General features: G+C 62.6%; 49 protein-coding genes, 1 pseudogene and 1 CRISPR repeat array (2 of these 51 running past the window's edge). Of the genes and pseudogenes, 17 read left to right on the top strand and 33 right to left on the bottom strand.

Features of this window, described 5'->3' with window-relative positions:
- Positions 1–874, top strand: partial view of a D-alanyl-D-alanine carboxypeptidase family protein gene (locus HF027_RS09675; protein ID WP_342448736.1) — the 3' portion only. Its footprint begins 125 nt before the window's first position; only the last 874 of its 999 coding nucleotides appear in the window; its start codon lies off the left edge, out of view; the stop codon is at positions 872–874.
- 142 nt (positions 875–1,016) lie between these two features.
- Here HF027_RS09675 and HF027_RS09670 read toward each other — a convergent pair whose 3' ends face one another.
- The 11 genes and pseudogenes from HF027_RS09670 to HF027_RS09625 form a co-directional block, all read right to left on the bottom strand.
- Entirely contained in the window at positions 1,017–1,322 is a 306-nt protein-coding gene (locus HF027_RS09670; RefSeq protein WP_168015159.1) for a hypothetical protein, read from the bottom strand.
- Between the two features lie 184 nt (positions 1,323–1,506).
- Positions 1,507–2,706 (bottom strand): ATP-binding protein, encoded by a 1,200-nt coding sequence (locus HF027_RS09665; RefSeq protein WP_342448735.1) that lies wholly within the window; start codon positions 2,704–2,706, stop codon positions 1,507–1,509.
- Complete coding sequence (locus HF027_RS15805; protein WP_342448734.1) at positions 2,703–2,948, bottom strand: hypothetical protein; 246 nt, start codon at positions 2,946–2,948, stop codon at positions 2,703–2,705. The genes HF027_RS09665 and HF027_RS15805 overlap by 4 nt, the downstream gene beginning before the upstream one ends.
- Positions 2,945–3,498 (bottom strand): annotated as a pseudogene (locus tag HF027_RS09660) (response regulator transcription factor). Before HF027_RS09660 ends, HF027_RS15805 begins: the two are co-directional and overlap by 4 nt.
- The gene (locus HF027_RS09655; protein WP_209316432.1) at positions 3,437–4,309 is read right to left on the bottom strand and encodes a hypothetical protein; all 873 of its coding nucleotides are present in this window, start codon (positions 4,307–4,309) and stop codon (positions 3,437–3,439) included. The pseudogene HF027_RS09660 and the gene HF027_RS09655 overlap by 62 nt, the downstream one beginning before the upstream one ends.
- A gap of 7 nt (positions 4,310–4,316) precedes the next feature.
- The gene (locus HF027_RS09650) at positions 4,317–5,168 is read right to left on the bottom strand and encodes an SDR family oxidoreductase (RefSeq protein ID WP_245184637.1); all 852 of its coding nucleotides are present in this window, start codon (positions 5,166–5,168) and stop codon (positions 4,317–4,319) included.
- A complete protein-coding gene (locus HF027_RS09645; protein WP_168015157.1) occupies positions 5,155–5,847 on the bottom strand; it encodes an iron-containing redox enzyme family protein in 693 nt (230 codons plus the stop codon). Before HF027_RS09645 ends, HF027_RS09650 begins: the two co-directional genes overlap by 14 nt.
- Positions 5,847–6,968, bottom strand: a complete 1,122-nt coding sequence (locus HF027_RS09640; protein ID WP_168015155.1) for an AMP-binding protein — start codon at positions 6,966–6,968, stop codon at positions 5,847–5,849. Before HF027_RS09640 ends, HF027_RS09645 begins: the two co-directional genes overlap by 1 nt.
- Complete coding sequence (locus HF027_RS09635) at positions 6,958–7,674, bottom strand: thermostable hemolysin (RefSeq protein WP_168015153.1); 717 nt, start codon at positions 7,672–7,674, stop codon at positions 6,958–6,960. Before HF027_RS09635 ends, HF027_RS09640 begins: the two co-directional genes overlap by 11 nt.
- Before the next feature lie 275 nt (positions 7,675–7,949).
- Positions 7,950–8,588, bottom strand: coding sequence for a peroxiredoxin (locus HF027_RS09630; protein WP_168015151.1), 639 nt, complete (start codon positions 8,586–8,588; stop codon positions 7,950–7,952).
- A gap of 155 nt (positions 8,589–8,743) precedes the next feature.
- Positions 8,744–9,265, bottom strand: coding sequence for a C40 family peptidase (locus HF027_RS09625; protein WP_168015149.1), 522 nt, complete (start codon positions 9,263–9,265; stop codon positions 8,744–8,746).
- 206 nt (positions 9,266–9,471) lie between these two features.
- Between HF027_RS09625 and gloA the strand changes: the two genes are divergently transcribed.
- Positions 9,472–10,005: a lactoylglutathione lyase gene (gene gloA, locus HF027_RS09620; RefSeq protein ID WP_168015147.1), complete on the top strand. Its 534-nt coding sequence runs from the start codon at positions 9,472–9,474 to the stop codon at positions 10,003–10,005.
- A 136-nt stretch (positions 10,006–10,141) separates the two neighbouring features.
- Here the strand turns inward: gloA and HF027_RS09615 are convergent, their stop codons facing one another.
- The 8 genes from HF027_RS09615 to HF027_RS09580 all read right to left on the bottom strand — a co-directional run bounded on the left by HF027_RS09615 (position 10,142) and on the right by HF027_RS09580 (position 18,416).
- Positions 10,142–10,489, bottom strand: a complete 348-nt coding sequence (locus HF027_RS09615; protein WP_168015145.1) for a DUF6482 family protein — start codon at positions 10,487–10,489, stop codon at positions 10,142–10,144.
- 176 nt (positions 10,490–10,665) lie between these two features.
- Positions 10,666–12,003, bottom strand: coding sequence for a lipocalin-like domain-containing protein (locus tag HF027_RS09610; RefSeq protein WP_168015143.1), 1,338 nt, complete (start codon positions 12,001–12,003; stop codon positions 10,666–10,668).
- A complete protein-coding gene (locus tag HF027_RS09605) occupies positions 12,000–14,597 on the bottom strand; it encodes an FtsX-like permease family protein (protein ID WP_245184635.1) in 2,598 nt (865 codons plus the stop codon). Before HF027_RS09605 ends, HF027_RS09610 begins: the two co-directional genes overlap by 4 nt.
- On the bottom strand, positions 14,597–15,301 hold the full coding sequence (locus tag HF027_RS09600) for an ABC transporter ATP-binding protein (RefSeq protein ID WP_168015141.1): 705 nt from the start codon (positions 15,299–15,301) through the stop codon (positions 14,597–14,599). Before HF027_RS09600 ends, HF027_RS09605 begins: the two co-directional genes overlap by 1 nt.
- Positions 15,302–15,396: 95 nt before the next feature.
- Positions 15,397–16,581, bottom strand: coding sequence for a metal ABC transporter solute-binding protein, Zn/Mn family (locus HF027_RS09595; RefSeq protein WP_168015139.1), 1,185 nt, complete (start codon positions 16,579–16,581; stop codon positions 15,397–15,399).
- Positions 16,582–16,658: 77 nt separating this feature from the next.
- Entirely contained in the window at positions 16,659–17,549 is an 891-nt protein-coding gene (locus HF027_RS09590) for a metal ABC transporter permease (protein WP_168015137.1), read from the bottom strand.
- Positions 17,530–18,270 (bottom strand): metal ABC transporter ATP-binding protein, encoded by a 741-nt coding sequence (locus tag HF027_RS09585; protein WP_168015114.1) that lies wholly within the window; start codon positions 18,268–18,270, stop codon positions 17,530–17,532. Before HF027_RS09585 ends, HF027_RS09590 begins: the two co-directional genes overlap by 20 nt.
- Positions 18,270–18,416 carry a hypothetical protein gene (locus HF027_RS09580; RefSeq protein ID WP_168015112.1) on the bottom strand — a complete coding sequence of 49 codons (147 nt, stop codon included), beginning with the start codon at positions 18,414–18,416 and terminating at the stop codon, positions 18,270–18,272. Before HF027_RS09580 ends, HF027_RS09585 begins: the two co-directional genes overlap by 1 nt.
- 171 nt (positions 18,417–18,587) lie before the next feature.
- On the opposite strand from HF027_RS09580, the gene cas1f reads away from it, so the two are divergent.
- The 7 genes from cas1f (at position 18,588) to HF027_RS09545 (ending at position 33,095) form a co-directional block, all read left to right on the top strand.
- Entirely contained in the window at positions 18,588–19,568 is a 981-nt protein-coding gene (gene cas1f / locus HF027_RS09575; RefSeq protein WP_168015110.1) for a type I-F CRISPR-associated endonuclease Cas1f, read from the top strand.
- Entirely contained in the window at positions 19,565–22,966 is a 3,402-nt protein-coding gene (gene cas3f, locus HF027_RS09570) for a type I-F CRISPR-associated helicase Cas3f (protein ID WP_168015108.1), read from the top strand. Before cas1f ends, cas3f begins: the two co-directional genes overlap by 4 nt.
- A 501-nt stretch (positions 22,967–23,467) precedes the next feature.
- Positions 23,468–24,823: a type I-F CRISPR-associated protein Csy1 gene (csy1, locus tag HF027_RS09565; protein ID WP_168015106.1), complete on the top strand. Its 1,356-nt coding sequence runs from the start codon at positions 23,468–23,470 to the stop codon at positions 24,821–24,823.
- On the top strand, positions 24,820–25,806 hold the full coding sequence (csy2, locus tag HF027_RS09560) for a type I-F CRISPR-associated protein Csy2 (RefSeq protein ID WP_168015104.1): 987 nt from the start codon (positions 24,820–24,822) through the stop codon (positions 25,804–25,806). Before csy1 ends, csy2 begins: the two co-directional genes overlap by 4 nt.
- Before the next feature lie 23 nt (positions 25,807–25,829).
- The gene (csy3, locus tag HF027_RS09555) at positions 25,830–26,867 is read left to right on the top strand and encodes a type I-F CRISPR-associated protein Csy3 (RefSeq protein ID WP_168015102.1); all 1,038 of its coding nucleotides are present in this window, start codon (positions 25,830–25,832) and stop codon (positions 26,865–26,867) included.
- 3 nt (positions 26,868–26,870) lie between these two features.
- Complete coding sequence (gene cas6f / locus HF027_RS09550; protein WP_168015100.1) at positions 26,871–27,440, top strand: type I-F CRISPR-associated endoribonuclease Cas6/Csy4; 570 nt, start codon at positions 26,871–26,873, stop codon at positions 27,438–27,440.
- Between the two features lie 129 nt (positions 27,441–27,569).
- Positions 27,570–32,338: a CRISPR direct-repeat array (repeat unit 28 nt; unit sequence GTTCGCTGCCGCCCAGGCAGCTCAGAAA).
- A gap of 175 nt (positions 32,339–32,513) precedes the next feature.
- A complete protein-coding gene (locus HF027_RS09545) occupies positions 32,514–33,095 on the top strand; it encodes a DUF4202 domain-containing protein (RefSeq protein ID WP_168015098.1) in 582 nt (193 codons plus the stop codon).
- A gap of 91 nt (positions 33,096–33,186) precedes the next feature.
- Here HF027_RS09545 and HF027_RS09540 read toward each other — a convergent pair whose 3' ends face one another.
- A complete protein-coding gene (locus HF027_RS09540; protein ID WP_168015096.1) occupies positions 33,187–34,110 on the bottom strand; it encodes a glycerophosphodiester phosphodiesterase in 924 nt (307 codons plus the stop codon).
- 180 nt (positions 34,111–34,290) lie between these two features.
- Between HF027_RS09540 and HF027_RS09535 the strand changes: the two genes are divergently transcribed.
- Positions 34,291–34,545, top strand: coding sequence for a hypothetical protein (locus HF027_RS09535; RefSeq protein WP_168015094.1), 255 nt, complete (start codon positions 34,291–34,293; stop codon positions 34,543–34,545).
- Here HF027_RS09535 and HF027_RS09530 read toward each other — a convergent pair whose 3' ends face one another.
- The 4 genes from HF027_RS09530 to HF027_RS09515 form a co-directional block, all read right to left on the bottom strand.
- Positions 34,546–35,292 carry a dienelactone hydrolase family protein gene (locus tag HF027_RS09530; RefSeq protein ID WP_168015092.1) on the bottom strand — a complete coding sequence of 249 codons (747 nt, stop codon included), beginning with the start codon at positions 35,290–35,292 and terminating at the stop codon, positions 34,546–34,548.
- Between the two features lie 147 nt (positions 35,293–35,439).
- Positions 35,440–35,766, bottom strand: coding sequence for a hypothetical protein (locus tag HF027_RS09525; RefSeq protein WP_168015090.1), 327 nt, complete (start codon positions 35,764–35,766; stop codon positions 35,440–35,442).
- Between the two features lie 185 nt (positions 35,767–35,951).
- Positions 35,952–37,781: a translational GTPase TypA gene (gene typA, locus HF027_RS09520; protein WP_168015088.1), complete on the bottom strand. Its 1,830-nt coding sequence runs from the start codon at positions 37,779–37,781 to the stop codon at positions 35,952–35,954.
- Between the two features lie 317 nt (positions 37,782–38,098).
- Positions 38,099–38,638: a hypothetical protein gene (locus HF027_RS09515; protein WP_168015086.1), complete on the bottom strand. Its 540-nt coding sequence runs from the start codon at positions 38,636–38,638 to the stop codon at positions 38,099–38,101.
- A 636-nt stretch (positions 38,639–39,274) separates the two neighbouring features.
- Between HF027_RS09515 and glnA the strand changes: the two genes are divergently transcribed.
- From glnA to HF027_RS09490, 5 genes are all read left to right on the top strand, one after another.
- On the top strand, positions 39,275–40,681 hold the full coding sequence (gene glnA / locus HF027_RS09510) for a glutamate--ammonia ligase (RefSeq protein ID WP_168015084.1): 1,407 nt from the start codon (positions 39,275–39,277) through the stop codon (positions 40,679–40,681).
- 178 nt (positions 40,682–40,859) lie between these two features.
- A complete protein-coding gene (locus HF027_RS09505; protein WP_245184633.1) occupies positions 40,860–41,498 on the top strand; it encodes a DUF4124 domain-containing protein in 639 nt (212 codons plus the stop codon).
- A gap of 161 nt (positions 41,499–41,659) precedes the next feature.
- Entirely contained in the window at positions 41,660–42,724 is a 1,065-nt protein-coding gene (gene glnL / locus HF027_RS09500; protein ID WP_168015082.1) for a nitrogen regulation protein NR(II), read from the top strand.
- A 70-nt stretch (positions 42,725–42,794) separates the two neighbouring features.
- Positions 42,795–44,204, top strand: a complete 1,410-nt coding sequence (glnG, locus tag HF027_RS09495; protein WP_168015080.1) for a nitrogen regulation protein NR(I) — start codon at positions 42,795–42,797, stop codon at positions 44,202–44,204.
- Positions 44,205–44,381: 177 nt separating this feature from the next.
- Positions 44,382–45,719, top strand: coding sequence for a deoxyguanosinetriphosphate triphosphohydrolase (locus HF027_RS09490; protein ID WP_168015078.1), 1,338 nt, complete (start codon positions 44,382–44,384; stop codon positions 45,717–45,719).
- Positions 45,720–45,749: 30 nt separating this feature from the next.
- On the opposite strand, the gene HF027_RS09485 is transcribed toward HF027_RS09490, so the two are convergent.
- On the bottom strand, positions 45,750–46,568 hold the full coding sequence (locus HF027_RS09485) for an ATP-grasp domain-containing protein (RefSeq protein WP_168015076.1): 819 nt from the start codon (positions 46,566–46,568) through the stop codon (positions 45,750–45,752).
- 164 nt (positions 46,569–46,732) lie between these two features.
- Between HF027_RS09485 and HF027_RS09480 the strand changes: the two genes are divergently transcribed.
- On the top strand, positions 46,733–47,599 hold the full coding sequence (locus HF027_RS09480; protein WP_245184631.1) for a ribonuclease T2 family protein: 867 nt from the start codon (positions 46,733–46,735) through the stop codon (positions 47,597–47,599).
- Between the two features lie 73 nt (positions 47,600–47,672).
- Here the strand turns inward: HF027_RS09480 and HF027_RS09475 are convergent, their stop codons facing one another.
- From HF027_RS09475 to HF027_RS09455, 5 genes are all read right to left on the bottom strand, one after another.
- Positions 47,673–48,083, bottom strand: coding sequence for a hypothetical protein (locus tag HF027_RS09475; RefSeq protein ID WP_168015074.1), 411 nt, complete (start codon positions 48,081–48,083; stop codon positions 47,673–47,675).
- A complete protein-coding gene (pgaC, locus tag HF027_RS09470) occupies positions 48,073–49,329 on the bottom strand; it encodes a poly-beta-1,6-N-acetyl-D-glucosamine synthase (RefSeq protein ID WP_168015072.1) in 1,257 nt (418 codons plus the stop codon). The genes HF027_RS09475 and pgaC overlap by 11 nt, the downstream gene beginning before the upstream one ends.
- Positions 49,326–51,299: a poly-beta-1,6-N-acetyl-D-glucosamine N-deacetylase PgaB gene (pgaB, locus tag HF027_RS09465; RefSeq protein ID WP_168015070.1), complete on the bottom strand. Its 1,974-nt coding sequence runs from the start codon at positions 51,297–51,299 to the stop codon at positions 49,326–49,328. Before pgaB ends, pgaC begins: the two co-directional genes overlap by 4 nt.
- Positions 51,296–53,719: a poly-beta-1,6 N-acetyl-D-glucosamine export porin PgaA gene (gene pgaA / locus HF027_RS09460; RefSeq protein ID WP_168015068.1), complete on the bottom strand. Its 2,424-nt coding sequence runs from the start codon at positions 53,717–53,719 to the stop codon at positions 51,296–51,298. Before pgaA ends, pgaB begins: the two co-directional genes overlap by 4 nt.
- Before the next feature lie 374 nt (positions 53,720–54,093).
- Positions 54,094–55,005, bottom strand: a complete 912-nt coding sequence (locus tag HF027_RS09455; protein ID WP_168015066.1) for a nuclease-related domain-containing protein — start codon at positions 55,003–55,005, stop codon at positions 54,094–54,096.
- Positions 55,006–55,140: 135 nt separating this feature from the next.
- Here HF027_RS09455 and HF027_RS09450 point away from each other — a divergent pair, with 135 nt between their 5' ends.
- Positions 55,141–56,013, top strand: a complete 873-nt coding sequence (locus HF027_RS09450; RefSeq protein ID WP_168015064.1) for an NAD-dependent protein deacetylase — start codon at positions 55,141–55,143, stop codon at positions 56,011–56,013.
- Between the two features lie 18 nt (positions 56,014–56,031).
- Here HF027_RS09450 and HF027_RS09445 read toward each other — a convergent pair whose 3' ends face one another.
- The 3 genes from HF027_RS09445 to HF027_RS09435 all read right to left on the bottom strand — a co-directional run.
- Entirely contained in the window at positions 56,032–56,406 is a 375-nt protein-coding gene (locus tag HF027_RS09445) for a translation initiation factor Sui1 (protein WP_168015062.1), read from the bottom strand.
- Positions 56,407–56,577: 171 nt separating this feature from the next.
- Entirely contained in the window at positions 56,578–57,255 is a 678-nt protein-coding gene (locus HF027_RS09440) for an HAD family hydrolase (protein ID WP_168015061.1), read from the bottom strand.
- Between the two features lie 367 nt (positions 57,256–57,622).
- Positions 57,623–57,671, bottom strand: the 3' portion of a protein-coding gene (locus HF027_RS09435) for an HAD-IA family hydrolase (protein ID WP_168015059.1). 620 nt of this gene lie beyond the right edge of the window; only the last 49 of its 669 coding nucleotides appear in the window; the start codon falls outside the window, past its right edge; it ends in the stop codon at positions 57,623–57,625.

Here is a 57,671-nt window from a genome sequence, read left to right as displayed (position 1 = left end):
GCTGACCAAGATGATGACGCTCTACCTGCTGTTCGAAGCGATCGAACAGGGGCGCCTGGATATGAACGATGCCCTGCCGGTATCCACGCATGCGGCCTCGATGCCGGCATCGAAGCTTTGGCTGCGTGCCGGTGACACCATTCAGGTGAGGGATGTCATTCCTTCGCTGGTGGTGCGTTCGGCCAATGATGTGGCCGTGGTGGTAGCGGAAGCGCTTGGGGGGAGTGAGGCCCTCTTTGCCCAGCTGATGACGGCAAAGGCACGCGAAATGGGCATGCGCTCGACGCAATTCCGCAATGCGTCCGGGCTTCCCGATGCTTACCAGGTCACCACCGCCCGTGACATGGGAACCCTGGCCGTTGCGCTGATGCGCGATTTCCCGGAGTACTACAGCGAATTCTCGCGCACCGAGTTCGTCTTCCGCGGCGAACGCCACCGTGGCCACAACCGGTTGCTGAGCAGCTACCCCGGGGCAGACGGTCTCAAGACCGGCTTTATCCGCGCGTCTGGCTTTAACGTTGCCACCTCCGCCGTGCGCGACGGCCAGCGTCTCATTGCCGTGGTGATGGGCGGTTTCACCTCTCGCTCGCGTGATGTCCACATGGCCGACCTGCTGGATCGCGGCTTCGCCCGCATTGGCTTGCAGGAACGTGCCGATTGGCTGGCAGATACCGACATTTCGGGCGCCATTGCCTCGCTGCCACCGCTTGGCGTTGATCCGCTCCGTGCCGATACGCCGGCTTTGATGGCCTCGGTGGATGCCGAGCCGAACCTCCGCCTGACCTCCAATACGCGGGATCCGATTCGCTCCATCATGGAGCGTAACGCTCAGGGCGATGGTGGCACCTGGGCGTTGAGGGTCTCCGACCGGTAACGGGTGTCGAGTGTATACAGTGCCTGATTGTTTAAGGGCACCATCTAAAAACCCCGCTGTGTCTCAACACGGCGGGGTTTTTGGTTGCCTGCTGGTTGTGACCGTTCAGGTCGTCTGATCGATGGTGGGAGAAGTCTAGGGGTTAGGCCAGCAGTGATAGCACCATCAGGGTGCCAAGGCTTGCGAGCGTCAGCTGAAGTAGCTCTTCGGCGAAGATCGGGCAGAAGGGGCAGAGAGGCCCCCTGTGGCGGACCTCACGACAGATCATCGCGGCGCCGACTCCCAGCAGGGCGATCAGCGAGGGGTCGAAGGCGACCACGCCTTGATAGGGCACGGCGATCAGCAAGACCAGGCAAGCCAGTCCCAGTCCGATGGGGGTGGGCAAGGAGAGATCGAGGTGGTGTGCGAGTGGCCAGCGACTGTTGTTGGAAATAGCATGCGTGGACATAAGGCACCCTTACGGTGGTGGTGATCGATGAAAAGGTCTGGAACCCTGACAGAGTCTCAGACTAAAGCGACGATCTTAAGACAACCTTATGTTAACGAAGCGCCTTACCGTAGTTAGGTACGTAGTTAGGTACGTAGTTAGGTACGTAGTTAGGTACGTAGTTAGGTACGTTGTTGGGACATAGCTAGATCGCTTGCTGTGCCAGGGTGATCTTCACTCTCAGCCCACCACCTGGCGCATCTTCCAGGGTCATCTCACCGCCGTGGCGTTGTACCAGACGGTCGACGATGGAAAGCCCCAGCCCCGCGCCTGCACTGGGACCGGTACGGTGGAAGCGTTCGATCACTCGACGACGTTCGCCAGCCGGAACGCCGGGCCCCTGGTCGTCGACAAGCAGAGTGAAAGACGGCGATGCAGTGGTGATGCCTGTGCCATGACCTGAGGGCGGGGCTTTCTGCCTATCGTCACATAGCGTCACCCGAACGCAGGTGCCCGCCGGGGCATGCTGGAGGGCATTGCCGACCAGATTCTGGATCAGGGTATCGACGCAGCCGGGCTCGGTCACGAGCTGCCAGTCGAGCGTTTCGTCGGCATCTAATTGCAGCTCGATGCCCGCTTCACCGGCCAGCGGCGATACCTTGGCCAGCGCCTCGCGGGTCTCGCTGAGCAGGTCGACTTGCTGGCGCGGATGGTCGGCATCCTGGTCAGGGTCGATACGCGCCAGGATCAAGAGTTGCGAGACCAGCCGGGTCGCCCGTTCGACCCCGGCCTGCAGCCGATCCAGTGACTCCCGGCGGTCGTCGGGCTGCGTGCTGTCGCGGGCGTTCTGGGCATGCAGGCCGAGGACCGCCAGGGGGGGCCGTAGCTCATGAGCGGCATCGGCGATAAAGCGCTTCTCGCGGGTACGCAGGCTGCGAATCTGATCGAGTAGCCGGTTTAGCGCGCCGACGATGGTGTCCAGTTCACGGGGCAAGGGCGCCAGCATCAAGGGTTGCAGGTTGTGCGGGTCGCGCTCCCGGATCTGCTGCGCCATGCGCGACAGTGGCTTGAGTCCCCAGCCGATGGCCCACCATAGCAGCAGGGTCAGCACCGGTAGGCCGATGAGATCGGGAATCAGCGTGCGCAGGGCAATCAGCGTGACCAGTTCGCCGCGGACATCCTCCCGTTCTGCAACGACCACCCTCAGCCCCGGAGACGAGGAGTCGTCGGGGGCAGTGAGGGCAAAGGTCCGCCACTCGAAGTCACCGAACTTGGCGCTTTCATAGCCGTCGCGGCTGACCTTCAGCGGCGTTTGCGGTGCGCGTGCCGAGCGCAGCAACAGCCGGTCATGCTGCCAGACCTGGAACACCAGCTTGCTCTCGTAGCGATGCCCGGCGACGCTCATGTCGGCGTTGTCGGCCCGTGCCAGGGCGTGATCCAGGCTCGAGAGCAGGCCGGCTCGCTGCTCCTTTGCCAGGGGGCCTGCATCAGGCCTTGGATCAGCCGCGCATTCTGCGCCAGGCGGGCATCGAACAGTTCTTCGACCTCGTGGGTGGCATCTCGATAGCTGGTCGTTCCGATCACCAGCATGCTGGCGGCGAATACCAGCAGCACCAGGCTGAGAGTCCGGCGGCGGATCGAGGTCATGAGGCGTTGTCACCAGTGCGCTCGCCTGGCTTGTCGAGCACGTAGCCGATGCCGCGTACGGTGCGAATCACCCCCGGGAACAGTTTGCGGCGCAGGTGGTGTACATGGACCTCGATGGCATTGCTCTCCACGTCCTCGTCCCAGCCATAGACCAGGCTGGCCAGGGTGTCGCGGGTAAAGACGCGACCCGGATGACTCAGAAACTCATGCAGTAGCGTGAACTCGCGGCGGGAGAGGCTGACCGGTTCGCCGTGGTAGCTGACCTGGTGTTCGGCGGCATCCAGGCGGATGCCGTTAAGCTCTAGCGCGCGGTCAGGACGAGCACCGGGACCGGATTGTCGCGTCCGCGCAACTGCTTGAGCAGGCTCATGCCGTCGAGTTTGGGCAGACCCAGATCGAGAATCACCACATCGAAGGGTTCACCGTCGTTGAGAGTATCCAGGGCTGAGCGGCCATCGCCCAGCACATCGACAGTATAGTGTTCGGATTTAAGCGCCAGGCGAATGCCCGATGCCAGGCTGGGGTCGTCCTCGACCAGCAGTACTCGCATGCCTGCTCCCTGTAGATTTCATGAATGGTGCGGTGGCCTTCACCGGTCGCCAGCGACAGACGCGACCCCACCTATCCAGGGCCCCGCGTCTGCTGCCATCTTCTCGCTGTGACCAGTCTATGGCAGCTGGTCGAGCAATGCCTGTATCTCCTCGCGACGTCCACGGTCGGCGAGCTCGCGGCCGGGGCGCGTCGAGTGCCTGATGAAGCACCTGACGGGCCTCGTCATCACGGCCCTGCTGATGCAGATAATCGCCCCAGAAATACAGGCTATCGATGCCGTCCGGGTTGAACTTCTGCTCCTGGCGGAGGTGCCACTCGGCCTTGTCATCGTCGCCGAAGGCCAGCGGCCAGCCCGGCACCTGGTAATACAGCGCACCAAGACTGGTATAGGCCGAGCCCTTGAGGGCCGCTGGGTCCAGGTCGATGGCGGTTTCCAGGTCGTCGCGGGCGGCCTTGACCAGCGACAGGGCACCGAGCCCGCCCTTGGCACCGGCCTCGGTGGAGCGCACGATGCCGGCCCAGATATGCAGCTCGGCGGCCTCGGGGTGGCGGGCGAGGTAACCCTCGGCGTCTTGTTCCAGCGCTTCAAGCGCCTTGGCCTGGGCGTCGTCTGGCAATTGGTAGTGGATCTCGGCCCAGCGCTTCTGGAGATAGTGCACGGCTTCCTCGACGTCTGGCGTCATGGCCAAGGCGGGGAGGCTACCCAGTATCAGCACAGCGGCCAATAAGGCCTGGGCGATGGTCGGGCGGCGTTTATGTCGGCGATGGGAGATCGACAATTGTGCGGGGGCGTTGGTGGTGCTCATCATGGGGTCCTCATGACTTGCCGACGAAGCGGCGAATGATCGGCAGCTGGCGGTGCAGGGCGCGATCGACTACGCGCGGCAGGATGGCGTTGAGTCGCACGAAGAGGCCTTCAAGCCAGCCTATTTGCGTCTCTTCGCGTTGTCCTTCGATGGCGGATCGCACGGCGCGAGCCACTCGCTCCGGGGAGTCCATGGCGGTGCCCAGGGCCTTATTCATGGCTTCCGTCTCGGCGCTGTTCATGGTGGTGCGGGTCGCGCGCGGAGCGACATACAGCACCCGCACCCGGGTATCAGCGAGTTCACGGCGTAGCGCCTGGGAAAAACCGCGCATCGCGAATTTGGTCGCACAGTAGGTGGCCTGTGAGGGATAGCCGATGGCGCCAAAGGTCGAGCCGACATTGACCAGTTGCCCTTGGCGGGCCGCCATCAACTGCGGCAGCAGCATGTGAGTGAGCTGCAGTGTGGCGGTCAGGTTGACGTTGATCAGCGCGGCGATGCTGTCGTCGGCCTCATGTTCGAACAGGCCGACATGATTGATGCCGGCGGCGTTGATCAAGACGTTGCAGTCGGCACGCCGCGCCGCGTCGACCAGACGCGCGCGGGCGTCGGCGTCGGTCAGATCGGCGACTTCCACACTGATGTGCCCGGGGCTCTCGGCCGCCAGCGCCGCCAGGGTCTCACTATTGCGTCCGCTGGCAAGCACCCGGGCGCCGGTAGCCGCCAGCTCCTTGACCAGGGCACGGCCGATGCCACCGCTGGCGCCGGTCACCAGAATACGCTGGGCGGGCCAGCCGCCCTCGAGGGTCGGCTTCTTGAACCAGGGCATAGGCAAGGGCTTGGACAAGCGCTTAGGCCAGCGCATCGGCGAGCTCCCGGTTGATATCGCCACCGCTGCAGGCGGCCTCGATACCACGGAACATGGCGCCATAAAGACGGTAGACCATGGCGGCGGTGTCGATTACCTCTGCCAGGTCATCTTCTTCGAGGCGCTCGATCAGCGACTCGAAGAAGGTCATGTGGCCGATATCCAGGCTGCCGTGCGAGAGCAGATAGCGAAAGGCCTCCTTGGGCAGGCCGAGGTTCTGCTGGAGCGCCTCGGCGGCCTGGGTGGCAAGCGCCGTACTGGTGCCCTCGAGCACCAGCACCATGCCGAAGAAGCCGACCGGATTGGCGTGGCTGATTACATCGCGCACATGACCGACCATCAGCCGGGTGGCCGGTGCCGGGGTGGCCGCTACCACGGCCTCGGGGTCGCCGCCTGCAGCGCGGATGTCATCGAGGATCCACTGTTCGTGGCCGTGCTCCTCGTCGATGTACTCGACCAGCGCCTCGCGCAGCCAGCCCTTGTCGGCGGGCAGGCGTGCCCCGCAGGCCATCATCAAGGGCACCGTGAAGCGCACATGATGATAGGCCTGGCCGAGGAAGGTCAGGTATTCCGCATGGCTGACCTTGCCGTGCTGGGCACGCTGTAAAAACGGGATCGCCAGCATGGCGTCACGTTCGGTTTGGGTCTCGGCGAGCAGGTGTTGGTAGGCGCTCATTAAGCAGCTCCTGTTGAAGAGGTGGAAAAAGCAGGAGACGTGGGTGTCACCTGGGCGGTCAGCCAGTCGTGATAGATATTGAGCAAGGTCGCACGGCGCAGCCGGCCATTGGCGGTGAGCTGATCATTGGCCGGAGTGAAGGGCGTCGCGCGCCGCCAGGCGTGGACCCGTGCATAGTCAGGCAGCCGGGTATTGGCCGCGCTGATGGCCGCCGTCAGCGTGTCATCGTCGGCCAGAGGGTCCCTTGGCACGATCAGCGCACGGTTGTGATCCAGCGCCTCACCGTGCACCAGTGCCTGTGCGATCATGGGTTGCAGGGTGAGCTCGGCTTCTACCCACTGAGGGTCGACGTTGCGGCCGTAGGCGGTGATGAAGATCTCGCGGCGGCGACCATCGAGATGCAGGTGATCGCCCTCGAAACGACCCAGATCGCCGCTTGAGTGCCAGGCACCGATCGGGGGCTCGCCCAGATAGCCGAGCATGGTGGCGCCCTTGATCTCGACCTCGCCGCTGTCGGACAGACGCACCGTCGCGTGCGGTAGTGGGCGGCCGACGCCGTGAGCCGCTTCACCGGGTCGGTTCAGGCTCACCACCGAGGCACATTCAGAGAGCCCGTAACCTTCAAAGACCGGCCAGCCGGCTTGCTCGGCATGGGTGAGTAGCGCCGGGGCCAGGCGGGTGGCACCCAGCCACAGCGGCACATAGAGCCCGCCGATGTTCTCGAGCAGGGTGGAAAGCGACAGCAAGGCCAGGTGATGACGGATGCCGAGGGGCGCGACGAGCGTGGCTGCTTCATCGGCATCACCTAGCCAGCTATCCAGCCCGGCGCTTGCCACCAGGTGCTTTCGCTGAGTCGATGAGAAGAAGCCCGGTACCGGTACCGCGACGCGCTCATCACTGAGCAGGGCGAGGTCCCACAGCGCCCAGTCGAGGCCGTTATCCAGGGCGAGACCGATACGCTGGGCCCCGAGCGCCGCCAGCCGCTCACGGCGGCGTCTCACCTCGGGGAGCAGCTCGCCGTAGCTCAACTGTGCCTGCCCATCGTCCAGGGCAACCCGGTCGGGGAAGGCACGGGCATGCCCTGCCAGGGCTTCGAGGAAGCGGCGACGCTCAGCGGACATGGATACTCTCCCGCTGGCGGGTCGGCAACAGGCCCTGTGCCTCGAGGTTGGCATAGGCAAGCGCCAGCGAACCGCCCATCACCCAGGGCGCCAGGTCATAGTAGCGGCCCCAGGCCTCGCGACTTTGTGCCGACAGACGCGCTGGGTCGGCAAGCGCCAGGGGGCTGGCCGACAGGCCCAGGCGACGAAAGCCGTTGCGCACCGCCGGTGTGGCGGTGAACACCAGCCAGGTGTAGCCCTCGTGGTAAAGCTGTTCGATGAGATGCAGCATCAGGGCGCGCTGCAGCCCAGGGCGGCGGCAGGCCAGGTTGCCGATTTCGACGATGCTCTCGCGCGCCACGGGCTGACCGAAAGACGTCGTCAGCGCCGATTCGATGGACGCATCGAGATAGGTTTCGAGAAACAGGGGAGCCCTATCGGCGCATTGAACGCCGACGGATGCCTGGGGAAGCTCTTCCTGCCAGAGCCCCAGCAGGCGGGTCAGAAAGTGGCTGACCTGGGCGCCGTGGTCGCAGGCGAAACGCTCGCGGACCAGGGTCTCCAGTGCCGACTGCTGATGCCGATTCTCGGCAATATGCCAGACAAGCGGCGCCGCTGCCTCGAGGCCGGCGGCATCAAGTGGCCGCTCGACCGCGATCAGGCGGGGGAGCGGGCTTTGTCGTGCTGCCCCGAACGGGGGGCCGGGCAGGGCGTCGAAATAGGGCATCAGGGTCGCCTCCATGAGCTTCCCTGATAGTGTGGGCGGGCTAGATTAACGCTGGCTTAAGATAGACACCTCCGTGCGACTATTTGCCCACTATCACCGGCGGCGGATCGAGACCCAACCGCCCGAGGTCCGGCCAGGGTGACCAGCGCCGCTGTCGGCACGGCTGGCTTATCATGCTAGCAATGAAAGAGGCCGCCGCCCCTCGGGGCGGCGGCCTGTTCATGGCGTAAGCATTCGGCGACCGGGCTGCTCGCATGGAGTGCCCGGCGCCCGGTTCAGCCCTTGTTGGGCTGCTTGGTGACGCGCAGGTAGGGTTTCTGCTCGTCCCAGCCCTTCGGGAAGAGCGTCTTGGCTTCTTCATTGCTGATCGCGGGGACGATGATGCAGTCGTCGCCATCGCACCAGTTGACCGGTGTGGCCACCTTGTAGCCATCGGTGAGCTGCAGGCTGTCGAGCACCCTGAGGATCTCGTTGAAGTTGCGCCCGGTGCTGGCCGGATAGGTAAGGGTCAGGCGCAGCTTCTTGTTGGGGTCGATAATGAAGACACTGCGCACGGTCAGGGTGTCGTTGGCATTGGGGTGGATCATGCCATACAGGTCGCTGACCTTGCGGTCGGCATCGGCCAGCAGCGGGAAGTTCAGCGTCTGGCCCTGAGTCTCCTGGATGTCGCCGACCCACGCCTTGTGATCGTCCAGCGGGTCCACCGAGAGGCCGATGGCCTTGGTGTTGCGCTTGTCGAATTCGGGCTTGAGGCGTGAGACTTCGCCAAGCTCAGTGGTGCAGACCGGGGTGAAATCCTTGGGGTGCGAGAACAGGATTACCCAGCTGTCGCCAGCCCACTCGTGGAAGTTGATCGGACCGTCGGTGCTGTCTTGCGTGAAGTCTGGAACGATATCGCCAAGTTGCAGAGCCATGCTGTCCTCCTAAGAAGTCGGATGATCATCACGTGTTGCCTAACCTCCTATATCAGGACGATAAGGCCGGGAAACAAGGCCTCCGATAAGCCGATTTCCCATAAGCATATTGTCAAAAAGCTAAATGTGGTTTGTGAAGTGCCGCAGTCGGCTTTCTAAGGGGCCGGCGCGGCAGCGCCCAGGAAGCGTTTTTGCCAGTAGTCCAGGTTGAGCGAGGTCGTGGTGACGTTCCGGCCGCGGCCCGGTGCATGAATCATCTGGCCGTCGCCGGCATAGATTCCCACATGGCTGGCGCGGCTTCCGCGGCCGAAGAACAGCAGGTCTCCCGGGCGTGCGGCATCGATGGCAGGCAGCGCCTGGTATTGCTTGTTGGCGGTGCGCGGCACCTTAAGCCCCGCGGCGCGATAGCTGACCAGCACCAACCCTGAGCAGTCGAGTCCGCCTGAAGAAGCCCCACCCCAGCGATAGGGGGTGCCGAGGGCGTCGCGGGCCTGATCGAGCACCAGTAAACGTTCGATGGAGAGCCCGGCGTCACGGTCATTGGTCGCGAGCCTTGGCCCCGCGCAGCCGGTTACCAGCGTCAGCACCAGCAGCAGAACCCCATACCGCCAGGGCGAGGTCAGCCGGCATGAGGGGGCGCGAGTGAGGGCGATGGTAGGGTTCTCGGGCACGGGCATTGGCTCTTCAACAGGCGTTAAAGCGGGCTCGGCTTCCTTGTGATGCTATGCCCTGATGCTTAGCCAAGGCTCGCTTTCAGGGCTTGCCACCAAGCCTTTCGATGGTAGAGCCTTCAGATGGCAGGCCGGCCAAGGCTTGAAAAGCGTGGCTTCAAGGCGCATCTCCTTGACCATAGCACACCGCTTTCGACTGTAAGGGAGATCCCATGAGTTTTACCGGAGAGCAGCATCCGGGCGTTCAGGCCCCCACCGCCGAGTCCCAGGGCTTTCGCCTTAACCACACCATGGTGCGGGTCAAGGACCCGGCCAGGTCGCTGGCCTTCTATACCCGCGTGTTTGGCATGCGGGTGCTGCGCAAGCTGGACTTCGAGGAACTGGGCTTCTCGCTGTACTTCCTCGCGCGTCTCGAAGACGACGATCAGGTGCCTGAAGACAGCGGCGAGCGCACCGTCTGGACCTTCAGCCAGAAGGGCCTGCTCGAGCTGACCCACAACTGGGGCACCGAAGACCAGGAAGACTTCGCCTACCACGATGGCAACGCCGAGCCCCAGGGCTTCGGCCATATCTGCTTCTCGGTACCGGATCTGGACGCTGCCGTTGAGTGGTTCGATGCCAACGAGGTCGAGTTCATCAAGCGCGCCGATCAGGGCAAGTTGAAGGATGTGGTCTTCGTCAAGGACGTCGACGGCTACTGGATCGAGATCGTCGAGGCCGCACGCCTGGCAAACATTGGTGACTGAGCCGGTGACCGAGCCAGTGGCGGGGGCGTCGATAAAAGTACGGCTACCCCGCTCTTGAAATGGCCTGCCAGGCACGCATGAGAGTGACCGCCTTGGAGCGGTCTTTTTGATGATGGCAGGCTCCTGGCAAAACCGCTTAGCGGAAGGCGATACGGGTGCCGTAGGTGAGCATTTCCTCGGCACTGATCGGCTTGCTGGGCACGCCGATCATCTCGTCGCCACACTGGTCATCCCAGGTCAGTACACCGTGGGTCAGGCCCAGCGAGCCCATCAGGTCACGGATTTCGCCGGTGCCCTTGAAGGTGCAGACACTGCCCGATTCGTCGACCAGGCTCGACATGCCGCTGGCGTGGTGTAATCGCACCGAATAGATGCCATCCATGGACTTGACCTCGACGATCGGTGACATGCCCTGATCGAGTGCGTGGGCAAGGCTTGTGAGCGTGAACTGAGTCTCGGGCACAGGATAGTCGTCGGTGGCCATGGCGAAGCACTCCACAATAAGCGTTGTACAATTAATGTAGAAGTTGTTGGTGGCCTGTCCAGTGATTTGTGAGTGCTGGTAGCAAAATGAGCGCTATCTGGTGCAACGATGGCCAAACGGGTGGAGCGAATAGCGCAATAGCGCGCTGTACACGTCCTGACAACGGCGCCTGCGGCTCAGTAACCGGTCATCTCCAGATAGCCTTCCCCTCGGGGTTGGCCGTCCGTGTCGCTGACCGTGACCGCGCCTTCCCAATAGGGCACTCGGGTCGCCATCCAGCGCTTGGGGTGGCGGGCGCTAATCGTCAGGTCGAGCCCCTGGCCCGGTACCTCGAGTCGCCAGCGGGTGGGCAGTCGCCTGCCGGCTACCGAGCTCTCACTGAGCGGGGTCAGTGAAAGCTCATCCGGCCCTAAGGGAGTAAGGTCGCCGTCCACATCGATAAGACTGCCCGACAGATAATCCTGCCCCTGCGCTGATGCGCCGCCGCGCAGGCGAAAGGCCATCAGTTTCCTGCCATCGGCGAGATGCAGCGACAGCCAGTCCCAGCCCTGCTGGGTCTTGCCCAGCAGTTGGCTGCTCCACTCCCGGTCGAGCCAGGCTTGGCCGCTGACGCGATGTGCAACGCCGTTAAGGGTCACCTCGCCGTCGACCCGGTAGAAGGGCTGGCTGTAATAGTAGGATCCCTGACCGTCGGCGGCCTTCTGGCTGAAGCCCGCCTCACCGTGGGCGACCAGTGGACCTTCGGCGGTCAACGTCAGTTGATAGTGGGTGTTCTCATCAAGGCTTGCGGTAACGCTTAGCTGGCTCAGCGCATCGGCAGTGCTTGAGAGAGTGCTTGAGAGAGTACTTGAGAGAGTACTTGAGAGAGTGCTGGGTGTGGTGCTTATCATCTGCCAGTCATCGATCCAGGCCGCAAAGGGCGTGGCGCGCACGCCCGCCGGGCCCTCGAGGCCTTGCGGGCTGCCCCGGATCAGGCGTTCGGCAACCACATGCTGCTCGCCCTGCGAAACGGCGGCGTGGGCCATCCATAGCTGGTTCGAGGCCCAAGGGTTGGTGGTACTGCTAGTGTTCTCGTCCGTTGTCTCGCCCGTGTGCTTGCTAATGGCCTCGGCGTTTTCCGCTTCGCGAGCGCCTTCATTCGCGGCCGGTGGCGCCAGCGCCTGACGAAACAGCGTCCACTGCAGGCCCAGCGGCCGGTTCTCCTCGTCGCGCAGGTTGGCGGTGAGATACCACCACTCGGTGCGATAGGCAGGATGCGCACCGTGATCTGAGGGGAAGGTAAGTGGCTCTCCGGGCCTCGCCGCCTTAAAGCCATCGGCGGCGCGGCCAAGGCCCGCGAAGCCGCCATTCGCCGATGGGCTCGAGGAAGGAGAGGCGTTAAATGGCGTGTGCTGTGGTGAAACGGCCAGCAGGGCGAGGCCGAGTAACAGCGCCAGCGCCACTCCCACTAGCGCCACCCGCCCCCAGCGCGGCAGACGAGTGAAAGCGCGGCGTTTCGGCGAGTGACGATTCATGAGGCGTTGAACTCCTCGAGCAACTGGCGCGGTGGCGCGCGCCATAGCCGCCAAGCGGGCAGGGCGGCGGCCAGTAGTGCCACCAGCAGGGCGAGACCCAGCGCCTCAGCCCATGACGCCGGGAAGACATGCAGCGGCAGCCGCCAGCCGAAGGCAGCGACGTTGATCTCGGCAATCAGGGCCCCGTTCAGAGCGAGCCCCAGCGGCAGGGCCAGCAATGCCGTGACAAGCGCCAGGCCACCCAGCTGGGCAAGCGTCACGCCAAGCAGGGTGGAGCGGGGCAGGCCCAGTGCCCACAGGGGCGCCAGCCGGGTGCGACGCTCCCGGGCCTGGGCGAGCAGACTGGTGAATAGCGAAAGGGCAGCGACGCCAAGAGTCAGAGCGGTCAGCGCTTGCGTCACGGCGAAGGTGCGCTCGAATATCTGCCGGGCCTGACGGTGCAGCGTCTGCTGGTCGATGAGGGTCGGCGCTGGCGCCTCGCCCGCCGTCGGCAGGGGGCTCGTCAACATCTGTCGCAGGGCAGCCTTGTCGCTCGCCGATAGCCCCGGTGCCAGCACCAGGCCCAGCGAGCCGGGCGGGGCCGCAAAGCGTGTGATCAAGCGCTCCACGGTGAGCGTCACCTCGCCGCGCGGGTTGCCGTAGTCCGGGTAGGTGGCCGCCACCTGGGTGGTGAAAGGGCCATTGGGGCTTGTAAGGGTCAGGGTGTCGCCCGGGCTCAGCCCGGTGGCGATCGATAGCTGCTCGTTGATCAGCGCCTCGCCGTCGCGTAGCGCCTGCCAAGCTGTTTCGGGATCGTCGCTGCGCGTGGCCAGCAGCGGCCAGCTGGCCGTCAGCGCCGGTGCCGGGGTCAGGCCTTGCAGGGACACCGGGCGCTCACCTTCCTGGCTGATCAGGCGTGTCTCGGCCTCGCGACGTTCGAGCAGTGTGGTTATCTCGGGTCGCGTCTCGAGCCAGTCACGCCAGGGCTCATGGGCCGCCGGCGGTGGGCGCAGGTAAAGGTCGGCGACCAGGCGCTGATCGAGCCAGTCGAGGAAGGTCAGGCGAAAACCGCCGACCATGCCGGCGACGCCAAGGTTAGTGGCAAGCGCCAGCAGCAGCGCCATCATCGCCAGTTGTAGCCGTGGCAACTGCAGTTGCAGGTCGGCAAGCGCCCAGCGCGCGAGCGTCGCCCTGGGGGAGTTGGCCTTCAGCAACCGCTTGAGGCCCTCGAGGGTTGCGGCAAGCAGTACCGGCAGGCAGAGCGCACTGCCGGCAAGCATCAACGCGACCATGGCGAAGCCCATGATCAGACGCGACGTGCCGGGTGGCGCCGGCCAGACCCACAGCACGAGCGCCGCCAGCCAGGCAATGGCGGCCAATACCGCCTGACGCTTGTGGCGGCGGTAGCTGCGCGCGGGAGAGGGCTGGGCGTGACCGAGGGCGAGGATGTCCAGCTTCGCGGTGCGCCACAGCATCCCCAGGCCCGCGGTGGCAAGGCCGCCCAACGTCATGGCCAGGCTACCGGCCCAGAAGTGCCAGGGCAGCGACAGCGTGGCGCCGACCGGGGCCGAGAACAGCGCCGCGAGGCTCGCCGCCACATCCGGCAACAGGACCCTTGCCAGCCACAGCCCGGTGAGCAGGCCCGGCAGGGTGCCGGCGAGCCCCAGCAGGACGAGTTCGACGGCCAGCAGCGCGACCAGAGTACGGCCCGGCACCCCCAGGGCGCGCAGGGTGCGCAGAAGCCCCAGGCGTTGTTCCAGGGCGAGGCCCAGGGCGGCGTGCACGATCAATAGCCCCACCACCAGCGACAAAAGCCCCAGCGCCGTCAGGTTGAGGTGGAAGCTTTCGGTCAGTTGGCCGGGCGAGAGTCCCGAGGCGGGGTTGGTGCGTCGGTAGCCCTCAGGCAGCGTCTCGCTGGCGCCTGGCGCCAGCAACAAGCCATCGATGCGGGTGCCGCGTTCGAGCAACTCAGCGGCGCGGGCAATATCCAGCACCAGCGTGCCAGGCGGTAGCGCGGCATCGACGACCAGCGGCGGCAGGCGTGTGCCACTGGCGGTGCGAAGCCGCGCCCCTGGGCTAGCGTCAAGAGCGGCCACGAGGGTGGCCAGCGTCTCCGGAGCCAGCCGGGTCTGGCCGGGAGGTTGAAGCAGGTTGAGCGAGTTGCCGCCATCGTCTGACCTGGAGGCCGTGGCAGTGCTTCCGCTCACGTTCCCGCTCACGTTCCCGCTCACGCTTCCCATTGTGCCCGCCGCCATGCTCAGTGGCTCGATGCCCAGCACGCTTAGCCGCTCGCCATCTCGAAGCTCGATCTCCACCTCGATCAGGGGCGATACCGGCAAGCCTTCGCGACGCAGCATGGCGAAATCGGCGTAGCTAAGCGGCTCACCGTCGCGGCGCTCGAGCCGCGCGATGCTTGGCGAAAGCAGGGCTTCGGCACGCGCGTAGCTGTCGCGGGCCGAGGCATTGATCGCCTGCACACCGCTCCACAGGGCGCTGGCCACCCATAGCCCGACCAGCAGCATGGCCAGCTGCCCCGGATGGCGACGGTAATGCGACAGCAGCGTGGCAAGCGCGGTGCGCGTCATCGCCAGTGAAGAGGCGTTGGGCCATGGCATCAGCGGGCACCCTTGTCAGGCGCTGCAGGGGTATCCGGCGCGGTGTCTTCGTGAAGCAACCGGCCATGGGACAGGCTCAGACGACGCTCAAGGCGACTCGCCACCCGCGCGCTGTGCGTGACCATCAGCAGCGCGCAGCCGCTGTCGCGGACCAGTTCGAGCAGTAGCGTCAGCACCGCCTCGGCGCTTGTCTCATCGAGATTGCCGGTGGGTTCGTCGGCCAGCAGCAGCGCCGGGCGTCCGGCCAGGGCGCGGCCGATGGCCAGGCGCTGCTGCTGGCCACCGGATAGCTGTTCGGGGTAGCGGTCGGCCATCTCGGCAAGCCCCAGGCGCGAGAGCAGTTGCTGATGCCAGTCAGGCGAATCACGGCCCGCGAGGCGCGCCTGCAGGCTCAGGTTATCGTCAACCGACAGGCTCGGCACCAGGTGGAACTGCTGGAAAACCAGCCCTAGCTGAGTGCGCCGCAGCGCCGCTCGCTCGGGTTCGCTGGCGGTCGAGAGGTGCTTGCCATTGAGGATGATCTCACCGCTATCCGGGGTATCGAGGCCGGCGGCCAGGTGCAAAAGGGTCGACTTGCCGCTGCCGGACTCGCCCATCAGCGCCAGGCTCGCCCCCGCAGCGAGTGTAAGGTCGACCCCATCGAGCACCGACAGATCTCCCTGCGGGGTGGCGTAGGCCTTGTGGATATCGCGCATCTCGAGCATGACGCCTCCTGGCGAGCGGTGATGCCTGCTCTGACAGCATCCCATAAAAAAGGCGCCCCCCGCAGGGAGCGCCCGATGCCACTTCTTTTCAACGCTCAGTGAGCGTGGTCGTCGTGGCCGTGACTATTGGCGTGGCTGTTAGCGTGACTATCCGCATGAGCGTCTGCATGAGCGCCTTCGTGCTCATGGCCGTGATCGTGGCCGTGATTCTCCTCGTGCCCGTGGCCTGCTTCGTGGTCATTGTCATGGCCCTTGTCATGAGCATGGCCATGCGTCTGGGCGTCGCCATGGCCTGCAACCCCCAGGGCGTCATGCAGCACCTGGGCGTTGTGGCGCATCATGCCCAGGTAGGTCGAGGCGTCACCTTCGGCAGCCAGCGAGCCGGAATACAGAGTGCCGGCGATCGGCAGGCCGGTTTCCTCGGCGATCTGCTCGAGGGTCGCGGTGCTGGTCATGCTCTCGTTGAACAAGGCGCTGACGCCCTCGTCACGAATGATGTCGATCAGCCGTGCCAGATCGGATGCCGAAGGTTCGGCCTCGGTGGAAAGGCCGGTCGGCGACAGGAAGCTGATGCCGTAGGCGTTGGAGAAGTAGTCGAAGGCATCATGGCCGGTGATCACTTTGCTGTCTGCGGGCACGTCGGCGAGCAGCGCATGAAGCTCCTCGTCCAGCGAGGTAATGGCCTCGCTGTAGCGCTGCGCATTGGCCCGGTAGGCATCGGCATGCGCCGGGTCGGCGGCGATCAGGCCGTCGCGGATGTTGGCGACATAGGTGGTGGCGTTGGCCAGGTCCTGCCAGGCGTGGGGATCCAGATTGCCGTGATCATGTCCAGCATGATCATCTTCATGGGCTTCATGGGCATGCTCGTCGTGGTTGTGCGCCTCATGATCATCGCCGCCGTGATCGGCATGGTCTTGGCCCCTGAAGGCCATCGGTGTCATGCCGTCCGTCGCGACTACCAGGGCGCCATCATAATCGCTGGAGGCGATCAGGCGTTCGATCCAGCCCTCATATTTCAGGCCGTTGAAGACCACCAGGTCGGCCTTGGCGACCGCGCGAGCCTCGGTGGGGCTTGGCGAGAAGATGTGCGGGTCGCTGTCGGGGCCGACCAGGGACGTGACAGTGACGTGTTCACCGCCGACCTGCTCGACCATGTCGGCGAGCACGCTGAAGCTCGCCACCACCTCGATGGGGTCATCGGCGTACAGCGGGGTGGCGCTCAAGGTGGCCGTCAGGCCGACGGTGGCCAGAGAGAGCCCGAGGGCAGGGAAATGGCGCATGTGATGACTCCCGATGATGAGGAAAGAGGGGGGTGGCCGGCCTTGTTGCTGGTCTTGTTAAAGCCGTCCCGTGATGATCAGTCGGCGTCGCGGGCCACCAGCGGTGCATCGCGGCGGCGAAGCTTGTCCAGCAGGCTGTTATGGCGCCCAAGCAGCGCCGAGAGCACATAGCAGGTGCCGGCGAGCAGGATGATGCTCGGCCCCGAGGGCAGCTCGAGATGATAGGAGAGCAACAGCCCGCCGCTGGTGGAGAGCATGGCGATCAGGATGCCCAGGCCGATCAGCCCCTCGAGGCGCTTCGACCAGAAACGGGCGGTGGTCGCGGGCAGCATCATCAGGCCGACCGCCATCAGGGTGCCCAGCGTCTGGAAACCGGCGGTCAGGTTGAGCACGACGAGCCCCAGGAAGATGCCATGCACCAGGCCGCCGGCCATGCCCTGTCCGCGCAAAAACAGCGGATCAAGACACTCGACGACCAGGGCGCGGAACACGATCGCCAGCACCACCACAATCAGGGTGCTGATGGCGGCGATCAGCACCAGGGCGGTGGAATCCACGGCGAGGATCGAGCCGAACAGCACATGGGTCAGGTCCACACTGCTGCCGCCAAGTGATACCAGCATGACCCCGCCGGCGAGCGATATCAGGAAGAAGCTGGCCATCGCCGAGTCCTCCCGATGGCCGCTCATGTGCGAGACACTGCCGGCGAGCCCCGCCACCAGCAGGCCCGAGAGAATGCCGCCCAGGCTCATCGCCGGCAGCGAGAAGCCCGCCATCAGAAAGCCAAGCGCCACCCCCGGCAGGATGGCATGCGCCATGGCATCGCCGATCAGGCTCATGCCGCGCAGCATCAAAAAGACCCCGAGCGCCGGCGCGGCAAGCGACAGCGCCAGCCCGGCGACCAGCGCCCGCTGCATGAAGCCGTAGTCGAAGGGCGCAATGAAGAGGCTATTCAGCAGATCGAGCATGGGGGGTGTCCGTGGCGTGTGTCGGCTTCAGTTGTGGCATCGATTGCAGGCTGCGCTGGCGGTGGTCGATGACCGCCTGGGTCGTGCTCCATTGGGCATGGCCGTCGGCCAGCCACAGGACTTCATCGGCCAGCCGGGTCAGCTGGTCCAGGTCATGAAGCACGACCAGAATGGTGGTGCCCTGACGCGCCATTTCCCTCAGCACCCCGGTCAGTACCTCGATGGTTTCGATATCGACATTGGCGAAGGGCTCATCGAGCAGCAAAAGCTCGGCTTCCTGCATCAGGGTCCGGCCGAACAGCGCGCGCTGGCGCTGGCCGCCGGAAAGCTCGCCCAGTGGGCGGTGTGCCAGATGAGAAATGCCGAGCCGCGCCATCACCTCCCGAGCCTTGAGATAGTGAGGGCCGCAGTAATCCTTGAGCGCCCCGTGGCTTGGCCAGGTGCCGGTCATGACCAGCTCTTCCACGCTCATCGGAAAGGACAGGTCCAGCGCCAGCTGCTGAGGCAGCCAGGCGCGGCGCTCTCTAGGCACGCTGCAGTCGATGCGCCCACGCGATGGCTTGAGCAGGCCCATGATGCCCTGCACCAGGGTGCTCTTGCCGGCGCCATTGGGGCCGATCAGCGCGGTGATGGCGCCATCCGTGAACTGCCCTTCGATATGTTCAAGCACGGTGCGCCCGCCCTGGGCGAGGCTTAGGTCCCGCAGTGCCAGGCGCGCCATCAGGACCACCACCCCGCCGCCCAGGACACCGCGAGCCACAGTGCGGCAAGCGGAGCGGCGGCCAGCAACAGGCGACGTGCCGATGACAGCGACATCAGCGAGAAATGACAGGGGCCTTCCGGCCGGTGATGGTGGCGGTGTGCCATGGTACAACCTCTTGAAATCAGGTCGAAAGTTATAACATAACAAAGCCCGCCGAGGCCAGAGGCAGTCGCCTTAGCAGCAAGCGTCGTTGAAGAGAGTGGAGTAGCGAATCAGGTAACTGAGTGTTTAGATGAATGCCCCTACCGACGGATATAGGCAGGCAGGTACTCGTCATGGATGACTTTTCCTCGAGCGACTTGAAGACGATTCTTCATTCCAAGCGCGCGAACCTCTATTACCTTCAGCATTGTCGTGTCCTGGTGAATGGCGGCCGCGTGGAATACGTCACCGATGAGGGCAAACGCTCGCGGTACTGGAATATTCCTATTGCCAATACCACCTCACTGCTACTCGGAACCGGCACGTCGATTACGCAAGCCGCCATGCGCGAGCTGGCCAAGGCCGGCGTGCTGGTGGGGTTTTGCGGTGGCGGCGGGACACCGCTGTTTGCGGCCAACGAAGTCGATGTGGATGTCGCCTGGCTGACACCGCAGAGTGAGTACCGGCCCACCGAGTATCTCCAGTACTGGGTGACATTCTGGTTCGACGATGACAAACGCCTGGAAGCGGCACGATGCTTTCAGCGTGCCCGGCTCGCGCAAGTCGAGCGTCTCTGGCTGGAGCCGCGTTTCCAGCGCGATAGCGGCTTCACGCCCAGCAAGACCGAGCTGAGCGCGTTGATTTCCCGCAGTCGAGACGCGATTGGTGTTGCTGCCGACACGACGGCGCTGCTGACCGAAGAAGCCCGGCTCACCAAGCAGCTATTTCGGCTGGCAAGTCATGCCACCGAATATGGCGAGTTTACTCGCAGCAAGCGCGGGCAGGGCGCAGACCCGGCCAACCGTTTCCTCGATCATGGTAATTATCTGGCCTATGGGTTAGGCGCCACTGCGACCTGGGTGCTGGGCATTCCGCATGGTCTGGCGGTGCTGCACGGCAAGACCCGGCGCGGCGGGCTTGTCTTCGATGTTGCCGACCTGATCAAGGATGCCGTGATCTTGCCGCAGGCATTTATTTCCGCCAGCCGAGGTGACGAAGAACAAGAGTTTCGCCAAGCCTGTATTGATCGACTCACCCAGGTCGAAGCGCTCGATGTCATGATCGATACCCTGAAAGCGACAGCCGAGCGTCTGGGCAACGAGGCACCAGAATGAATGTGCTTCTGGTCTCGCAGTGTCGCAAGAACGCGTTGAAACAAACGCGGCGCATTCTCGATCAGTTTGCTGAGCGGCGCGGCGAGCGCACCTGGCAAACCCCCATCACCAAGGCTGGGCTCGACACGCTACGCAAACTGCTGCGCGCCTCCGCTCGCAAGAATACCGCCGTCGCCTGCCATTGGATCCGTGGTCATGACCACAGCGAGCTCTTGTGGATCGTGGGCGATGCCTCGCAGTTCAACGCTCGCGGTGCCGCGCCGACCAATACTACGCGGCGTAATATCTTGCGTACGGAAGACGAGAACGATTGGCATAGTGGTGAGGATATCCGCTTGCTGGCGATGATGGCAGGACTGCTTCATGACCTTGGCAAAGCGAGCCAGGCCTTCCAGTGGCGTTTGGCTGGCCGTTTGCGCGAACGTAATCGGTATCGCCATGAGTGGGTGTCGCTAAGACTCTTCCAGGCCTTCGTTGGTAATGACGATGACGAAGGTTGGCTGAAGCGGCTGCAAGCGCAGGAATACGACGACTCAACTTGGACTCGACCTGCCGAATACCAGCGCGACGGCTTGGATGCCAGCGATCCATACCCTTTTCGCAAGCTGCCACCGCTGGCCAGGGCTCTTGGCTGGTTGGTTTTGACCCACCATCGCCTGCCGGTCGCCCCTGCCTTTCAAGAAGACCGTCAGCTTTGGCTGGGCGCCCGTGCACGCTCGTTCAATCCTGATTGGCTGTTAGCGCCGCTCGATCCGGTGGCTCATGATTGGAACGAGATTTTCACGCCCGGTAACGATAAGGATATTGCCCCTTATTGGCAGGTGGCAGGCGCACTGCCAGCCTCCGGGGAAGTCTGGCGTACGAAAGCAGCGCGCTTGGCGCGTCGGCTTTTCGAGCTCAGACAACAACGAGGCGACGACTGGCTGGAGCGCCCCTTCGTCATGCATCTGGCACGCCTGAGCCTGATGCTGGCCGACCATAACTATTCGAGCCTTTCCCTGGATGAGAATGACGCCCCGGTGGACGCGCGTCGGAAATTTCTCCATCCGCACGCGAGGTTGATAGCCAACACGACACGTAACCGCAGTGGGCAATCCGTCGACAATCAGACCCTCGATGAGCACCTGCTGGGGGTCGCCCATCATGCGGGGCAGATTGCCCATGCACTCCCCTCGCTGGAGCGCGAGCTGCCACGGCTCGCACGACATCGGGGGCTGCGTAAGCGTAGCGGAGCCGGAAAATTCAGTTGGCAGGACAAGGCATTCGATACCGCCCTGGGGATACGCGATAGCGCCCGGGAGAACGGGGCCTTTATCGTTAATATGGCCTCGACAGGGTGCGGCAAGACACTGGCTAACGCACGCCTGCTCTACGCGCTCTCCGACCCCGAACGGGGCATGCGAGCTACTTTTGCTCTCGGCCTGCGGGCACTGACCCATCAGACCGGTCGCAGTTATCGTGCAGACTTGAAGCTGAGTAAGGATGAACTGGCGGTCCGGGTAGGTGGTGGCGCCAGCCGAGCCCTATTCGCCTATCATGAACGGCAGGCCGCCGAGCGAGGGTCGGCATCGACACAGGCACTCATTGAAGAAGACGACTACGTGCTCTTCGAAGGGGCTACCGAGCAGGGATCGCTGCTTTCCTGGGTAGGCCATGATCAGAAGGCGCGCAGTCTATTGATGGCACCCATGCTCGTCTGCACGGTGGACCATCTCGTGCCGGCGACCGAATCGCTGCGCGGAGGGCGCCAGATCGCCCCCATGCTTCGGCTGATGAGTGCCGATCTAGTCCTGGACGAGCTGGACGATTACGACCTTGCCGATCTGCCGGCGCTCGCCCGCTTGATGCAATGGGCCGGCATGCTGGGCACGCGCGTCGTACTCTCTTCAGCCACGTTGCCTCCGGCGCTGGTCGAGGGGATGTTTCTCGCCTATCAGGCGGGGCGGTGTGAGTATCGGCGCCATCGAGGCGCTGGAGGCGGCTCGACGATCGAGCAAGCGGATATCCCGTGCATCTGGACCGATGAATTCGGTACCCGACACGAAACCTGCTGGAGTCGTACCGGATTTACCGAAGCCCATGCGTGCTTCATACAGAGACGTGTCACAAGGCTGGGACAGGCCGACCCGCTGCGTCGAGCAGCACTCTGGCCGCTGACCATCGCCGATAACCAGAATCGCGAGACCATCCGCAGCGAGTTCGCTGATCATGTATTGCAAGCCGCACGGCAGTTGCACGCAGATCATGCGCAAGTCGATCCCACGAGCGACAAAAAGATCAGCTTTGGTCTGGTGCGCATGGCCAATATCGACCCGCTGTTCGATGTCGCCAAGGCACTCTTCGAGCAAGGTGCTCCCGAGAACACTCGCATCCATCTTTGCGTCTACCATGCTCGCTTTCCGCTGATACAGCGCTCCGCCATCGAACGGCAGTTGGATACGGCTCTCAACAGGCGAGACGAAAACGCCGTCTTTCAGTTGCCAGCGATTCGCGAGGCGCTCGACGCCAACCACGAACCCAATCATCTCTTCGTCGTTATCGCCTCGCCGGTATGCGAAGTAGGCAGGGACTGGGATGCCGACTGGGCCATCGCCGAACCCTCCTCGATGCGCTCACTGATCCAGCTTGCCGGACGTGTCCAGCGACATCGCCAGCGCCTGAACGACAAGCCCAACATCCTCATATTCGATACCAACCTGCGGCATTTTTCTCGAGACAAAGGGCCGGATGGCAAGCCAGGCGCCATCTTCGTGCGTCCTGGTTTCGAGAAGGCACGCGCCCCAGCTCGTCACCCCTTCCGACTAGTCGCTCACCGACTGAGCAAACTAATGGAAGAGAGCGAGTACCGGACCCTGACTGCGCTTCCCCGAATAGCTCCGCGCCCCAAAACGCATTGGCAACCCAAGATACGGCTGACGGATCTGGAACAGGCGCGCATGGCGAATACCATGTTGCCGCTACCAGCGGAAGACGCCGAGGGACTGAATGCCGCCAGCGGCTGGCAACACCCCCGGGCCATGCTGACGGGGGTGCTGGCGCAGCAGCAGCCATTCCGCGAGAGCACCATTCCAAGCACTAAGCTGGTGTTGCTGCCGCAGGACGAGGAGGCGCCGGAGACACTGCTGTTGCATCGCATCGAGAGCGATCCGGAGCAACGTGGAGAACAGTTATATGTGCTGGTGGAGCAGAACCAACGTCATGACGTCGCGCTGCATTCGGGGCCGCGCATCGCGCCCTGGGGTAACTTCGATCTGCCCGATCTGCTGCAGGAGCAGGCCGAAGACCAATCGTTGACGCCCATGGAGGCCGCACGACGCTTTAGCCAGTTGGAGGCGCCGGAGCATTCGCGCGGTTGGCGCTATCACCCTTGGCTGGGCTTCTCGATATGGCGACCGTGACGTCACAATTTCTGACACAGGTCAACAGGGTGCCTCTATGGCTGAGGCGTCGGCGCACGCCAGGAACGGTACGGCATAATAGCCTGAAAGAAACGAGGCTGCCCCTGAAGGGGCAGGTGGCCAGGGGCCAAGCTGCCTGTGCGGCAGCGAACGAGTAGACAAAAGTGCTCGGGCAATTTTCTGAGCTGCCTTTACGGCAGATTAAATAGCTCGCGCAATGGAAGAGAAAATCGCTCGCGCAATGGCGTTGATTTTTTCTCAGCGATGCCCAATACTGCGATTGCCCGGGCGCGGTGCAACGCGCCCGGGCATATGCAACCGCCGGTTGGCCCCGGCTCCTCCGAAAACGCAACCAGAGGAGTAAGAAGACGTGAAATACCGTCGCAGAAGAACCTGATCCATCGGAATTGCCCTTTCGACAGCAACCACGCCCCACAGCGGCAGTTTGCCGTGGGATTGTATAACCCGGGGCCCATCAGGGTCCAACGGTTTGGAATGCCCATGAACGAAACCACCGAAAACGATGGCGCCTCGCGCATCGAACGTTTTCGTCTCGCCATTGAGACGTTCATCGACGAACGCCGCGAGGCCAAGCTCAAAGGTCGGGAAGACGATGCAGCGGCCGCTGCAAAGTACGAGTACGACACCTGGCTTGCGGATGCTGCGCGCCGCGTCGGTCAGATTCAGGCCGTCACCCATGTGCTCAAGGCCAGCCATCCGGATGCACGTGGCACCAGCATCTACGTTCCTCCGCCGGCCCTACCACAGCATGATGAAATCGGTAGCCACTCGCTGGTAAATGGTTTCGCCGAAGACGTTGTCGGCAATGCCGCTGCACTCGATGTTTTCAAGTTCCTGAAGGTCGAAGTCGAAGGCCGCTCCTTGCTCGAATGGGTCAAGGCCAGGGACGCCGACCTGCTGCAGGCACTGCATGCCGATGAAGCCATTGCCCACTCGCGGGTGGACGCCTTCGGCAGTCTCGTTCGCAGCGGCACCTTCTCCTCCCATGCGCTGGCGAAGCAGGTGTACTGGCTGACACAGGGTAACGCCGCCACCGACGATAACTTTCACCTGCTGCAGCCGCTGTTCTCCAGCGCCCTGGCCCATCGCGTGCATGCCGATATTCAGAGCGCACGCTTTGGCGAAGAGAGTCGTGATGTGCGTGCTGCCGTCCGCGCAAAGCAAGCCGATACACGCGTCTATCGCGACTACCGCAACCTCGCCGTACGCAAGATGGGGGGCACCAAGCCCCAGAACATCTCGCAGCTGAATAGCGAGCGTGGTGGCGCCAACTATCTGCTGCCATCGCTACCGCCCAACTGGTCGCAACAACGCTCGCCTAACCTGCTCGGGCTGGAATCCTCGACCGAACGCTTCACCTTTTTTGCCGGTGTCAGGCCGCTCGTCCAACAGCTTGCTCGGCTGATTCTATCCAAGCGCAGCAAGACAATGGAAACCCGCCAGGAGCGCGAGGTGCTCGAGCAGCGGTTGGGCGCTAAATTGCCCTTTTTTGCCGCTGCGATACACAGCCAGTTACCCCCGGGATGGACTCGCGATGATCGCTGTGAGTTACCGTTCTGCGAGTGCCTGTGGCTGGATCCGGAGCGTCTTGCACTCGCACCTCGTCAACCCGGCGAAGGAGGGGAAGACGACCAGGCCTTCGCAGAGGCCTACCACTGGGGCGACTGGCCCGGTCAGGTCGCGGGCATTTTTGCTAGTTGGCTCAACGACCAATTGCGTCGGGCAGGTGCCACCGCGGTAGGCGATAGCGAATATCGCCACTGGGTCCGGCAGGCGATCGTCGACGCCGCCTGGCCCGTGCCCATGCAGCGGCGAGCCTCGGAGGAGCGCTCATGAATACCTCCCCCACTTTCAGCCATTTGCTCGCACTGCCGCGTATCAACGTGCAGAACGCCAACGCCATTTCCAGTCCGCTGACGCACGGGTTTCCCGCGATCACGGCTTTCATGGGGATGATGTGGGCACTGGAGCGCAAGACGCGTGCCGCCGGTCTCGATATCGCCTTCAAGGGCATCGGTGTGGTGTGTCATCACCATCAGGAGCAGGCTACCCAAGCCAGCTTTATCAAGACCTTTCATCTGACGCGCAATCCGGTAGGCAAGGATGGCGGCACCGCTGCCATCGTCGAAGAAGGGCGTATTCATCTGGAAGTCAGCCTGATCCTGGCGCTCGAAAGCGAGCGCTGGAAACGAGACGAGCAGGCGAAGCGTCAGGATACCGCCGCGTTACAGGAGATGGTCGGTGGCATGCGCATTGCGGGCGGTTCCGTGATGCCGCCGCCGCAACCCGGGCTGTATCGCCATCAGCCGCAGGTCATTGACCTCACGGGGAACGAGGAAGATCGACTCGATGCTTTCCGGAAACTGCGTCTGCGCTTGCTACCCGGGTTCGCATTGGTTTCGCGCGACGATCTGCTTGACGAGCGGCTGGCCGAATTGCGAGAGGAAGCGCCAGGCACGACACGGCTTGATGCCTGGCTTTCGCTTTCCCGCATCAACTGGCGCTATGACAACCAAGAGCACTCCTGGCAGCACGATCGCCATGCGCTTGGCTGGATCGTTCCTGTCCCGGTGGGCTATGGCGCGCTAAGTGAGTTGCAGCCAGCCGGCAGCGTGGCCAATGCACGCGACGGCACCACACCCTTTCAATTCGTCGAAAGCCTCTTTTCGGTCGGGGAGTGGGTCAGTCCCCATCGCCTCGAACAAGCTGAACAGTTGATCTGGTATCCGCAAACAGGCTCGGAGTCGCAGCAATACCGCTGTTGCAACGACTACCGCCCTGTCAGTGACGCCTTCGAACCTCTTTACGACTTCAGTTGAGCCCCATTTCCGGAGAAACCATCATGGCCAAGAACGACGCTCTGAAAACCGCTTCCGTCCTCGCCTTCGAGCGCAAGCTCGACCCTTCCGATGCACTGTTCAGTGCCGGCAACTGGCAGGATCGCCATCAGTTCACCGCATGGCCCCGAATCCCTGTCACGGAAAAGTCCGTGCGCGGCACCATCTCCAACCGTCTGAAGACCAAGGATCAGGATCCGGCCAAACTCGATGCCGCCATCGAAAACCCCAACCTGCAGACTGTAGATGTCGCCGCCCTGCCCCACGACGCCGATACCTTGGCGGTTCATTTCACGCTGCGCGTGCTGGCCGGCGCCGGTACACCTTCGGCCTGCAATAGTGCCGACTATCAAGCCAAGCTGAAGCAGGCCGTCGAGGGCTATGCCAGCGAGCACGGTTTTCATGAACTGGCCCATCGCTACGCCTATAACCTCGCCAACGGGCGGTTCCTTTGGCGCAATCGCCTCAAGGCCGAAGCGCTCGAAGTGACGGTGCGTCAGACCCGGGCCGGGGAGGCCGAACAAGAGTGGACTTTCGACAATGCCCTGGAGCGCTCGACCCGTGACTTCACCGGCGACGAGCAGACCCGCACGTTGGGGGAAGTGATCGCCAAAGCGCTGGCCGGCGAGCAGTACCTGCTGCTGGATGTGGTCGCCTTTGCGCGTATCGGCGCCGGCCAGGAGGTCTTTCCTTCGCAGGAACTGATCCTCGACCGCGCTCGCGGTGAAAAGAGCAAGACGCTCTACAGCATCGGTGACGACAAGAGTGCTGCCATTCACTCGCAGAAGATCGGCAACGCCCTGCGCACCATCGACACCTGGTACCCGACACCAGAGAACGGTAGCGACCTGGGGCCGATCGCGGTCGAGCCCTACGGCTCGGTGACTACCCAGGGGACGGCTTACCGCCAGCCGAAACAGAAAGTGGACTTCTATAACCTGCTCGATAACTGGCTGCTCAAGGACCAGGTGCCGCCGACCGAGCAGCAGCACTTCGTGATGGCAACCCTGATTCGTGGCGGTGTCTTCGGCGACGCGGGGTAAACCATGGACCACTACATCGACCTTCGCCTGCGTCCCGATCCAGATTTTCTGCCACCCATGCTGATGGGCGCGCTCTATGGCCGGCTGCATCGGGCGCTATTCGACCTGGACGCGAACGATATCGGCGTGAGTTTTCCAGATCACAAGACCGGCGTGCGAGCCCGCACGCCGGGTGACCGGCTGCGCCTACATGGTAAACACCAGAGCCTGACGCAATTCATAGCGCAACCCTGGCTCGCCGGCATGCGCGAGCTCGTAGAGACCGGCGAGATTCTGCCGGTACCCGACAACGCGTTGCATTGCGTGGTCCGGCGACGACAGTTCAAGACCGGCAATGACAGCCAGGTAAAGCGCTACGCACGGCGTCATGCCATCGACCTCGAGGAGGCGCAAGCCAGGTTCGCGCGCACCAACGAACCACGCATCCCCTTGCCCTTCGTTTCACTCAGTAGCCGATCCAGCAAGCAACGCTTTGCCTTGTTCATTGAGCACGGCGAACCGCAGCCGACACCTATCAGCGGTCACTTCAACCATTACGGCTTGAGCACGGAAGCAACCGTGCCCTGGTTCTGACCCTTTTTTCGAGCGTTGTTATAGAGCTCTGAAAAACAATGAGTTAGCGACGCCTCCGAAAAAAAGGGGGCGTCGCGCTTTACGGCTATTGCTCTTTAACAATCAGGGGTTTAGCTTGAAAAAGCTCTAGTTCGCTGCCGCCCAGGCAGCTCAGAAAGGTCGGCCCCGATACTATCAACAAACTTTCTTGTTCGCTGCCGCCCAGGCAGCTCAGAAAAAAGCTTGTGCTCCCATATCACGTCTTCGAGCGTTCGCTGCCGCCCAGGCAGCTCAGAAATCGCAGTTGGGGCAGCCGTACTTGCCCAGGTGGTTCGCTGCCGCCCAGGCAGCTCAGAAAATCTTGCCCTCGTTGAAGCGCTTGCCGGCGGCGTTCGCTGCCGCCCAGGCAGCTCAGAAAACCCATCGCTCTCCACTCATGTAAACACCCAAGTTCGCTGCCGCCCAGGCAGCTCAGAAAAGTCCGGGTACTCTCGACCCTTGCCGGCGCGGGTTCGCTGCCGCCCAGGCAGCTCAGAAACCTAACCCGAGTGGCTTTAAAGTTATGTCGTCGTTCGCTGCCGCCCAGGCAGCTCAGAAAACGCTGCTCTCACCGCTGTAGTCCTCGATGCGGTTCGCTGCCGCCCAGGCAGCTCAGAAAAGTCTGAGCCGTCAAAGCAGATCGGCTGGTTTGTTCGCTGCCGCCCAGGCAGCTCAGAAAGTATTGCATTTTGGACATGGATCGGACATATCGTTCGCTGCCGCCCAGGCAGCTCAGAAAGCCCTCGATCCCAAGGAGTTGGGCAACGCGGTGTTCGCTGCCGCCCAGGCAGCTCAGAAATTCCTGAGCGGCGGAAAGGGGCGCGATGTGTAGTTCGCTGCCGCCCAGGCAGCTCAGAAACCTCCAGGAACGAGAGAGCCCGGCACGATGGCGTTCGCTGCCGCCCAGGCAGCTCAGAAAGAAGAGCCGTCGCCGGGGTCGCCGATCAGCGGGTTCGCTGCCGCCCAGGCAGCTCAGAAATTCTGGATACCGGCCACCGCAATCACCGGCTAGTTCGCTGCCGCCCAGGCAGCTCAGAAAAATTTACTTGCGTTGATAGTTCTCGTCGTGATGTTCGCTGCCGCCCAGGCAGCTCAGAAATCAATGCACTGGCTGAGGCTCGTATAGCCGAAGTTCGCTGCCGCCCAGGCAGCTCAGAAAGTTTCAGAAGGGCAAGACGCGCATTATCACGCGTTCGCTGCCGCCCAGGCAGCTCAGAAATGGTGGAGTATCGCCGCCGATTTGCCGAGTGGGTTCGCTGCCGCCCAGGCAGCTCAGAAATGTCAACAGCGTCCGTATCCACGTTCAAGCAGAGTTCGCTGCCGCCCAGGCAGCTCAGAAATTGATACTGCGGTGCGCAGCTTTCTCCTGTTCGTTCGCTGCCGCCCAGGCAGCTCAGAAAAGCCGGTGGGGCGGTGGACCAAGATGTTGGCTGTTCGCTGCCGCCCAGGCAGCTCAGAAAATCTCCGGGCTGAGGTTCAGCGTGCTGTCCTCGTTCGCTGCCGCCCAGGCAGCTCAGAAAATGTCGCGACTACGCTGCTCCGAGCGCTCCATGTTCGCTGCCGCCCAGGCAGCTCAGAAATTCCCGGCCGGCGATCACGTCAACATTCCGGTGTTCGCTGCCGCCCAGGCAGCTCAGAAAAACAGCAACATCGGCGCGCGCGGCGTCTGTGAGTTCGCTGCCGCCCAGGCAGCTCAGAAATCGAAGATCGGCCCGATGACGTTGCACAGCGCGTTCGCTGCCGCCCAGGCAGCTCAGAAATCCGGCGCTCTGACCTCTGTGCAAGGCAGCGAGTTCGCTGCCGCCCAGGCAGCTCAGAAATGGCTGACTACGGGCGAGTGAAGGCCGGGGCAGTTCGCTGCCGCCCAGGCAGCTCAGAAATCGGCGAGATGCACCGAGGTCACCTCATGCTGGTTCGCTGCCGCCCAGGCAGCTCAGAAAGACCGGCGAGCCGGTCAATTATGCCGATGCGGGTTCGCTGCCGCCCAGGCAGCTCAGAAAAGCCGACCGGCAAAACGATCCAGGCGCGGCTAGTTCGCTGCCGCCCAGGCAGCTCAGAAAAGCCGACCGGCAAAACGATCCAGGCGCGGCTAGTTCGCTGCCGCCCAGGCAGCTCAGAAATATAGCGAGCGCCCGCTGGCCGGCGTCAGCTAGTTCGCTGCCGCCCAGGCAGCTCAGAAATGTCGCTGGAAGGCCAGCCGCTCGCCACCATCGTTCGCTGCCGCCCAGGCAGCTCAGAAATGCTCGAACAAGGCATCGAGCTGGGCATCGTCATTCGCTGCCGCCCAGGCAGCTCAGAAACCCACCGGACGTACGGAACGCGAGCATGGCAGGTTCGCTGCCGCCCAGGCAGCTCAGAAAAGTATCAGCTGGTGCCTATTGTTTGTCATACGGTTCGCTGCCGCCCAGGCAGCTCAGAAATGCTGGACGGCATGCTGAAATACGGCCGCAGCATTCGCTGCCGCCCAGGCAGCTCAGAAAAGGAGAGCAGAAGAGCCAGCAACAACACGAGAGTTCGCTGCCGCCCAGGCAGCTCAGAAAAGACGGTGCGCAATGTCTTACCCGCCCCAGGTGTTCGCTGCCGCCCAGGCAGCTCAGAAAATCGGGGCAGTCCATCCATTCATCGGGCAACGGTTCGCTGCCGCCCAGGCAGCTCAGAAAAGGTAGCCACCGACCAGGTGATCCACCTGCACGTTCGCTGCCGCCCAGGCAGCTCAGAAAGCGTAAGCTGCGCACCGAACAATCCACGATGAGTTCGCTGCCGCCCAGGCAGCTCAGAAATCCCAGCGGTTGAGCGCGTCACGCAGCTGGCGGTTCGCTGCCGCCCAGGCAGCTCAGAAACGAAGCGGGCATTGGCCGTCCAGATGTCCTCGGTTCGCTGCCGCCCAGGCAGCTCAGAAAGAAATGTCAGTTATATCGACATCTGGGCGCGCGTTCGCTGCCGCCCAGGCAGCTCAGAAAGCCGGCATTGAGTTCGAGGTAGGGGAGAGCACGTTCGCTGCCGCCCAGGCAGCTCAGAAATGATAGCGGCACCAGATGACGTTATGCCGGTCGTTCGCTGCCGCCCAGGCAGCTCAGAAAGACTTGCACCAGCATGCACCAGATGCATTGGCGTTCGCTGCCGCCCAGGCAGCTCAGAAAATCTTTTGCCAGGACAGGAAGGTATCGAACTCGTTCGCTGCCGCCCAGGCAGCTCAGAAAGTGCTGGACAGCGCGGCCCTGACCATCACCGTGTTCGCTGCCGCCCAGGCAGCTCAGAAAGCTACCCGTCCAGGTGCTACCCGTCCTACCGCGTTCGCTGCCGCCCAGGCAGCTCAGAAATGAAGAGGAATGAGACCCTTTGCCCAGGCCAGGTTCGCTGCCGCCCAGGCAGCTCAGAAACTCGGTCTTCTGTACCATGCCCATTGGCTGGCGTTCGCTGCCGCCCAGGCAGCTCAGAAAACAGGTGAAGGGGTAGCTTGCCGGCGCCGATCGTTCGCTGCCGCCCAGGCAGCTCAGAAATACATGTTGACGTATCAAGGGCAGACGCTGCTGTTCGCTGCCGCCCAGGCAGCTCAGAAAACCCCGAGCGGATGCCGGACCCGGCGCGACTGGTTCGCTGCCGCCCAGGCAGCTCAGAAAATCGCGTCGATGCGCGTGGCCTGAGCCTCGGCGTTCGCTGCCGCCCAGGCAGCTCAGAAATTCCCTCTGCGTGCCTCTTGCCGCCTAGTGATGTTCGCTGCCGCCCAGGCAGCTCAGAAAATAGGCAAGACTCGCGTAATGGGTGAGGTGATGTTCGCTGCCGCCCAGGCAGCTCAGAAATGATGGCGGGCCTGAGTGGATGCAGATAATCAGTTCGCTGCCGCCCAGGCAGCTCAGAAATTGGCCTGGCCGTTTAGTCGACGAAAATAGACGTTCGCTGCCGCCCAGGCAGCTCAGAAAAAGAACCGTCAGAAAATGAGTTTTGCGATGTGGTTCGCTGCCGCCCAGGCAGCTCAGAAAATCACATGCTCGTCACGATCCATTGGCAGCCCGTTCGCTGCCGCCCAGGCAGCTCAGAAAGAGCTGCTCGGCGGGTATGTGTTTCGGCGCAAGTTCGCTGCCGCCCAGGCAGCTCAGAAATCGGCGCGCATCGTCGTCACGCCATCGGTGATGTTCGCTGCCGCCCAGGCAGCTCAGAAAGCTGCCGCCCTGGCCATGGCGCACCACCTGCAGTTCGCTGCCGCCCAGGCAGCTCAGAAATGTCGCCCTTAGCTTATCACCGACGCGCCAGCGTTCGCTGCCGCCCAGGCAGCTCAGAAAACCGCCGGGCGCCATGGATACGCGGACGGTATGTTCGCTGCCGCCCAGGCAGCTCAGAAATTCGCGGTAGAGCCTGGCGATGGGGGCGGGCAGTTCGCTGCCGCCCAGGCAGCTCAGAAAACCGCATGGCTGCGCCATGAGACACCGCCCGAGTTCGCTGCCGCCCAGGCAGCTCAGAAGACTCCCAGACGTTGCCGACCAGGTCGGCGATGGTTCGCTGCCGCCCAGGCAGCTCAGAAACGAGGGCGAGATCGACTACAGCACCGGTGTGGGTTCGCTGCCGCCCAGGCAGCTCAGAAAATGGTGTCGGCGATCACCTGGGCGGTGCGGGTGTTCGCTGCCGCCCAGGCAGCTCAGAAAGTCGAGATCGTCGTGCGCGGCCGCCACAAAACGTTCGCTGCCGCCCAGGTAGCTCAGAAAACACCACCCGGCTGATTTTCTCACGGCGGGCCGTTCGCTGCCGCCCAGGCAGCTCAGAAAGTCACGCACCGTGATCTGCATCCAATCGGCGAGTTCGCTGCCGCCCAGGCAGCTCAGAAACGTTCGGCTGAGAATAGAGCGGGCATCGGGAAGTTCGCTGCCGCCCAGGCAGCTCAGAAAATTGATGCCCTCGGGTCACGCAATGATCTGCTGTTCGCTGCCGCCCAGGCAGCTAGAGTGAGTGCTATCAACAACACCGGTGAAAACACCGAGTATGCTATGAGGCGGTCTTAGGTGTTTGCCCCGGTCTTTCATCGTTAGGCTGATTGTCTATTTCCACCAATGGAGTGCTGCCATGACGTCTTCTTTTGATCAGACGCTTGCCGCTCTCGATGCCTTGCATGGGCAAGACCCAAGAAGCGTCGAGGTCGAGGGCGAATCGCTGCCCCGTGAGCTTTGGCATGCGCGGCGGATGAGTGCCTGGCTGGCGAGCCTGCGGGACTCGCCGGATGAGCTGTTGCAGCTGGCGGTGCGCGGTCAGCATCTTAAGCGCTGGCAGGTGCCGCGCGAGGATTACCCCGAAGGCCGGGTGGGGTATCTCAGCTGGCGGCGCGATCAGGGCCGGCGGGCCGGCGAGATCACGGCGAAGACAATGAAAGAGGCTGGTTACTCGGACGAGCAGGCCGAACGCGTGGCGCAAATGATCCGCAAGCAGGGCCTGGGGCGCGATGAAGGCACTCAGGCGGTGGAAGATTGCGCCTGTCTGGTGTTTCTGGAGAACTACTTCGCCGACTTCTCGAAGCAGATAGAGCACGACCACCTGATCCGCATTGTGCAGAAAACCTGGAAGAAAATGTCGCCGGCGGCGCATGAACTGACGCTTGAGCTGCCGATGACGCGGGAGGCGCGCGCCTTGGTAGAAGAGGCGTTGGGATAAGAACGCCGTGGGGCGCTTGGCGCTTTAGCGGTCGCAGCTGGCCCGGCGCAAATGGCCGGGCCGGCCCTATAGAGCGTGGTGAGGGGTGGCCTCACTCGACGATGGCGTTCAGTCGATCGGGGAAGTTGGTGAACATGCCATCGACGCCCCAGTCGAGTAGGCGCTGCATCTGCTCGGGGTCGTTGATGGTGTAGGGGTGCACCAGCAGGCCGTTTTGGTGGGCCTGTTCGACGAAGCTTGCGTCGATCACATCTTCGCCGTCGTAGACGACGTTGGGGCCGATGCCCACGGCGTAGTCGGCGATGGCCTGAAAGTCGGCGTCGGTGATGTCAGCGGGGGCGGGGGTCACGCCGGTCCACTCGGTGAGGCCGTCGCCGTCTTCAGCGGGGGAGTACCACACCAGCTGCACCAGGGGGATATCTGCATTGAGCTTCTGGACCTGCTGCAGGCTGTCGCGGCTGAACGATTGGATGATCACTGAGCCGGAACTCACCAGACCTTCTGCTTCAAGGGTCTCGACCAGGGCGCGCTGCAGTTCCGGGTAGCGTTCGGGCGACTTGGTCTCGATGTAGTAGCGCACGTCACTGCCGTAGCGGTCGATCACGTTGTCCAGCGTCAGCAGTTGGGCGCCGGCATAGGCCTCATCGGCACGCTCGGGGTTGGCCTCGTTGAACCAAGCGCCGGCGTCCAGGGCCTTGAGCGCTTCAAGCGAGTGCTCCTTTACCTTGCCTTCGCCGTCGGTGGTGCGATCAAGCGTCTCGTCATGAATCACTATCAGCCGACCATCGGCGCTCATGTGCAGATCCAGCTCGAGGTAGTCGGCACCCATGTCACGTGCCTGCTCGTAGGCGGCCCAGGTGTGCTCCGGGGCATAGCCGCTGGCGCCACGGTGGGCGATGATCTGGAAACTCTGCAGATCGGCTAGCTGCTGTGCGAGGGCATCGGCCTGAGCGGTGAACGGCGTGAGACCGAGGGCGAGGAGGGCGGTGATAGAGCGTCGAGAGACGTTGTTCATGAGGGCTCTTTAGTTGAATGTTCGAGCAATAACCTAGCGCTCCTTTCGCCAATTGGCAAAGGAGCGCTTCGTATTGCATCGGCCGTTTTTCGACGCAGGCGGCATTGACAGGAGATGTGTGGGCGCCTAGATTGCAAATGACAATCATTATCATTTGTTGCGTCAATCGAGGAGCCTGTCATGCCTTACCAGATCGATACTCGTCTCAAGGGAGCCAACCCCAGCCTGCAGATTCGCGATGCCAGCTCTGGCGCTGTTCGCCTGGCCTGGGAGTATCCGCGCTGCGCGCCACCTGAGGGCGAAGAGGTGGATGAAGAATTGTTGGCCCTCAAGCGTGAAGAGGCCATCCACGAACTGTTCCGGCGTCTGTTCATGCTGACGGCGGAACAGTACCTGGCGGGCGAGGCGAGCGAGGGCAAGGGTACGCCGATGTGATCAGGGAGCCGGTGAGCCCAGTGTTTCCTCGAGCAGGTCGTTGAAGGCATCCCAGGAGTGCTGGTCGGCGCGGGCGTCGTAGCGCTCGCTGCCAAGCACGGTGAAGGCATGCGGGGCGCCGGAATAGACCTGAATCTCGTAGGTGGCGTTGGCGGCTTCAAGCTCCTGGGACAGGGCGGCGACATCATCCATGCTGACCGAGGTGTCGGCGCCGCCGTGTGCGACCAGCAGGGGCGGCATGTCGGCGGAGTAGGACTGCCCTTCGGGCGTGCTGAGACCGCCATGGAAGGTGGCGTAGCCCTTGATATGCTCGGCGCTGCCAGCGCGAGCCAGCTCCAGCACCACGGCGCCGCCGAAGCAGTAACCCATCACCACGGTGTCGCTATCGCCCAGTCGCTGCGACTGGGCGAGCGCCGCCAAGGTGCGTTCGCGCATGGCCTGGCGGTCCTCGTAGAGCTTGGCGGTCTCGGCTTTCTTGGCGGCGGTATCCACCGGGCGGTTGCCGGCGCCGTAAAGGTCGGCGGCAAAGGCGTCGTAGCCCGCGGCGGCCAGCATGTCGACGCGGCGCATTTCGTAGTCCGTCAGCCCGTCCCAGTCATGAATGATCAACACGCTGCCCTTGGGTTCACCCCGGGCGGCGGCGTGATAGCCCTGATAGGGCTGGCCGTTGATCTCGTAATCGACGGCTTGGCCGGCCAGTGCCGGGGCGGCGGCCAGGCTCAAGAGCAGTGAACACAAGGCTTTCATGGCGAGTCTCCGAATCAGGCCAGTGGATTCACTGGCCTTGAGGTGGGATCAAGAGACAAGCATAACCGGACTTGGCTCTTAACGTCCGTGCACACAGTTAGTGCATACAGGAGGTGACGTTACCCTGAGCGGTGAATGTGAGCACACTCAGTCTTCGTCTTCGTCATCCTCGTCGTCGGGTAGCCGGGGCTCGATGCAGCGCATCGTGTCGGGCAGGCGCACCATATCGCCAAGCGCGAGATTACGATATGACTGCTTGCGCTCGCCGGTGCGCGGACTGATCAGGGCGACCACTTCGCCGATGCTGGTGTCGTCGTTGACGTAGGCTTCGACCCGGACCCGAACACTGATGCCCTGGTAGTGGGCGTTGATGATACTGCCGGGGTGTGGGTCGGTGTGTTCGCCCTGGGTGTTGGCGTAGAAGGCGAGCACGCTGTACTGGCCGGGATCATCCCATTCTACGTGTTTGTGCATACTGGCTCTCCTTTTTATGGCGAAGATGGCGATAATGAGGTGTTAAATAACGAATGCTGTTCTTATATTAGCCATTATTTCGGCTAACGAAAAAGCCCACCGCAAGCGGTGGGCTTTTTGATCATGGCGCCGGGGCGCCATGATATTCAAGAGCAGGCGTGCTCAAGGGCGCGCGAAAGGCTTGATCAGCCCTTCTTGGAGCGCTTGCGTTCGTTTTCCTTGAGGTGCTTCTTGCGCAGGCGGATGTGGTTTGGCGTGATCTCGACCAGCTCGTCGCTGTCGAGGAATTCGATGGCCTGCTCAAGGGTGAAGCGGATGGGCGGCGTCAGCACGAGGTTCTCGTCGTTGCCTGAGGCGCGCATGTTATCGAGCTTCTTGGCCTTGGTCGGGTTGACCACCATGTCGTCGGCACGGTTGTTGATGCCGATCAGCATGCCTTCGTAGACCTCGGTGCCGTGCTCAACGATCAGCTTGCCGCGATCCTGCAGGGCGAAGAGGGCATAGGCCAGGGCCTTGCCGGGCACCATGGAGACCAGTACGCCGTTGCGACGCTCGATGGAGGCATCGGGCTTGAGGTCGCCGTAATGATCGAAGCGGCTGGTGAGGATGCCGGTACCGGAGGTCAGGGTCAGGAACTGACCGCGGAAGCCGATCAGGCCACGCGCCGGGATGATGAAGTCCAGACGAACACGGCCCTTGCCGTCCGGGTTCATGTTGGTCATCTCGCCCTTGCGATAGCCAAGCTCTTCCATGATGGCGCCCTGGTGCGCCTCTTCACAGTCGATGATGACTTCCTCGTAAGGCTCCTGCTTGACGCCATCGATCTCGCGGATGATGACCTCGGGGCGGCCCACGGCCAGCTCGAAGCCTTCACGACGCATGCTTTCGATCAGCACGGACAGGTGCAGCTCGCCGCGGCCGGAGACCTTGAATCTCTCTGGCGTTTCGCCCTGTTCGACGCGCAATGCCACGTTGTGGATCAATTCCTGCTCGAGGCGATCCTTGATGTTGCGGCTGGTGACGTACTTGCCGTCACGGCCGGCCATCGGCGAGTCGTTGACCTGGAAGGTCATGGACACGGTCGGCTCGTCGACGGACAGCTTGGGTAGTGCTTCGACGTGGGCCGGATCACAGATGGTGTCGGAGATCGCCAGGGCGTCGATGCCGGTGATGCAGACGATGTCGCCGGCAGTGGCCTTATCGGTCTGCACACGCTCCAGACCCATGTGGGTCATCACCTGGCCGATCTTGCCCTTGCGGGTGTTGCCTTCCTTGGTAATGACGCTGACCTGCTGGCCCGGGCTGATGGCACCGCGCTTGATGCGGCCAAGGCCGATGACGCCGACGTAGCTGTTGTAGTCCAGCGCCGAGACCTGCATCTGCAGCGGGCCGTCGAGCTCGACCTTGGGCGGCTCGACGATATCGACGATGGCGCGGAACATCGGCGTCATGTCGTCGGCGAGGGATTCCGGCTCTTCGCCGGCGATGCCGTTCAGGGCCGAGCAGTAGATGATCGGGAAGTCGAGCTGCTCGTCGTTGGCACCGAGGTTGTCGAACAGGTCGAAGATCTGGTCGATGACCCAGTCCGGACGCGCGCCCGGGCGGTCGATCTTGTTGACCACGACGATCGGCTTGAGGCCCTTATCGAAGGCTTTCTGGGTCACGAAGCGAGTCTGGGGCATCGGGCCATCGACCGCATCGACCATCAGCAGCACCGAATCCACCATCGACATCACGCGCTCGACCTCGCCACCGAAGTCGGCGTGTCCCGGCGTGTCGACGATGTTGATGTGGTAGTCCTTGTCGTCCTTGGTGTCGTGCCAAAGAATCGCGGTGTTCTTGGCCAGGATGGTGATGCCGCGTTCCTTCTCCTGGTCGTTGGAGTCCATGATCCGCTCTTGCCCTTCGGCCTTGCGGTCGAGGGTGCCGGACTGGCTGAGGAGCTTGTCGACCAGGGTAGTCTTACCATGGTCAACGTGGGCGATGATGGCGATGTTGCGAAGATTCTCGATCACGACGGGATCCTGCTGCGAAAATTGGGCGACATTATAGTATCCGGGCCGGTGCCCCTACCAGCGTTGCGCGCGAATTCTCGCCGCAGACAGCGCTGAATCACTGACACTCGGTCTGTTCTGGTCAGTAGTGAGGTGGCGCGATGCTCTCAACTCAGGTCGTCGGCACAGGTACATGGAGTGAGCCAAATGGCCTTCATGAGCGTGCGCGCCAGTCAGAACTCGACGGTGATGCGTGGATACTCACTCGTTGACGCAACGGCACTATGGCGTGATGCCGAAGGTCTGTCATGCCACGAGGAGTTGTCGATGCCGCGGGATTATAGCGGGACTTCCATGATGCGCGCATGACAGGCGCGCAGGCGCTCCACCAGATCCTCGTGGGCGTTTGCGTCGAGGCCGGAGTCGAAACCTCCGATGCGCTCGAACCACTGGCGGGCGACGCACAGGGTACCGGGTGGTGTAGTGATATTCCACAGCCGGCGCAGGGTTGTCATCAATACAGTGGTATGAGGCTGGAAGACCACGGCATCCCATTGCTGGCGCTCGAACAGATCATCAACCTTGCCGAGCCAGCTGCTGTGTTGCCGACCGAGGGGGGAAATGAAAATCAGGATGTCGGCAGAGGTAAGACGGGCGACGGCATTGCTTCGGGCGCCGACGGTGGCATGATCGCAGACGGTGAAACGTCCACCGAAGCGTCGACTCAGGGTCGTCAGGCGTGCGGTTTCGTCGATGCCGATGACCTGAATGTCGACCCGCGAGGGATGCCGTTTCACGGCTTCGCTGAGCGTCGCCAAGCAGCGTGGCAGCTGGGCGCCCATGAGCCGTGTATCAATAATGATGCTATAGGCATTCATCTGCGGTGACGCTCCTGCGTGGACGGGGCAACCGACCTGAAAGGCCGTGTCGCGGAGCAGGATGTCACCGGCTCCAGGCATGCCATTCCATGAAGGCGCCAGCCAGCACTATCATGTGTAATGAAGTGTAGCTTTGAGTTTCACTAAGTAGCAATAACATCTTTAGCTGATATGGAAAGCTTCGAAGGGGAGCTCTGGCTCAGCCAAACTGGTGGGGTGGCTAAGCGTGGTGCTCAGCCATAGCTTCGCTGCATTTTGGTGCACAAGGCGCGGATCGCGAGTCACAATGGTGCACTATAAAGATCCATTGAAGGTGACACACGGTGGAGGTAGAGGATGTCGCTCTGTGCTATCTGACAGGGCACAAGAAAAAATATTTGCCAATCAAAAGGTTATTTTAATGCGCAGGTATGATGCGCCATTTTGGCACGTCCCCTGCATTGCTCATGACACTAACATCTTTGCAGTGACATGATGTTTTTCATGTCCTGTACCGGCGGCCATGGGCCTGACGCTCCTGGCATGGTACAAACGACTCGGCCCCGTTTCGCCATCGCGACGCGCCCGAGGCGTGGATGACCTCGCCGGGCACACGCCAATCATATTAGAGCCATTGCTCATCCTCTGGAGGACACCATGTCTGAGAAGACCCTCGCACTGATCGAAGAACATGACATCAAGTGGGTAGACCTGCGCTTCACCGATACCAAGGGCAAGGAGCAGCACGTCACCATTCCGGCGCACTCCGTGGATGAAGAGTTCTTCGAAAACGGTCAGATGTTCGATGGTTCCTCCATCTCCGGCTGGAAAGGCATCAACGAGTCCGACATGATCCTGCGCCCGGAAGACGGCAGCGCTTACCTGGACCCGTTCACCGAAGACGCCACCCTGGTGCTGCGCTGCGACATCATCGAGCCGGCCACCATGCAGGGCTACGAGCGTGATCCGCGCTCCATCGCCAAGCGCGCCGAGGCGTTTCTGCAGTCCACCGGCCTTGGTGATACCGCCTTCTTCGGCCCGGAGCCCGAGTTCTTCATCTTCGACGAGGTGCACTGGAAGTCCGACATCCAGGGCTCCATGTACAAGATCACCTCCGAAGAAGGCGCCTGGGCCACCGACAGCGCCGTCGAAGGCGGCAACATGGGCCACCGTCCGCGGGTCAAGGGCGGCTACTTCCCGGTTCCGCCGGTGGATAGCTTCCACGACATGCGCGGCGCCATGTGCAACACCCTGGAAGCCATCGGCCAGAGCGTCGAGGTGCACCACCACGAGGTGTCCAACGCCGGCCAGAACGAGATCGGTGTGAAGTTCAACACCCTGGTCCAGAAGGCCGATGAAGTGCAGTCCATGAAGTACGTGATCCACAATGTGGCGCACGCTTATGGCAAGACGGCCACCTTCATGCCCAAGCCGCTGGTCGGTGACAACGGCTCCGGCATGCACGTCCACCAGTCCTTTTGGAAGGACGGCGTCAACCAGTTCGCCGGGGACGAGTACGCCGGGCTGTCCGAAATGGCGCTCTACTACATCGGTGGCGTCATCAAGCACGCCCGTGCCCTGAATGCCTTCACCAACCCCTCCACCAACTCCTACAAGCGTCTGGTGCCGGGCTTCGAGGCGCCGGTGATGCTGGCCTACTCGGCGCGCAACCGTTCCGCCTCCATTCGTATTCCGTACACCGCAAGCCCGAAGGGCAAGCGTGTCGAGACCCGTTTCCCGGACCCGACCGCCAACCCGTACCTGTGCTTCGCGGCGATGCTGATGGCCGGTATCGACGGCATCAAGAACAAGATTCATCCGGGCGATGCCATGGACAAGAATCTTTATGACCTGCCGCCGGAAGAAGGCAAGGCCATCCCCACCGTCGCCGAGAGCCTGGACCAGGCATTGGAGGCACTGGATGCCGATCGTGGCTTCCTGACCGAAGGTGGCGTCTTCACCGACGACATGATCGATGCCTACATCGAGCTGCTGGAAGAAGACGTCGAGCGCCTGCGCATGGCCACGCATCCGATCGAGTTCGACATGTACTACAGCTGCTAAAACAGCGACGGATGGCCAATCGCCGGCCTAGCGTCGGCGTATTGGTGAATCACCAAAGGGGACCGCTCATGCGGTCCCCTTTTTTTTGGGTACACTCGACGTAGCCATTAGCCATTAGCCATTAGCCATTAGCCATTAGCCAGCCATCGATAGGGTCAGTCCCCGGGAGAACAAAAGGATGCTAGTCGAAAGGACAGTCGCCAAGCCCGCCGCCTCAGTTGTCCGGCCGGGCACGTTGATAGCGGTGTCGCTGATACTCGCTCTGATGCCCGTTATCGCCTCGGCCGCCACGGTATATCGCCACGTCGATGAGCAGGGCAACGTCAGCTACTCTGATCGGCCTCAGCGCGGGGAGGCGGTGACGCTTTCGCCGCTGACCGTGGTGCCGGCGCCTCCCCAGGCGTCTTCGCCCTCAGCAAGCAATGGCGCGAGCAATGACCAGCGCAGTAGCAACAATCAATCCGCTGCGCCTCCCTTCCTGCCCTATTCCACCTTTCGTATCGCGTCTCCCAAGCAAGAACAGACGCTGCCGACGGGCTATGCCGGTAATGTCCAGGTCGAGTTATCGATAGAACCTGAGCTGCGGGACGATCATCAGGTGCGGCTGTTGGTCGATGGGCAGGTCAGCCAGTCGGCGCTGCACTCGCCGGTTTTCATGGTCACCGGCCTGGAGCGTGGTGAGCACCAGCTGGTGGCCGAGCTGTTGGATGCCGAGGGCCGGGTACGCCATCGCAGTGAGCCGGTGACGCTCTTCGTGCAGCGCGCAAGCGTCAACCTGCCCCGCAATCCCAACAACGCTGCCAACGCTTCTCCCTGACCCTCGCCGCGCAACAGAAAGGGATGTACTACCCTTCGCCATGCACTAAAGTGGTGCGCTCATCTGATAACGACGTTCCCCTATGCCCAGAACAGCGGCCTTTGTAAGGCTGGCGTGGTTCTTGCAAAGCAATAGGGAATGCTGACCGAGCGAAGTGCACCATGTATCAACGTCTGCTGGAGCATCTAAGTGCTGCCGTTCTGTTGTTGGACGGCGATCTACGGGTGCGCTGGATGAATCCCGCCGCGGAGGCACTGCTGGCCGTCAGCCTCAAGCGTGTGCGCGGTACTTGCCTTGAGCCACTGGAAGGCATCGAAGGGGCCATTGCCGAGGTGCTGTGCAAGGCCCGTGATGAGCTGCATCCCTTCACGCAACGTGAGGCGGTGCTGACCAATGGCAGCGGTGAGGTGATAACGGCCGATTTCACGGTGACCCCGCTGTCAAAAGAGGAGCTGTTGCTCGAGGTCGAGCCCCGGGACCGCTTGATGCGCATCTCCCGCGAGGAAGCGCTGATTGCTCGTCAGCAGACCATCAAGACGCTGACGCGTGGCCTTGCTCATGAGGTCAAGAATCCGCTCGGCGGGATCCGCGGTGCGGCACAGTTGCTGGAACGCGACCTGCCGGATCCATCGCTCAAGGAATTCACCCGCATCATTGTCGAGGAGGCAGACCGGCTGCGTGACATGGTCGACCGCATGCTGGGCCCCAATCAGCCCGTCCATGACGCCCTTTTCAATATTCATAAGGTGCTTGAGCGAGTGCGTTCGCTGATCGTCGCCGAACACCCGGATGTAGAGCTGGTGCGTGACTATGACCCGAGCCTGCCGGAGTTTCAGGGCGACGAGTCGCGGATGATTCAGGCGGTCCTCAACATCGCACGCAATGCGGTCGAGGCCATGGATGATGCCCACACCACGACCCCCAGGCTGACCCTTCGCACCCGCGCCCGGCGCCAGTTCACCCTGGGGACCGAGCGCCATCGTCTGGTCTGTGAAGTGGCGATCATCGACAACGGCCCGGGGATTCCCGAGTCGCTTCGTGAGACGCTTTTTTTCCCGATGGTCTCCGGGCGCGCCGAGGGCAGTGGCCTGGGGCTGTCGATCGCGCAATCGATTCTGCACAAGCATCAGGGGCTGATCGAATGCGACAGCGAGCCCGGTGCCACCGAATTCCGGTTGCTGGTGCCGCTGGAGCCGTCGCCGGATCGCCAGGGTGACCGCCCATGATGGCCACTATCACGTCTCTTGCTGCTCACACTTTTCTTACTGATCACGTCCTTATCCCGCTGGAGGCATCATGACCGACCCCGCGCGTATCGTTATCGTCGACGACGACCGTGCCATCCGTTGGGTGCTGGAGCGCTCCCTGGCACAGCCGGATCTTTCGGTCGAGAGCTTCGAACGAGGTGATTCGGCGCTCGCCAGCCTGGAAAAATCGCCTCCCGATGTGCTGATCACCGATATTCGCATGCCGGGGCTCGATGGCCTCGAGCTGATGGCACGGGTCCGCGAGCTTTATCCGGACCTGCCGGTGATCGTGATGACCGCCCACTCGGATCTCGACAGTGCCGTGGCCTCCTATCAGGGCGGCGCCTTCGAGTATCTTCCCAAGCCCTTTGATGTCGATGAGGCACTGGCCCTGGTGCGCCGCGCCGTCGCCCATGCCCGCGAACGTCAGCGCCCCTTCGAGGCGCCTGAAGGCCTGGGGGCCGAAATCATCGGCGAAGCGCCGGCCATGCAGGAGGTGTTTCGCGCCATCGGCCGGCTCTCGCATTCGCATATCACTGTATTGATCAACGGCGAGTCCGGCACCGGCAAGGAGCGTGTCGCCCAGGCCTTGCACCAGCACAGCCCACGGGCTGGCAAGCCGTTCATCGCCTTGAACATGGCGGCGATCCCCAAGGATCTGATGGAGTCCGAGCTATTTGGCCATGAGAAGGGCGCCTTCACCGGTGCCGCCGCTCAGCGCCGAGGTCGCTTCGAGCAGGCCGACGGCGGGACCCTGTTTCTCGATGAAATCGGCGACATGCCACCGGATACCCAGACCCGGCTGCTGCGCGTGCTGGCCGACGGCGAGTTCTACCGGGTCGGTGGTCATGTCTCGGTGAAGGCGGACGTGCGCATCATTGCCGCCACCCACCAGAACCTCGAGACCCTGGTCAGTGATGGACGCTTTCGCGAGGACCTGTTTCATCGCCTCAATGTGATTCGCGTGCATCTGCCGACCCTTGCCGAGCGCCGCGAAGATATTCCGCGCCTGACGCAGCACTTTCTTGCCGAGGCGGCCAAGGAGCTGTCCGCCGAAGCCAAGGTACTGACGCCGGAGGCCGAAAGCCATTTGGCGCGGCTGCCCTGGCCCGGCAATGTGCGCCAGCTGGAGAACACCTGTCGTTGGCTGACCGTGATGGCCTCCGGCCGCGAGGTGATGATCGACGACCTGCCGCCGGAGCTTCGCTCGACCGAGGGCACCGAGGTGGCGGCCGGCGACTGGCGCAGCGCCTTTCGTGAGTGGGCCGATCGTGCCCTGGCTGCCGGGCAGACGCATCTGCTCGAGGAGGCGGTGCCAGACTTCGAGCGCATCCTCATTGAAACCGCGCTCAAGCATACCGGTGGGCGCAAGGGCGAGGCCGCCGAGCTGCTGGGTTGGGGGCGCAATACACTGACCCGTAAATTAAAGGTGCTGCTGCCGGCACTGGCTGACGACTGAGCACGTCATGGAACGGGGGCGTCATACACGCGCTTGATAAGGGCCGGCAAACTAAAGGTGCTGCTGCCGGCGCTGGCCGACGACTGAGCGCGTCATGCAATGGAGGCGGTAAGCGGTAGATGCTGGCCGGGTGGCAAGGGGGGTGCCAGAATGGAACCCCTGACCTGAGGAGGCGCCATGACGCTGATGCACTGGGAACACCTGCTGGACCCGCACCGGCTCAACGACAAGCCCCGCGCGCTCCGCGAGGAGCTGGGCCGCAGCCCGTTTCACAAGGACCATGACCGGATCGTCTTCGCCGGTTCCTTCCGACGCCTGGGGCGCAAGACCCAGGTGCACCCGCTGACCGATAATGACCATATTCATACCCGTCTGACGCATTCGATGGAGGTCGGCTGCGTGGGCAGAAGCCTGGGCATGATCGTCGGTGAGGGGCTGCGCGAGCGGCTGCCCGACTGGATTACCCCCGCCGACCTTGGCGTGATCGTGCAGGCGGCATGTCTGGGTCACGACATTGGCAATCCGCCCTTCGGGCACGCTGGCGAGTATGCTATACGCGACTGGTTCAAGCGCGCCGAGGCCGATGGCCTTGGCTATCTCGAGGAATTATCACCGCTTCAGCGCCGCGACCTGCTGACCTACGAGGGCAACGCCCAGGGGTTTCGCATCGTCACCCAGATCGAGTACAACCAGTTCAACGGCGGCATGCGCCTGACCGGGGCCACGCTTGGCACCCTGCTCAAGTATCCCTGGACGGTGGAACACGGCGGTACGGCCGGCAAGTTTGGCTGCTATCAGTCCGAGCGCGAGCAGCTTGCCGAAGTGGCGCGCCGGCTCGGGCTCAAGCAGCGCGATGACTGGGCCTGGTGTCGCCATCCGCTGGCCTATCTGGTCGAGGCCGCCGATGACATCTGCTATGCGTTGCTGGATCTCGAGGATGGCCTGGAAATGGGCATCCTGCGCTTCGATGAAGTCGCCGATATCCTGATCCAGATCGCCGGCGGTGAGCCGGAGGACTACCACGCCATGACCGAGCAGGGCGTGTCCCAGCGGCGTCGCATTGCCGTGCTGCGTGGCGCTGCCATGGAGCGGGCGGTCAATGATGTCGGTGCGGTCTTCGTTCAGCATGAACAGGCGATGCTTGCCGGTACGCTCAACGATGACTTGCTGGAACTCTGCCACCCGGACCTTGGCTGGGGGGTCAGCGCCGCCAAACAGCTGGCTCGCGAACGCATCTTCCAGAACGAGCGCAAGGCCAAGCTGGAGATCGGCGCCTACACCACCCTGGGCATCCTGCTCGAGGCCTTTATCGGCGCTGCCTACGAGCTGTATACCACCGGGCATTCAAGCTTCAAGCATCAGCGGGTGCTGGCGCTGATCGGCGAGAATACCCCGCGGACGTCCTGGAGCCTCTACGACAGCTACCGGCGGATGCTCGACTTTATTGGCGGCATGACCGATCACTATGCGGTCGATCTGGCGCAGGAGATGGGTGGGCGCCTGAAGGGCGATTGATCCTCGTGCAGCCGCCGGCGGAGGTGACGCTCAGGCGGTAAGCTGGAGCGGCGGCTCGCCGTCCGGATCGCGCTCTGGATCAACATCATGGCCAAGTCCCAGCACGCGCCGGATAGCATGGCCGATGCGCTTGCTGCTGTCGGCGATGCCCTGGTTGCCAAACAATCGGTTGAACTCGAACACATAGGGATGGCCGTCGACCATGGCGATGTCGAAGCCGGCATGGTCGATGTCGAGTTCCCGGGCCAGGCGCAGCGCCAGGGCGATAGCCGCCTCGGGGATATCATCATGCTCGACACGTCCGCCCTGGCTGACGTTGGCGCGGTAGCCGCCCAGTGGCGTGACCCGCCAGTAGGCGGTGAGCACCTCGCCGCCGACCACCACGATACGCAGGTCACGGTCGATGGGCAGGCGCTTTTGGGCATAGAGAACCGGTTCTTCCTCGATATGCGCGTCCAGCGCCTCGCGGCAGTCGATCAGGCTGATGCCTTCGCCCATCGAGCTCTTGATGCGCTTGGCGATAAAGGGATAGCCAAAGCGTGCTTCTACCCGGTCCAGCGAGGCACGCGAGGTGCCGAGAATCTCGGTCGGCGGGACATGGTCCGGGCAAATCGCCATGAAGGCACGGGTCTGTTCGACCTTGTTATGCCCCAGATGATAGCTGGCAAGGCTCGGGAAGATACGTGCCTTGAGTCCATAGACCAGGGTGTGTACCTGCCAGTAGGCCGGGAACAATAGCCAGTCGGCCGCCTGGATTTCTTCGAGATGATCGTACATGCGCTCGGGCTTGATATAGCGGACGCCAGCCAGGCCCAGGGTGCGAAAGACGTCGAACGTGATTATCTTCATTAGGGAATTTTCGTTAACTCCTGCGAAAGGCGCGGATTATTATCCGAGTTGTCAGGTTCTGGCAAGTGTTATTGATCTGCTCTGACAGGACCCTTGTGACCTTGCTGACGCCGATCACCCTTTCGCCCTTAAACCGTGCTACCTGCCTGGATCAAGGAGAGATCATGTCTCGCTTTCTGCGCTGGCCGATCAAGCGTGCGCTGACACGCTACGTGCTCGCCAATACGCTGTTCGTCTTGTGGCTTGGGTGTGTGATGAGCGGGGCGGCCGTTGCGCGGTCAGACACGGCAACGGCCGAGCCTGCCAAGGGGGCTGCCCTGGCTTCCCTTGCCACACACGCCGGTCCTGCGGATTTCGCGCATTACACCCTGGCGTTGACCTGGCATCCCGGTTTTTGCAGCACGCGTCGCCAGCCGCCCCGGGAGTGCCGTGATGCGTCACTGGCGAAAGGCGCAGCGGATGGCTTCGTGCTGCACGGCCTGTGGCCCTCCCTGCCGGCGCGCTTCGCCGCCGAAGGCGTGAGGCGTGAGCAGTGGTGGCGCCAGGGCTGCTTCATCGAATCGCCGCGAGCCAGTGGCAGCTTCTGTCGTGCTCATCCTCCGTTTGATTTGCCCGATACGCTTGAGCAATCGCTCGAGCGCGCCATGCCGGGACGCGCGAGTTGTCTTGATCGCTATCAGTTCGCCAAGCATGCAGCCTGCCTGTCGCTGCCGGTCGATGCCTACTTCGCCGCCGCCGTGGCACTGCGTGACAAGGTGAATAGCAGTGCCTTCGGGGCTTTCGTCAATCATCATCGTGGTGGTGATGTCGGGCGCAATGCGCTGATTGCGGCCTTCGAGGCCGCCTTTGGCGAGGGCACGGGGCGGGCATTGCGGCTTGAGTGTGGCGGGCGGGGTAATCGGCGTCTCACCGAGATACGCATCGGCATCGCCACCGAGCATCTGGCGATCTTTCCTTCCGAGGAGAGCCTGGTGTCGCTGGGACGCGGTAGGTGTGCGACGCGGGTCCAGATACAGGCTGAAGGTGCTTGAGCCAACCGGCGGGCGGCCTTTATCAGGGCGTGTGCTTGTGGCGTGGCGAACCCGCCCTTGTGCCATCGAGGCGCTAGGTAAGGATGTCAGTCAGGAAGATGATGGTGACAAACCAGCCGCTGCGACAGGACAGAAGATGCGGATAGGTGCGCTGGACCAAGCGCCTGGGAAGCCCGGCAGGTTGGGCATCCGGACATTGCATCACGCCCTTTGGTTGTTTGCGAGCGCGCAGAGATTCATAGAGCACCCAGCCGTGCAGCATGATGAAGACGACGGCGAAGTTGATGGCAAGCAGCTTCAGCGCATGCAACAGGTAGACATGCTGAAGGGCGAGCGCCTCATCGGTCATCAGCAGGATGCTCTGTCCGATCACCGCGCCCCACAAGCCCAGGGTGGCCGTGACCAGCAAGGCATCACGCAGGCGGAAGACAAGGCCCCGGCGTCGTGGGTTGCGGATGACGACGGGGTGCAGTTTACGAGTCACGGAACACCTCTCCTCGGTCAGGGCTTCGCCAGATGGCGGGCTGACCGCGACGTCGCCGCATTGCCTTGGGCACGGCTAATACGACCGTGGATAGGTTCAACAGCCAGTAGGCGAAGGGATACCAGATACACCAGAACAGGCAGTCACGCATGTTGTTGTCATAGCGGCTGTCGATCAGGAAGCTCACGGCAAACTGGCAAAGACACAGGATCAGCATCGGCCCAGCCGCCATCGTCAGGAGGGCACTCGGCAAGCCTTCCCCAGAAAGCGCCAGTGTCTGGTGCATGAGCCAGAAGATCATCAGGCCCAACAGGCTGTAGCACCAGGTCACACTCAGCAGGTACTCGGCTAGCAGTGGCCAGAAACGGCGATTGCGCCAGGTGAAGGCAGATGTGGCATAGCGCAGGAAGGCTTCGGCACCCCCCTGTGCCCATCGTAGCCGCTGACGGAAAAGGCCCCGCAGCGTTTCGGGCATCAGCACCCAGCACAGCGCATGAGGCTCGTAGCGGACCTGCCAGCCGTTGAGCTGTAGCTTCCAACTGATGTCGATGTCTTCGGTGATCATGTCGGTGCTCCAGCCGCCGACATCTTCGACGGCGCGTCGCCGAAACGCGCAAATGACGCCCGAGATGGTGAACACCATGCCGTAGATGCGCTGGGCGCGCTTGATCAAGCCAATGATCGAGGAGAATTCGCCGGTCTGTATCTTGCCGATGGCGGTGGAGCGCGTGCGTACGCGAGGGTTGCCGGTGACGGCACCGACGCGATCACCGGCGATAAAGTGCGCCACCATCCAGCCCACGGCATCGTAGTCGAGTACGGCATCGCCATCGATGCCGACAATGATGTCGCCGCTGGCCTGTGAAAGACCATGATTCATGGCGCTGGCCTTGCCCTGGTTGGCCTGGTGCAGGACCTTGAGACGCGTGTGGCGCCTGGCGAGAGCATCCAGCCGAGCCCCTGTGTCATCCTGGCTGCCATCGTTGATGGCAACGATCTCCAGGTTGCGATAATTCTGACGCAGCAGGTGAGCAAGTGTCTCTGAGATATTGGCGCCCTCATTGAAGCAGGGCACCAGAACACTCACGCGAGGGCCGCGCCGGGTCAGCAGCTCGCGGGGCGGCGCGGGCTGTCTGATCTCCCAATGGAAGTAATAATAGAGGCCGCCACTGATCCAGATGGTCGCCATCAGGCAGGGGTAGACAAGGGTGAAGAGAGTCAGCAGCTCCATGGGGGACAGGTTCATGTGCCATCTCCCAAATGGTTGGCCAGCGAAAACTCACGTCGTAGCGTCGACTCCGGCGGATGATCGTTGAGGAAGTCATCAGGGTAATAGCCATAGTGCTTGATGCCTGCCTGGCGCAGGATCTGCATCCAGCGGGCGAGCGTGCTGCCGGCTATCGGTGTCTGGTAGCGCCAGTCGCGGGCTTGCAGTTCGAAGACCAGACGCTCGGCAGGCACTCGTGCCAGTGCCGTGTGTGCCAGTTCTTCAAGCCATGCCTCGGCGTCCTTGGCTTGTTCCATATAGGGCATGGCCATGACCGCAGTGAAGTCATAGGCGGCAGCAATGGCCTCGAGATCCTGCGCGAACCAGGCCTCGCTTTCAGGGTTGAGCACGACAGGTGCATAGATGTTGCGTGATGTCCTGAATGCCCGGTTGTCTTCGTGGCGGTAATGATTGGCCGCCTCGGTGAGCTCATGGGTCAGATCGATCAGGAAGTCGGTCTTGAGCTGTGACCAACGCTCAAGCTCGGCATTGTTTTCGCGCCAGTCCGCGATATCGCCCTCAAGGCCCCACTGCTGTCGGTACCAGGCCATGGCGGCGGGGCTGCTGTCCTCGAAGTCGTTGAGGGTGGCATCGTCGTGGAACAGCAGTCCGTCGAACTTGGTCATGCGCCCCAGATCCTCGTAGATCTCCCGGAGGATCTGACGATTGGCAGGCACGAAGGGGGATAGGCGCCGGTAGGCCTCCGGGTTGGGGCCTGCCAGACGGGAATCGCTGACATAGCGCCCCGACTCGCCCAGGTCAAAGGCCATGACCGGCATCCAGGCGTAGACGGCCACATTAGCGCGCTTCTTGAGTTGCCAGGCGACGCGGTTGAAAAGGTCGGCCTGCATGGACAGATGGCGGTTGGGGAAGTACAGCGCCTCGGCTACCCCATCACCATTGCCGTCGGCGAAAGCCTGCAGGTAGACGGTGCTGACATGCAGGGAACTGATCCGTTCGATCAGGACATCGAGGTTTCGGTTCTGCTGAGCAAGGTCCGGGTCATAAATGTAATCCAGATCGACATGCACGATGCGTTGGTCGGTACGCGACCAGATGCGGTCACTCAGCATTTCTTCCAGGGTTTCAAGCGTCGTTTCCTGATCGACCAGGAAGCGCCCCATGTCTCGGGTGCCTTCCGCGAGCTGATTGACATGTGACCACAGGTTGAATGTATGTGGCATGCCGGCTTGTGAGGAAAGCGTCAGGGCTGCCCGGTTATAGCCGCCATAGGGCCAGACCATGATCCGTGGCGGGGTGCCGAGCTCGGCCTGAAGGCGTTCGCTGGAGCGCTTGAGGTCAGCGCCTACCCGCGCCAGATAGTCAGCTTCGCTCTCGTAACCGGTGGCCGACCAGATGCTGGTCGTCGCGGCCGGCTGCTCATTGCCAAAGGGATTGCCGATGGCGCCGTAGTGCAGGTCATCACTGTGAGAGGCTACCTCGACCAGCGGTGAACGATGGAGCTCACGCAACTGATCCCAGGACATGAATCGCTCGCGTGGCACCCGGTCGTCACCATAAGGCACCCGGCGTGTCGCGGGGATATCCAGCCAGCCGGTCACAACCGCCGTGATGGCGGGAAAGTTATAAAGCTGAAGCAAGGGATAGACGGTGTCGTGGAAACTTCGATAACCATCGTCGAAGCTGAGCAGTACGGCCTTGTCCGGCAGCGTCCGGCGGCCGGCTTTTGCATCGAGAATCGCCTGGAAGCTGACCGGCTGGTAGCCCAGCTCCACCATCAGGTTGAAATGCTGAATCAAGCGGTTACGCGTGATGGTCTGAGGGTAGATCTTCAGGTTCGGGGTGGCATCCAGATCCACGACATCGTGATAGCTGATGACGCTGAAACTACCGGGCGCGCGAGATGCCTGAGCCACCGAGGGCAGGCCAAGCAGGGTGGCGAGTGTGAGGCAGGTGACCAGTCTGCAGAAGGTGCGCAGTGGGCTCATAAGAACCTCCACTCGAGACCGGCGGTCACGCGATTGGTGTACTCGGGCGAACCATCGTAGACATTCTTCATGCGGATGACGCCATAGCGGAACCGCAGCACAGGGGCGAGCAGCCATTCATGGCCGTAACCGATAAGCCAGGTGGCATCGCTGCCGAAGGTGTCTTGCCAGTAGCTGCCAGCCCCGATTTGCAGGCTCTGCAGGAAGGCTTGCCGATAGCCCAGGGGCGTTTGATGGCTGACCGTCAGCTGAGCATTTCCACTGGCATCCCTGCGCGGGTTGAAGTAGCTCGCCTCGATGTCGTCATTGCGCGACCCCGCCAGTGACAGGCTGCCGTCCAGTTGCCAGGCGTCATAGTCATAAAGCGTTTCACGCCAGCTGGCACTGAGCGCTTGGCGCAGGTTGCCGTCTTCCAGGTCCATCAGGCCCAGAGACAGGCTCCCTTCCCCGGCTTCGTCGCGGCGGTAGCGTGCCTCGAGTTGGTAGAGGTCGGCGTAGATGTCGTCACGCAGTGCCCGCAGCGGTGTCTCGGCGGCATTGATGGCGATGCGCACCCCTGCCGCCCACTGATCATTGAAGGCATAGTCGAGTTGTCCCCATGCCAGGACATTCTCGTTGAGCTGTGCGCCCTCGCCGATGGCCAGCGACAGGGTGGCGGGGTAGAGGTTGAATTCATAACCGGCGCTGGTATAGGCCGCATAAAGGCCCTCACCTGCATAGTCGCCATAAAGGCCAATGCGCTCGGCGAAGAAGCGTGACCCGGCCGCATTGCGTGGCGCTTCCAGGCGCGTCCTGTAGGTCCAGTCACGAGAGCTTTGCAAGCCGCTGCCCTGGGCCTCGGATTGCTCGGCTTCAGCGATTACCCCGCCTGCGCGCAGCTCGCGGTGATCCCGGGTCAGGCCTTCGAGTCCGACGCTGGGTGGGTCCTCCGCCTGATGCGTCTTGATGGTGGCAACGGTATCCCGCCATTGGTCGCGTTCGAGTCGTGCACTCAAAATGCCATAGCGGGCAAAGCGCCCTTCGCTGGGTGAACTCAGGCCCTGGGCTCGCTGATAGTTCGCTTCCGCTTCGCGCGGCCAGCCTCGCCATCTGGCGATATCTCCCCTCAGCCGCCAGAGGCTGGCGTTGCCTGGGGCACGGTCAATCAGTACGTCGACCTGCTCCATGGCACTTTCAAGGTCGCCTCGCCAGGCGGTGAGCAGGACGTCAAGCTGCTGAACGCGGTCATAGTTGGGGTTGGGGATGCGCTGGGTGCCTGTAAAGTTCCAGCGAGTCGGCTCTTCCTGGCGCTTCCAGTTATCAAGCACCTGCTCGGCGCGCGTGAAGTTCTGGGCATCGGAGTAGGCATAGATCAGGGATTCGAGCAGCGGATCCTCGGGGTCTTGCGCCATGTCGGGATGGGTCAACACCAGGTCCTGATAGATCACGGCGGCGGCTTCCGGGCGACCGAGACCCAAGAGGGCATCGGCCCTGGCCTTTTTCACATAGGCGGGCAGCTGGCCATGGCGAGAGGCGAGATCTGTCGACAGTGCCTCGGCCTCTGCGAATCGACGCAGCAGGGCCAGGGCGGCGACCTTGTCGTATTCGGCACGTCGCACCAGGCTTGGGTCCGCGTCCTCGGTGTCGATGATTCGGCTGAGATTGGCAAGCCCCGCCTCGGCGCGGTGAATCTCGCTTGTGTTTTTCGCCAAGCGCAGATCGGCGGCGGCGGCATAGTAATCCAGCCAGAGCCGATCGGTGCCGGTGAAGGCGTCGGGGTAACGCTCGAGCAGTCGTGATGCCGCTCGGGTGGCGCCAAGCGTCAGCGACAGACGATACAGCGCCTGTACTTCCGCTTCGTTGCGGGGTTGCTGTTCGACCAGCAGTTGACGGTTCTGAATCTCGGACAGTGAGTCATCACTGCGCGCGGCCATATACGCGCGCGCTTCCAGCCAGTCGTCGGTTCGGCCAAAGCGCTCCTCGTAGCGGGAGAGTGCCATGCTGGCCGAGGAATAGAAGCCCTGATCGATACTCGTCAGTGCCAGGCCCAGCCAGCCCTGGCTTTGATCCGGGTCGCGCAGCAGCAGTGTCTGATAGAAGGCGAGCGCCTCAGGGAGGTCGCCCTGACGACGGGCGGCGGCGCCGAGGGCTTCAAGACTCACTGCCGAATAGTCATCGAGTGAGCAGTCGGGACAGGTGTCCAGTGCCGCCTGGTCTCGCCCTGCGCGAAGGCGCAGAGCAATCAGGTCGTCTCTTACCTTGGCATCGGCGGTCGCTTCATAGAGCGCGCTCAGGCCTTTTATCGCCCGATCAAGCTCGCCTTCACGGGCCATGACCACCCAGGCTTCACGCCGGGCATCAACGTCGCCTGTTGCTGCCGATGCCAAAGGAGCCAGCCCGGCGCAATATAGGCACAGGGATACCCATATCACCTTCTTCATCATCCACTCCTCTGCGTTCAAGAAAAAGAGGCGGGCATCAGCGAGGCTGCCACCAGGATGCGCTGCTCTCTGAAGCTACCTTATAGTTATTTTTTGTAATACAACGTTCTTTATGTGTTACAGGTTAGAGGAGTTGTAAGCGCGAGGCCTAGCTGACTTTTGCTCATTTAAGGCAGGCTTTTTCTAAGGCTGGCGGGCTGGTGAAAGGCTTAGATGGCTGATGCGGGAGGTGTTGACGAATATCAGCGCCCAGGAGGCGGGTTGGCCATGGAGGCCCCCGCCAGCGACGGTGAAGACGTGAGGAAGAGGCGACAGCGAGGAGCGTTTGGAAAGCGCTGTTGAAAAGCGTTATTGGCAAGCGATATTGGCAAGCGCTATAGAGAGGGGCCTGCCATATGAGCGGGCAGTAGATGGGTGCCACGGCGCATCAGCGCCTGGTTGATGTGCTCATGAAGCTCATCCGGTAGCGGCGCGAGTCGGGTCTGGGCGATCAGGTCGGCGAGGTGGTCGCCGTCGACCACCTGGATATCTACAGGGGCCTCGCGGCTTTCTATGTTCCAGCCGGGCAGGGCGAGAATACCGACTACTGGCACCTCGGTGCCGCATTCACGGCTCAGCCATTGGCGCAGCCAGGCCGTTGCCTGGCGGGTCTTTTGCAAGGGTTTGCGCTCGTTCCAGCCGGGAAAACGTAACCGATTAGGTTCTACGGCTACCTGTGACTGCGGCACACCGCGCGCATCCAATGGCTGAATTCGCGAGCGGGTCTCGATCACGAACACCCCGTGGGGTGTGACGGCTACGTGATCGATGGTGTAGGTATCGGCAGGGATATCGTGGAAAATGAAAAAGGGATGGGTCTCTGGTCGCACCAGACGTTGCAGCTCCTGACCCACGGCCAGCTCACAGGCAAGTCCCAGTTTTAGGCGCCGAATACGCTGGAAGTCACGGATCAAACGCAGACAGCAGATCAGCACCAGCGCCGTGCTGAGCCCCCCGTAAAGCGACCACTCCAGCCAGTTCTGGCGTTCGGCAAAAAGCATTCGTCCCATGCCATAGACCATCGGCGCGAGTACCACGATCGGGCCTAGGGCGCCATCCAGAAACAGGCCCGCGAAGGCGTTGTCGAGCCGGTCACGAAGCGCCTGGCCGGGGCCGCGCAGGGGAAGGGCGTCGAAAGGGGAGCTCACGCGCGCGTCGTGCAGATTGCGCAGCGCCACCACGATGACCGCCATGGCTGCCAACGGGAACAGGAAGATCAGGGGTAGCAGGTATTCCAGCCAGGCCATCAAGGCCTCCTTGCCCGAAGGGATACGAGGGATTCATTCTAGAGGGCCGCGGGAGTCGAGACCACGCCCAAGACGCATAGTGGCGACGGCGGTTCCTATCCATCTGGTCGCCCCCACCAAGAGTAGAGAGAGGCCATGCATCCGTCATCTAGCTCACGTGCTGATACCGATCACTCTATTGTTGATGACGTCGATGTTGACGCTCTCGTCGCCTTTGTACGCGCTCATCCAAGGCTCGTCGTGCTGACTGGCGCCGGGGTCAGCACCGAGAGCGGCATTCCCGATTACCGTGATGCCGCCGGCGACTGGAAGCGCCCGCCGCCCATGCAGCACCAGCGCTTCATGCAAAGCCATGCCTCTCGCCAGCGTTACTGGGCCCGGGCGCTGGTCGGCTTCAAAGCGCTCAGCGAGGCGCGTCCGGGGCCGGCACATCTTGCTCTTGCCCGGCTTGAGGCGCTGGGCCATGTGCATACCCTGATCACCCAGAACGTCGATGGCCTGCACCAGCGTGCCGGCAATCGGCGCGTCATCGACCTGCATGGCCGGGCTGAGCTTGTTCGTTGCATGAGTTGCCAGGCGTTGCGCATGCGCCACGATCTGCATGCCGAACTCGAGGCCAGTAATCCTCACTGGCTTGAGCTTGACGCCGTGGCCGGGCCGGATGGCGATGCCGACCTTGAGGTCGACTTCTCGGACTTTCGAGTGCCGTCCTGCGGACGCTGTGGCCGTGGCGTGCTCAAGCCGGACGTGGTGTTCTTCGGAGACAGCGTGCCGGCGGCCCGGGTCGAGGCGGCGCTTGCTGCCGTGAGTGATGCCGATGCACTGCTGGTCGTTGGCTCGTCGCTGATGGTCTATTCGGGCTATCGTTTCGCCCGGGTCGCGGCCAGGGGCGGCACGCCCATCGCCTGTCTCAACCTTGGCCGTACGCGGGCGGACGATCTCTTCACCTTAAAACTTGAAAAGCCGATTGGAGCTTCGCTTTCCGCGCTGGTCGCGGCGCTGAGCTAGCGAAAGCCCTGGCTTCACTTAACCGCCGGCCAGCTTGACCTTGTACCCCTTGGCTTCCAGTGCGTCCTTCAAGGCCTCTCGCTGATCGCCCTGGATCTCGATCACCCCGTCCTTGACCGCGCCGCCGGTGCCGCAACGCTTCTTGAGCGCCTTGGCCAGGGTCTTTAGCTCGGCCTCGGGTAGCGGCACGCCGTCGATGAGGGTTACGCCCTTGCCCTTGCGACCGCTCGTCTCGCGGCGGATGCGCACGATGCCATCCAGGGAAGCGAGACGCTCGCGTTCTGCCAGTGCCTGACACTCGCAGTCGTTGATCGGCTGGCGGCAATCGGGGCAGGTCTCGCCGTGCTCAGTGGAATAGACGAGGCCGCGCAGTTGATCGTTCAGGGAAGCCATGTCGCGCTCCTGGCGCTGAAAAATGTACGACACCATGATAACGCAGTCGATAGCGAAGCGCCGAGAGTGATGCCTTGGCGGGTCTATCCGCGACACATGCTTCGACCGCCACTTGTCCACAACGCATCGCGCGGCAGGAGGTGTGGACAAGTCGGTGTGGCAAGGCGTTGATCAGAGACTGGCGACGGCCTCATGCGCCAGGTGGGTGATCACGGTAGGCAGCTGATGCATGTTGCTGATCTGGATCGCCCCTTCGGGTGTGGTCTCGACATCCGGGAAGCGGTTCAGATGAATCACTTGCATGCCGGCGGCCAGTGCCGCCTTGACGCCGACGATCGAGTCGTCGATGGCAACGCATTCATGGGCTTCATAGCCCATCAGGGTCGCAGCATGCAGGTAAAGGCAGGGGTCCGGCTTCCAGCACTTTGCGGTATAGCCGCTAAATAGTCGGTCGCCGAAATAGTCACTCAGGCCAGAGGTCGATAGGCCCGTGCGAATCTTGACCTCTGGGCCATTGGAGACCACTGCCCGGGGATAGCCGGCCAGTGCGTTCAACGCTTCGCGAACACCGGGCAGTGGCGTGACCTCGCTGGCCAGTCTTTCGGCCAGGCGAGAACGCATGGTGGCCTCACCGTGGCGTAGGGCATCAGGGTCGACCGCACCGTGACGGCGTTGCAACTCGGTGACGATGTTGATGAAGCGGGAACCGCGAAACTCGCCCATATAGTCGCTGGGCGTGAAGGGTAACCCCAGTGCTGACAGACTGGCCGACATTTCGGCAGCCAACAGGGGTTCGCTGTCGACCAGGGTACCGTCGCAGTCGAAAAGCAGGCATCGCGGAATTGTCATCGCCGATCCTCTGAGGCAAGACAGGGGAACATCATACCAACCTTACCGTTATCGGCACGCTTCGCCGGATATGGATTTCTGTGGTGTTGGATCATACCGCCAGTGTAGTCAATTTTGGAACAGTGTTCTTTAATTTGCGGTGTCGTGATTGCAATTTTAAGTGTCGCGTCGACGTTGTGGAACCATGCCGGCAATGATCGCCGGCACGGATTGTCGTGACGCAAGAAGACGAATACGTCAGCAAGCGGGAATGGGCGTGTAGTGAGCGAAGTGGCTAATCAGGCGGGTGTCTCGTCCGACATGCGGGCAGCAGCGACGGCTGCCGAGCCGACAAGGTGCATAACCAGGGGCTTAAAAAATCGCTTAATCAGTCGCTTAGCTGGGAGAGTCGTTCGATCACCGCGGGCAGTTCACGG

The organism is Halomonas salinarum, assembly GCF_012062845.1.
GTDB lineage: Bacteria > Pseudomonadota > Gammaproteobacteria > Pseudomonadales > Halomonadaceae > Onishia > Onishia salinarum.
Note: the sequence above shows the minus strand (reverse complement) of the source record. Positions and strands in the feature narration are given on the sequence as shown.

Bases quoted from the DNA above. Each gene is read 5' to 3' on its own strand.
- HF027_RS09670 (WP_168015159.1), bottom strand. From the start codon at position 1,322: ATGTCCACGCATGCTATTTCCAACAACAGTCGCTGGCCACTCGCACAC.
- HF027_RS09665 (WP_342448735.1), bottom strand. From the start codon at position 2,706: ATGAGCGTCGCCGGGCATCGCTACGAGAGCAAGCTGGTGTTCCAGGTC.
- HF027_RS15805 (WP_342448734.1), bottom strand. From the start codon at position 2,948: ATGACCTCGATCCGCCGCCGGACTCTCAGCCTGGTGCTGCTGGTATTC.
- HF027_RS09655 (WP_209316432.1), bottom strand. From the start codon at position 4,309: ATGATGAGCACCACCAACGCCCCCGCACAATTGTCGATCTCCCATCGC.
- HF027_RS09650 (WP_245184637.1), bottom strand. From the start codon at position 5,168: ATGCGCTGGCCTAAGCGCTTGTCCAAGCCCTTGCCTATGCCCTGGTTC.
- HF027_RS09645 (WP_168015157.1), bottom strand. From the start codon at position 5,847: ATGAGCGCCTACCAACACCTGCTCGCCGAGACCCAAACCGAACGTGAC.
- HF027_RS09640 (WP_168015155.1), bottom strand. From the start codon at position 6,968: ATGTCCGCTGAGCGTCGCCGCTTCCTCGAAGCCCTGGCAGGGCATGCC.
- HF027_RS09635 (WP_168015153.1), bottom strand. From the start codon at position 7,674: ATGCCCTATTTCGACGCCCTGCCCGGCCCCCCGTTCGGGGCAGCACGA.
- HF027_RS09630 (WP_168015151.1), bottom strand. From the start codon at position 8,588: ATGGCTCTGCAACTTGGCGATATCGTTCCAGACTTCACGCAAGACAGC.
- HF027_RS09625 (WP_168015149.1), bottom strand. From the start codon at position 9,265: ATGCCCGTGCCCGAGAACCCTACCATCGCCCTCACTCGCGCCCCCTCA.
- gloA (WP_168015147.1), top strand. From the start codon at position 9,472: ATGAGTTTTACCGGAGAGCAGCATCCGGGCGTTCAGGCCCCCACCGCC.
- HF027_RS09615 (WP_168015145.1), bottom strand. From the start codon at position 10,489: ATGGCCACCGACGACTATCCTGTGCCCGAGACTCAGTTCACGCTCACA.
- HF027_RS09610 (WP_168015143.1), bottom strand. From the start codon at position 12,003: ATGAATCGTCACTCGCCGAAACGCCGCGCTTTCACTCGTCTGCCGCGC.
- HF027_RS09605 (WP_245184635.1), bottom strand. From the start codon at position 14,597: ATGCCATGGCCCAACGCCTCTTCACTGGCGATGACGCGCACCGCGCTT.
- HF027_RS09600 (WP_168015141.1), bottom strand. From the start codon at position 15,301: ATGCTCGAGATGCGCGATATCCACAAGGCCTACGCCACCCCGCAGGGA.
- HF027_RS09595 (WP_168015139.1), bottom strand. From the start codon at position 16,581: ATGCGCCATTTCCCTGCCCTCGGGCTCTCTCTGGCCACCGTCGGCCTG.
- HF027_RS09590 (WP_168015137.1), bottom strand. From the start codon at position 17,549: ATGCTCGATCTGCTGAATAGCCTCTTCATTGCGCCCTTCGACTACGGC.
- HF027_RS09585 (WP_168015114.1), bottom strand. From the start codon at position 18,270: ATGGCGCGCCTGGCACTGCGGGACCTAAGCCTCGCCCAGGGCGGGCGC.
- HF027_RS09580 (WP_168015112.1), bottom strand. From the start codon at position 18,416: ATGGCACACCGCCACCATCACCGGCCGGAAGGCCCCTGTCATTTCTCG.
- cas1f (WP_168015110.1), top strand. From the start codon at position 18,588: ATGGATGACTTTTCCTCGAGCGACTTGAAGACGATTCTTCATTCCAAG.
- cas3f (WP_168015108.1), top strand. From the start codon at position 19,565: ATGAATGTGCTTCTGGTCTCGCAGTGTCGCAAGAACGCGTTGAAACAA.
- csy1 (WP_168015106.1), top strand. From the start codon at position 23,468: ATGAACGAAACCACCGAAAACGATGGCGCCTCGCGCATCGAACGTTTT.
- csy2 (WP_168015104.1), top strand. From the start codon at position 24,820: ATGAATACCTCCCCCACTTTCAGCCATTTGCTCGCACTGCCGCGTATC.
- csy3 (WP_168015102.1), top strand. From the start codon at position 25,830: ATGGCCAAGAACGACGCTCTGAAAACCGCTTCCGTCCTCGCCTTCGAG.
- cas6f (WP_168015100.1), top strand. From the start codon at position 26,871: ATGGACCACTACATCGACCTTCGCCTGCGTCCCGATCCAGATTTTCTG.
- HF027_RS09545 (WP_168015098.1), top strand. From the start codon at position 32,514: ATGACGTCTTCTTTTGATCAGACGCTTGCCGCTCTCGATGCCTTGCAT.
- HF027_RS09540 (WP_168015096.1), bottom strand. From the start codon at position 34,110: ATGAACAACGTCTCTCGACGCTCTATCACCGCCCTCCTCGCCCTCGGT.
- HF027_RS09535 (WP_168015094.1), top strand. From the start codon at position 34,291: ATGCCTTACCAGATCGATACTCGTCTCAAGGGAGCCAACCCCAGCCTG.
- HF027_RS09530 (WP_168015092.1), bottom strand. From the start codon at position 35,292: ATGAAAGCCTTGTGTTCACTGCTCTTGAGCCTGGCCGCCGCCCCGGCA.
- HF027_RS09525 (WP_168015090.1), bottom strand. From the start codon at position 35,766: ATGCACAAACACGTAGAATGGGATGATCCCGGCCAGTACAGCGTGCTC.
- HF027_RS09515 (WP_168015086.1), bottom strand. From the start codon at position 38,638: ATGAATGCCTATAGCATCATTATTGATACACGGCTCATGGGCGCCCAG.
- glnA (WP_168015084.1), top strand. From the start codon at position 39,275: ATGTCTGAGAAGACCCTCGCACTGATCGAAGAACATGACATCAAGTGG.
- HF027_RS09505 (WP_245184633.1), top strand. From the start codon at position 40,860: ATGCTAGTCGAAAGGACAGTCGCCAAGCCCGCCGCCTCAGTTGTCCGG.
- glnL (WP_168015082.1), top strand. From the start codon at position 41,660: ATGTATCAACGTCTGCTGGAGCATCTAAGTGCTGCCGTTCTGTTGTTG.
- glnG (WP_168015080.1), top strand. From the start codon at position 42,795: ATGACCGACCCCGCGCGTATCGTTATCGTCGACGACGACCGTGCCATC.
- HF027_RS09490 (WP_168015078.1), top strand. From the start codon at position 44,382: ATGACGCTGATGCACTGGGAACACCTGCTGGACCCGCACCGGCTCAAC.
- HF027_RS09485 (WP_168015076.1), bottom strand. From the start codon at position 46,568: ATGAAGATAATCACGTTCGACGTCTTTCGCACCCTGGGCCTGGCTGGC.
- HF027_RS09480 (WP_245184631.1), top strand. From the start codon at position 46,733: ATGTCTCGCTTTCTGCGCTGGCCGATCAAGCGTGCGCTGACACGCTAC.
- pgaC (WP_168015072.1), bottom strand. From the start codon at position 49,329: ATGAACCTGTCCCCCATGGAGCTGCTGACTCTCTTCACCCTTGTCTAC.
- pgaB (WP_168015070.1), bottom strand. From the start codon at position 51,299: ATGAGCCCACTGCGCACCTTCTGCAGACTGGTCACCTGCCTCACACTC.
- pgaA (WP_168015068.1), bottom strand. From the start codon at position 53,719: ATGAAGAAGGTGATATGGGTATCCCTGTGCCTATATTGCGCCGGGCTG.
- HF027_RS09455 (WP_168015066.1), bottom strand. From the start codon at position 55,005: ATGGCCTGGCTGGAATACCTGCTACCCCTGATCTTCCTGTTCCCGTTG.
- HF027_RS09450 (WP_168015064.1), top strand. From the start codon at position 55,141: ATGCATCCGTCATCTAGCTCACGTGCTGATACCGATCACTCTATTGTT.
- HF027_RS09445 (WP_168015062.1), bottom strand. From the start codon at position 56,406: ATGGCTTCCCTGAACGATCAACTGCGCGGCCTCGTCTATTCCACTGAG.
- HF027_RS09440 (WP_168015061.1), bottom strand. From the start codon at position 57,255: ATGACAATTCCGCGATGCCTGCTTTTCGACTGCGACGGTACCCTGGTC.